The sequence below is a fragment of the Nocardioides sp. SR21 genome (assembly GCF_022761125.1).
Lineage (GTDB): Bacteria > Actinomycetota > Actinomycetes > Propionibacteriales > Nocardioidaceae > Nocardioides.
Genome location: NZ_JAKWJR010000016.1, coordinates 1 through 56,608 on the forward strand (window position 1 = coordinate 1; position 56,608 = coordinate 56,608).

The window sequence follows — 56,608 nt, forward strand, 5'->3', positions numbered from 1 at the left end:
GGAACCTCGCGCCGCTGTGTCGCCACCACCACCGGGTGAAGACCTTCACCGCCTGGACCTACCACCGCACCGGCCCCAGGGCCTTCACCTGGACCAGCCCGACCGGCTGCAGCTACCACGTACGAGCGGACCGACATATCCGCTGACCCCCACCCCGCCGACCACGGCCGGCGGGGCATTCGTCGTGTTCTTCCAACGGTGACCACAACGGTCGACCCGAGCGGACCCGCAAGCCGGCCCACCGCCGTCACCACCTTCCGGTGACCACAGACCGCGGTGACCCCGTAATCCGAAAATCAAGAAACCAGCACCACCCACGCACCCGCAGGCCGCCAAGCCTCCGCGATCTGCGCGGGCCGTCAGGCGTGAGGTCATTCCAGCGCTGCCAGGATCTGGTCACGCTCGTCGTCGGGGACCGACGAGGAGATGAAGACGACATAGCTGTGCTTGTCCTGGCGGACGCCGAGGACCTGGTCGGGGGAGTAGTCGGCGAACGTCCAGGTCGTCACGGTGGCGGGATCGTCCGGGAACACCGAGCCCTTGGCGTCGGCGCCGACGTCGTGGCACTCGGCCCGCTCGGCGGTGCCGTGCTCGGTCGCGGCTTGTTTGGTGACGCGGAACGACGTGTATACGACGTCATCGACACGGATCTGGCCCGCGCAGTCGGCAGTGCCCGACTCCTCCTGCCCGCAGCTGGTCACGGCGGTCACGGCGATGACGACGAGCAGGACGGCGAGCGCGCGCATGGCGGTCAGGCCGGAGCCCAGCACCGTCCGTAGCGCTGTCCGGCGTCCCACTGGTCGCGGGTGGGCCACTCGTAACCCCAGCGGTAGTCGAGGGCGTTGTCGGCCGCTTCGGCGCCCGCGGCCTCGCAGGGCTCCTGGCCGGCGTCGCGGACGGCGGCCTCGCCGGGGTAGTCGCGGGCGGAGAACGGGACGACGGAGATCGCGCGCCAGGCGTGGGGGCGCGAGCAGATGACGCGGCGGAAGTCGGGGCTGCCGGGCTCGGCGGTGCCGCACATCGCGTACCGCTCCAGGTCACCGATGGGCGCGGCGAGCGGCGCGAGCCGTCCGTCGGACGCGACCGCGACCACGTCGCAGCGGAACCACCGCGCGTCGGCGGCGCGCTCCTCGGGGGTGGGCGTGAACCAGATCGGCCGCAGCATCGTCAGGCGCAGGTCCTGGCCCCGGACGAAGCCGGACAGACGCTCGGGACACCGCGTCGCCGCGGCCTCCGCGGTCGGGGTGGGGACGTCGCCCACGAAGTACGTCGTCGACGTGTGCTCTGCCGAGCACCGCACCGGCTCGGCATCGCTGTGGTCAGCGAGCGCGGCGTCGTAGTCCAGGCGGTAGCAGGCGCCCTTCGCAGGAGGCGTCGGTGGAGGTACGACGACCGACGGCGTCGACGTGGGGGAGGACGCGGACGTCGGCGCGGACTCCGGCTCGCTCCCGCCGGAGCATCCGGCGAGCGCCAGGAGTGCCAGCAGGACAGCGAGGAGTCGGGTCACAGGTCCGTCTTCGCCCAGCAGACCGAGCGGCGGTTGCCCGCGTCCCACTCGGCCTCGTGGAACCACGTGTAGCCGTAGTCGTAGTCGACGGGGTAGTTCAGCCAGGCCCAGACCGACTCCGAGCAGAAGTCGCGGGTGGTGACCTCGACCAGCCGGTCGCCGGGGTACTTCTCATCCTGGTCGCCGATCGAGATCGTGGTGACCGCGCGCCACTCGTGCGCCTCGGTGCAGGGGACCTTCACCGACCCGGAGACCGTCGGCCCGTCGGCGCACACCATCCACTGGTCTCCGACGCGGCCGGTCAGCAGACCCTTCGCGGTCTGCGGGAGCTCGACGTACTCCTGGGTCTGCTCGCCGCCGCCGACGACGTCGCAGCGGTACCACCGCGCGCCGTCGTCCCACGACTTCTCGGACGGGCGGAACCACGCCCAGCTCACGATCGTGCGCATCACCAGGCTCTCGTCGGCACCGAGGAAGCTCATGAACGCCTTCGAGCAGGTCTTGTACGCCCAGGCGCCGAGGTCCGGGTCGTCGTAGTCGGTGTCGTCGAACGTCGCGGGCAGCTCGCCGATCGCGAACGTCTCGGCGGTGTGCGGCTCCGCGCAGTCGACCGCCTCGGTGTCGTCGCTCGGGTCGGCGACGTCCTCGGGCGTGAGCACCCGACAGGCTCCCAGCGTCGGCGGCTCCTCCGCCTCGCCGTCACCGGTCTTCTCACCGCATCCGACCAGCGCGAGTGCGAGCACGAGCGCGAGGACTCCCGCCTTGCGCAGCACCCTGCCTCCTCGTGCGATCCCCCAGATCCGGACCGCGCGATCGTACCTCTAGTCCGACAGCAGCGCGGCGAGCGTGCCGCCCAGGTCGTACGCCGCAGCGCGCTCCTCGGCGCCGACCTCGCCGACCACCTCCAGCACCTCGGCCGCCCGGGTCCACGGCAGCGCCCCGGCGATCGACAGCACCGAGCGGACCGCGCCCGTCGTGTCGTACCGACCGTGCACCCACAGCCCGAACGGCAGCCGGCCGCCGCCGGTGGTCGCCGACGACCCGTCCTCGGCGAGCGCTCCGCCGGCCTCCAGGAAGATCGTGTCGAAGAAGTGCTTGAGCGCGCCGCTCATGTAGCCGAAGTTGGCGGTCGTGCCGAGCAGGACGCCGTCGGCGCCGAGGACGTCCGCGGCGCCCGCTTCGAGCGCGGGCCGGACGACCACCTCGACTCCCTCGATCGCGTCGTCGTGGGCGCCGGCGACGACCGCGTCGGTCAAGGAGCGCACCGTCGCCGTGGGGGAGTGGTGGACGATCAGCAGCCGAGGCATGCGCTCAGGTTGCCACCAGCTCGTCGCGCAACGTGCCGAGGATCCGGTTCAGCAGCCGCGAGACCTGCATCTGGGTGACGCCGAGGTCCTGGCCGATCTCCTCCTGCGTGCGGTCCTCGAAGTAGCGCAGGTAGAGCACCAGCCGGTCCCGCTCCGACAGCCCGCGCACGACCGGAGCGAGCGCGACGCGGGCGTCGGCGGCCTCGCCGTCGCGGTCCTCGGAGATCAGCAGGTCCGCGACCGTCGACCCACCGACCGTCGACTGGTCGAGCGACGCGGGCTGGAAGCACCCGAAGGCCGACAGCGTCTCGCGGTACTCCTCGACCGGCACCCCGAGCGCGTCGGCGACGTCCGCGGCCGTGGGCTCGGTGCCCAGCTCGTGACCGAGCTCCTCGATCAGCTGACCGACCTGCCACTGCTGCTCCTGGATCCGCCGCGGCGGCCGCACCACCCAGCCGTGGTCGCGGAAGTAGCGCTGGAGCTCGCCACGGATGGTGGGGACCGCGTAGCTCAGCAGGTCCTTGCGCAGCGTCGGGTCGAAGCGGAGCACGGCCTTGGTGAGTCCCTCGTACGCGACCTGGTTGAGGTCGTCCTGGGCGAGGCCTCGGTTGCGGTAGCGCAGCGCGACCGCCTCGGCGACGCCGCGGTTCAGCAGCACGACCTGCTCGCGGAGGTCGGCGGCCTCCTCGGGGTCGTCGCAGTGCCACGCGGCCCGCAGCAGCCGAGCCGTGAGCTCGATGCGCTCGGACCGGGTGAGCGCTGCTTCGTCGTACGGATCCATCCCGAGATGACCTCCGTCGGGGCCCCTACCCGAGGCCGCGTCTCCCCAAACGGACACTCTCCTGCAGGAAGGAGATCGATCGGCTACGGTGGTCACATCATGATGCGCAGCCTCCTCCTTCGCTGCCGCAGCGAGGTCTGAGCCAGAGCCGGACCCCCTCGCTGCGGAGTGTGTGCGTGCGCCGGCCCTCAGGATCGATCCTCGGAGGACCCCATGACCAGCAATCCCCAGCAGTCGAGCGGCATGCCGTTCCAGCGCTACGTCCCGTTCGTCCCGATCAAGCTGGACGACCGCACCTGGCCCGACAAGACCATCGCCACGGCTCCGCGCTGGTGCGCGGTCGACCTGCGTGACGGCAACCAGGCGCTCATCGACCCGATGTCGCCGGCCCGCAAGAAGAAGATGTTCCAGCTCCTCGTCGACATGGGCTACAAGGAGATCGAGGTCGGCTTCCCGAGCGCCAGCCAGACCGACTTCGACTTCGTCCGGATGCTCATCGAGGAAGACCTCATCCCGGACGACGTCGTCATCCAGGTGCTGACCCAGGCCCGCGAGGAGCTGATCGAGCGCACCTACGAGTCGCTCCGCGGCGCCAAGCAGGCGATCGTCCACCTCTACAACTCGACCAGCACGCTGCAGCGACGCGTGGTGTTCGGGCTGGACATGGACGGCATCGAGGACATCGCGGTCCAGGGTGCGCACCTGTGCAAGAAGTTCGAGGAGCGGATCCCGGAGACGAACGTCTTCTACGAGTACTCCCCGGAGTCCTACACCGGCACCGAGCTCGAGTTCGCTGTCCGCGTCTGCAACTCCGTGCTCGAGGTGTTCCAGCCGACCGCCGACAAGCCGGTGATCATCAACCTGCCGGCGACCGTTGAGATGGCCACCCCGAACGTCTACGCCGACTCCATCGAGTGGATGAGCCGCAACCTCAACCACCGCGAGCACGTCGTCCTCTCGCTGCACCCCCACAACGACAGGGGTACGGCGGTCGCGGCCGCCGAGCTCGGCTACCTGGCCGGCGCCGACCGCATCGAGGGCTGCCTGTTCGGCAACGGCGAGCGCACCGGCAACGTCTGCCTGGTCACCCTCGGCCTGAACCTCTTCACGCAGGGCATCGACCCGGAGATCGACTTCTCCGACATCGACGAGATCCGGCGCACGGTCGAGTACTGCAACCAGCTGCCGGTCCACGAGCGCCACCCGTACGGCGGCGACCTCGTCTACACGGCGTTCTCCGGCTCCCACCAGGACGCCATCAAGAAGGGCTTCGAGGCGCTCGAGCGCGACGCGGCGGCCGCCGGCGTCCCGGTGGCGGAGCACGAGTGGGCGGTGCCGTACCTGCCGATCGACCCGCAGGACGTCGGCCGCAGCTACGAGGCGGTGATCCGCGTGAACAGCCAGTCCGGCAAGGGCGGCGTCGCCTACGTCCTCAAGGCCGAGCACAAGCTGGACCTGCCGCGGCGCGCGCAGATCGAGTTCAGCCGCGTCGTCCAGCAGCACACCGACGCCGAGGGCGGCGAGATCGTCCCGGACGCGATCTGGGCGATGTTCCGCGCCGAGTACCTCGACCGCGAGGCGCCGCTCAAGCTCAACTCCGTGCACACCTCGTCGGCGGCGGGGGAGAAGGACGCGCTCGACGTCAACGTGTACGTCGACGGCGAGATGCAGTCGCTGCACGGCGTCGGCAACGGTCCGATCGAGGCGTTCGTCAACGCGATCAACGAGCTGCCGCAGGGCTGGGACGTCCGGGTGCTCGACTACGCCGAGCACGCGCTGTCGGCCGGCGGTGACGCCGTCGCGGCGGCGTACGTCGAGTGCCTCGTCCGTGACCAGGTCTACTGGGGCGTCGGCATCGACGCGAACATCGTGACCGCCTCGCTCAAGGCAGTGATCAGCGCGGTCAACCGCGTGCCAGCGGCAACCTGACCGTGAACGTCGTGCCCTCCAGGTGGGCGGAGCGGACATCGATCCGCCCACCGTGGGCCGCGACGATCGCCGCCACGATGGACAGGCCGAGGCCGGTGCCCTGGATGGCGCGCTGCTGGGCGGTCGAGGAGCGGAAGAACCGCTGGAACAGCTCTGCCTGCTCCTCGAGCGGGATGCCGATGCCGGTGTCGCTGACCTCGAGCCACGCCTCGTTGTCGTGCGCGCTGACGCGGCACTCGACGCGACCGCCGTCCTCGGTGAACTTGATGGCGTTGCCGACCAGGTTCACCAGCACCCGCTCGAGCTGGCCGCGGTCGCCGAGGACCAGGACCGGCTCGGGGCTGCCGACGTAGCTGACCTCGAGGTCACGGTTGCGCTGCAGCGGGCGGACCGCGTCCTCGGTCGATCCGAGGATCTCGGACAGGTCGATGGCGCCGCGCTCGAAGCGCAGCGCACCGGAGTCGAGGCCGCTGAGGGTCAGCAGGTCGTCGCACAGCGCGATCAGGCGCTGGCCGTTGCGCTGGATGCTCTCCAGCAGCGGCATCTGCTCGGGGGACGGTACGACGACGTCGCCGTCCTCGAGGATCTCGGTGTACCCGACGATGCTGGTGACCGGGGTGCGCAGCTCGTGGCTCACGGTGGAGACGAAGTCGTTCTTCGCCTCGTCGAGGCGGCGCATCCGCTCGACGGCGAGCCGCTCCTTCTCGAGCGCGGACACCAGCATCTCCTGGCTCGCGCGTGCCTCGGTCACGTCGCGGCCGACACAGAAGTAGCCGACCCGCGCGGCGAACGCGTCCGCCGCGACGCTAAGTGTCATCGACACCGTGTGATGGCGGCCGTCCGCGCCGATCCAGGTCCAGTCGCGGGCGTTGCTCTCGCCGCCGGTCTCGAGCCCGGCGACCAGCTTCTCGAACTGCTCGGCGCGGGTGGCGCCCGGGCAGCGCTCCGTCACCTGGGCCGGGTCGAGCAGGTCGAGGAACGGCGTACCGATCTGGTCCTGCTGGTCGAGCCCGAGCAGGTTCGCCGCACCCGTGTTGAAGATCGTGATCGAGCCGTGCGGGTCGATGCCGATCATCGCGGTGCTGGCCGCGGCCTCGAGCATGTGCCGGTTCAGCCCGGCCGCGGTCCGCTCGGCGGTGAGATCGGTGCCGGTGAGGACGACGTGGGTCGGCCGGTCGTTCTCGTCGCGCACGTAGCTGGTGTTCCAGAGGACGCGGTAGCGCACGCCGGCCTTGGTCACGACGTCGGACTCACGACCGACCTGGGCGAAGGGGCCGGCCGGCAGACCGGCGGGGTAGCCGCTGGCGCCGGGCGGCGCGAACGGCAGGTCCCACACCTCGACGCCGACCAGCTCGGACTCGTCGAAGCCGGTGAGCGCGGTCGTGGCGCCGTTGACCCGGATGACCTCGCCGTACAGGTCGGTCACCATCACCAGCGCGGCGACGGTGTCGAGCGTGGCGCTGGTGAGCTTCTCGGCGGCCTCGACCTGGCGGCGCGCCTCGTACTCCGAGCTGGTGTCCTGCAGCTGCGCCGAGAACGTCGGCTCGGGCTCGGCGGTCAGCATCGAGACGGCGAGGTTCACCCGGGCGCCCCGCTTGTTCTGCAGCCCGCACTGGGACTTCCAGCCGTCCAGCCGGCCCTCGATGAGCCGCGACTGGATGAGGTCGAGCGGCTCGCGGGCGTCGACGTACTCGCCCAGCCCGCGACCGACGGGGGAGCCGGTGCCGCCGAGCAGCCCGGCCGCCGCGTCGTTGAGGTCGACGATCTCGAAGGCGGCGTCCTCGCCGCGGCGCAGCAGCAGCATGCCGACCAGCGACTCGGTGAAGTTGCGGCGGAACAGCAGCTCGCTGCGACCGAGCTGGTCGAGGGTGCGGTAGCGCTGGGCGACCACGATCGCCAGGGGGAGCGTGAGCAGGGCAGCGGAGAACACGTAGGCGTGCACGATGTTCGCGCTCGACACGACCCCGAGCCGGCCTCGGGCGTAGTCGGCTCCGAACGGTCCGTAGCCGTGGGCGCTCAGGTACGTCACGGCCAGGGCGAACCCGGTGAGCTCCCAGCTCACCGTGCGGAGGTCGAAGCGCAGCGCCGCCCAGACCAGGACCGGCATGGGGGCGAAGCTGAGCGAGAGGTTCTGCTCCGGGGCGAACACCACGATCGTCACGACGATGAGCGCCAGCACCTGGACCGGGATCTCCCAGCTGCGCACCGACGTCCGTCGCTTCGAGGCCATCGGCGTCATCGCCATCGGGACGATCGCCACGATCGCGGTCAGGTGCGAGGAGAAGAACGTGCGCCAGGTCTGCTCCCAGGCTCCGGTCGTGAGCACGAGGACGCCGACCCCGGCGATCGTCGCTGCGGCGCCGGCGCCGAGGGCGGCGGCGCCGACCAGCCGGCCGAACTCGCGCAGCGAGTCGAGCCGCGGCATCCGGCCGGTGCGCCGCACGAGGATCGAGCCGGCGATCAACGCCTCGGCGGCGTTCGCGACGCCGAACCACAGCGACAGGTCGATGTCCTGGCCGGCGGTCATGTTCGCGGCCGCGGTCACGATGAGCACCGCGACCCCGAGCAGCCAGTGCAGCCGGCGCGGCGCCAGCGCGACCAGGGCGACGGCGATGCCGGCCGCGGGCCACCAGGTGGCGATCTGCGACGCCTCCGGGCGGAAGAGGACGGCCCCGACACCGGCGGCGTAGGCCGCAGCGATCAGGACGACGGCCAGCGGCCAGCCCTGGAGGCCGCGGCCCGAGTACGACATGCGGGCCAGTGTGGGCCAGTTCACCCCCGGAGGGCGAGCCACCACGCCAGACGTCCGGGCCGCCGTAGGGTGGTCGGCATGCTGGTGTCGGAGCGGATCGGACAGTTCTTCTTCGAGACCGACACGGGCCGCGACCGGCTCGAGTTCACCGAGTACGGCGCTGGTGACGCGTGGGTCGTGCTGGTCCCCGGCGAGCTGATGCCCCGCCGCGTGCAGCAACCGCTGGCGCGCGCGTTGGCCGGCGCCGGCCTGCACGTGCTCAGCCTCGATCTCCTGGGTCACGGACGTTCTGATCGGCCAGAAGACCCTCAGGCTTACTCAGTCACGGCATTTGCCGAGCAGGTGGTCGCGCTGCTCGACCACGTCGGGGCCGCCCAGGCGGTCGTCGGCGGCACCTCGCTGGGCGCCAACGTGGCGCTCGAGACGGCCGCGATCGCGCCCGAGCGGGTCCGCGGGCTGATCCTCGAGGCGCCGATCCTCGACAACGGCGTGGAGGCCGGCGTGGTGGCCTTCGGGCCGCTGCTGCTCGCCGCCCGCTTCCTCCCGCTGACCGTCACGGCGGTACGCCGCCTGACCAGACCGGTCCCGCGCGGCATCGTGCCGTTCTGGGCCGGGGTCGGCCTCGACGCCCTCGACCAGCGGCCGGCGTCGGTCGCGGCGCTGCTGCACGGGCTGTTCTTCGGCCGGGCCGCGCCGTCGGCGCGCGAGCGCCGTCGGATCACGGTCCCGGCGCTGGTGGTCGGGCACCCGTTCGACCCCCTGCACTCGATGGCCGACGCCGTGATGGTGGCCGACGAGCTGCCGAAGGCGACGCTGGTGCGAGCCCGGTCGGTGCTCGAGTGGCGGTTCTCCCCGGACCGGCTGGACCGGGCGGCGGTCGACCTCGCGACGCGCTGCTGGAAGACGCCCCGGCGCGGGCGCCGCACCGGCGCCTGACCCCGAGGCACAATTGGCCAGTGCTCTACCGTGACGAGGCGATCGTGCTGCGCACCCACAAGCTGGGTGAGGCCGACCGCATCATCACGCTGCTGACCCGCAACCACGGCAGGGTCCGCGCGGTCGCGAAGGGCGTCCGCCGGACGACCTCGCGGTTCGGCTCGCGGCTCGAGCCGTTCACCCACGTCGACCTCCAGCTCGCCGAGGGCCGCAACCTCGACACGGTGACGCAGGCGGAGACGCTCACGCCGTACTCCAAGGGCCTCGGCCTCGACTACGACCGCTACACCGCCGGCACGGTGATGCTCGAGACCGCCGACCGGCTGGTCGCGGAGGAGCGGCAGCCGTCGGTGCAGCAGTTCCTGCTGCTGGTCGGAGGGCTGCGGGCGATGGTGGCGGGGGAGCACGGGTCCGGCCAGGTGCTCGACTCGTACCTGCTGCGCTCGCTGTCGGTCGCCGGCTACGCGCCGTCCTTCGACGGCTGCTCGCGCTGCGGCACGGTCGGGCCGCACCGGTGGTTCAACCCGTCGATGGGTGGCGTGCTGTGCGCGACCTGCCGGGTGCCCGGGTCCGCGAGCCCGGCGGCGGAGACCCTCACCCTGCTCGGCGCCCTGCTCGCGGGTGACTGGGCGGTCGTCGACGCCGCGGAGCCGCGGCACCTGCGCGAGGCGAGCACGCTCGTGGCGGCGTACCTCGCCTGGCACCTCGAGCGCGGCCTCAAGTCGCTGGAGTACGTCGAGCGCTGATTGCGAGCCCGGCCTCAGGTCACCCCTTCGGGTGCCGATCCTGTCCTCGACAGGAGATGTAGGAGGACCGGTGTCCGACTGGACTCGACGCAGCAGGTGGCTGGTGACCCAGCTCGTCTGGAACCGTGGCGAGCCCGATCCACGCGTCCTCCAGTCGACGTTCACGCTGCTCCTCGTCGCCGGCCTCGTGGTCCGCTGGATCGGTGAGGGCCCGGTCGGCCTGGTCTCCTGGCCGGTCGCCGGCGTCCTGATCTCGCTCGTCGGCGGGATCGCCGTCCTGTGGGTGCCCGCGCGGCACCTGCCGCTGATGTCGCGGTCGCTGGCGGTGATCCACATCGCCGGGGTCGGAATGCTGGTCGAGGGCTCCGCGCTCGGCATCGCCGCGCCCCTGGTGATGCTGCCGTCGATCTGGCTCGGTCTCGACCTCGGGATGCGTGGCGCCGCGATCGCCGTCGGTGCGGTCACGGCGTTCGTCGCGGTCCCGACCCTGATCACCGTGGGGACCGACCTGCTGACGGTGGAGCGGCTGCTGCTCCTCGTGGGCCTGGCGGGCTTCGGCGCGTTCTCCACGAGCGCCGCCCTGACCAAGGCCCAGACCGCGCAGGCGCAGGCCGAGGCGCGCGAGGAGGAGCTGGCGCAGGCGGTCCAGGTGATCGAGCGCAACCGGCGCTCGGCGCACGCGATCTTCGAGACGGTCGACATCGGCCTCGCGCTGCTCGACACCGACGGGGAGCCGCGCCTGATCAACCAGCCGCTGCTGGACTTCTCCGCGATCGCCTACCCCGACGGGGACCTCGAGCGTGCCTGGATCTTCGACGAGTCCGGCCGCAACCGGCTGTCGATCGAGGACGTCCCGACCTCGCGCGCCCGGCGCGGTGAGCAGTTCGACGACGCCCGCGTGTGGATCGGCGAGGACGAGCGTACCCGGCGCGCGATGTCGGTCTCCTCGCGGCGGGTGGAGGACTCCGACGGGAACTGGCTCGGCGCCGCCGTCTCCTACACCGACGTCACCGACTTCATGAACGCCCTGCAGGTCAAGGACGACTTCGTCGCGCTGGTCTCGCACGAGCTGCGCACCCCGCTCACCTCGATCATCGGCTACGTGTCGATGGACCTCGAGATGGACGAGCTCCCCCCGATGCTGCGCAAGCACCTCGAGATCGTGTTCCGCAACGCCCAGCGCCTCGAGCGGCTGGTCGAGGGCCTCCTCGAGGAGGTCGAGTACTCGGGGCGCCCGATGCCGCTGCAGAAGCAGGGCACCGACCTCGCGGCGATCGTCCGCGACTGCGTCGACGCCGCGCGCACCCACGCCCAGGATGCGGGGGTGACCCTCGATGCCGACGTGCCGGACACCCTCGCCTTCACCGGCGACCCCCAGCGGCTCGCCCAGCTCGTCGACAACCTGGTGTCCAATGCGCTCAAGTACAACGAGCCCGGCGGCACCGCCCGCGTGGTCGCGGGGGTCGAGGCGGGCTCCGTCGTGATCCGGGTCAGTGACACCGGGATCGGGATCGCGGCCGAGGACCATCCACACCTGTTCACGCGGTTCTTCCGCACCTACGAGGCGAACCGGCGCGCGATCCAGGGTGCCGGGCTGGGCCTGTCGGTGAGCAAGTCGATCGTCGACGGGCACGAGGGCCGCATCGAGGTCGAGAGCGCGCCCGGTTGCGGCAGTGAGTTCCGTGTCGTGTTCCCCCTGCACGTCGCCAGCCTCGCCTCCTGAAGCGGTCGTAGGCTCCTGCCCGTGAAGCGCAGCGTCCGCCAGCCGACCCCGCACCCGTCCGGCGCCCGCCCGCCGGCGATCCCGAAGGAGCTGGTTCCCCGGCACGTCGCGATCGTCATGGACGGCAACGGGCGCTGGGCCAAGGAGCGCGGGCTGCCCCGCACCAAGGGCCACGAGCAGGGCGAGCACTCGCTGTTCGACGTCGTCGAGGGCGCCATCGAGATCGGCGTGAAGGCGGTGTCGGCGTACGCCTTCTCGACCGAGAACTGGTCGCGCTCCCCGGACGAGGTGAAGTTCCTGATGGGCTTCAACCGCGACGTGATCCGGCGCCGTCGCGACGAGATGCACGAGCTCGGCGTCCGCGTGCGGTGGGCGGGCCGGGCGCCGCGGCTGTGGAAGTCGGTGATCAGGGAGCTGCAGGTCGCCGAGGAGCTCACCCGCAAGAACGACGTGCTCACGCTGACGATGTGCGTGAACTACGGTGGCCGCGCCGAGCTCGCCGACACTGCGCGCAGCATCGCGCGCGAGGTCGCCGCCGGGCGGCTCGACCCGGAGAAGATCGACGAGAAGACGTTCGCCAAGCACCTCTACGTCCCCGAGCAGTCGAACGCCGACCTCGTGTGGCGTACGTCGGGGGAGCAGCGGCTCTCGAACTTCATGCTGTGGCAAGCCGCGTACTCCGAGCTCGTCTTTACCGACATACTGTGGCCGGATGTCGACCGGCGACACCTGTGGCGGGCGATCGAGATCTTCGCCAGCCGCGACCGGCGCTACGGCGGAGCCTGAGAGGAGAGCACCCATGGGCCACCTCGGGCGACGGGTGCAGGTCCTGCGGGAGCGGCTGCTGTTCACCGACGAGCCGGACACCGGGATCCTGCAGGGGATCTTCGCGCTGCTGTTCATGCTGGACCTGACGCTGCGCACCGTGGGCGGCTCGCCCGTCGACGCGGGCTCGTGGCCGGCGGCGGGCCTGGGGCTGGTGCTGCTCACGTGCGTCGCGGCCGTGGCCGTGCCCTGGCACCGGCTGCCGTCCTGGGCGGTCGGGATCCTGCCCGTGCTCGACCTCGCCGCGCTCGGCTTCTCGCGGATGTCGCACGACGGTGGCGGTGCCGGCATCCTCGCGGTCGTGCCCGCGCTGTGGCTGGGCCGGCAGTTCGGGCTCCGTGGCGCGGGCGTCGCCGTCCTCGGCACGGCCGCGCTGATCGCCGTACCCAACATCGCCTACCAGGGCCTCACCGGCGTGGGCGCCTCGCGCGCGCTGCTCATCGCGGTCGTCGCCGGCTGGTCGGCGCTGGTGATCGCGTACGCCCTGGACCGGCTCCGCGCCAGCCGCGACGCCGCGGAGGCCGCGCTCGCGACCCTGGAGGCGGAGCGGCGCTTCTCCGACGCGATCCTGGACACCGCCGACGTCGGCCTGGTCCTGCTCGCCGCCGACGGCACCTATCGCGGCGTCAACCGCCGGCACGAGGGCTTCATGCGGCTCGCGTTCCCCGACGGCCACCTCGGCCGCGCGGGCCAGACCGGCGAGGTGTACGACGCCAACGGCACCGCGCTGCTCGGTCGCGAGCAGATGCCGACGTACCGCGCCAGCCAGGGCGAGGAGTACGACGACGTGCGGATGTGGGTCGGCGGCGACCCGCTGACCCGGCGCGCGCTGTCGGTCTCGGCCCGCCGCGTGGCGTCGCCCGACGGGGAGTTCGCGGGGGCGGCGCTGGCGTACACCGACGTCACCGACTTCATGCGGCTCCTGCGGGTCAAGGACGAGTTCGTCGCCTCGGTGTCACACGAGCTGCGCACCCCGCTGACGTCGATCGTCGGGTACGTGAACATCCTGCTCGAGCGTGACGACCTGCCACCGGACGTCGTGTCCCAGCTCGAGGTCGTCGCGCGTAACACCGACCGGCTCAACCGGCTGGTGGCCGACCTGCTGCACACCGCGCGGGCGGCTGCCGGGCCGATGCACGTGGTGCGGACGCCCACCGACCTGGCCACCGTGGTGCGCGACTCGGTCGAGGCGGCGGGACCGGCCGCGGCCCGCGCCGGCGTCGCCGTCCAGGTCGCGGTGCCCAAGACGATGACGGTGATGGTCGACCAGCAGCGGATGGCCCAGGTCGTCGACAACCTGGTGTCGAACGCCGTGAAGTACTCGCTCCCGGGCGGGCTGGTGCAGGTCTCGCTCGGCCTCGACGCCGACCGCGTCGAGCTGTGCGTGATCGACAGCGGCATCGGGATCTCGTCGGCCGACCGGGACCGGCTCTTCAACCGGTTCTTCCGCTCCCGCCAGGCCGAGGAGCGCTCGATCCAGGGCGTGGGTCTCGGCCTCAGCATCACCAAGTCGATCGTCGAGAGCCACGGCGGCCGGATCGAGGTCGAGAGCGAGCTCGGCCAGGGCAGCGTGTTCCGGGTGCGGCTGCCTGCGGGGACCTAGAAGTCTCAGGCATCGCGCTCGCCGGCCGAAGAGTGTGAGGTGGGACCGGCGAGCATGGACACGCTCAGCAGCGCCAGGGAGCGCTGGCTGTCGACGTCGATGACCGATGCCCGGATCTTCCAGCTCGGCTTCACCGCGCTCTACCTCCTCGACCTCGGCCTGCGGTTCGCCTTCGGCGCGCGGTGGCCGTGGCTCTCCTGGCCGATGGCCTCCCTGCTGCTCATCGCGGTCCTCGCGGCCGTCACGCCGTTCCTACGCCCCGACCGCTCGGTCCACGCGCCGGTCGGCCTGGCCGTGCTCGACCTGGCGGCGGTCGGCATGGCGCGGCTCGACCCGGACCCCAGCAGCGGGCTGCTCATCGTCATGCCGGCGCTGTGGCTGGGCCGCGTCGCGGGCCGGCGGGGAGTGCTGATCAGCGTCGGCGCGGTCGTGCTGCTCGTGTCGATCCCGTCGATGCTCTACTCCGGGCTCGAGCCGGTCGAGACGGCCCGGGCGGTCCTCTACCCGGTCGTCGCGGGGGCCGCGGCCCTGGTGATGGCGGAGAGCATGGAGTGGATCGCCCACCAGCGCCGCGTGTCCGAAGCCATCTTCGACACCGTCGACGTCGGCCTGCTGCTCCTCGACGCCCGGGGCGGGTACGCCGGGATGAACCGCCGGCACCAGGAGCTCATGGAGGTCGGCTTCCCCGACGGGCACGCCGGGCGCGCCGGCCAGGTCGGTGAGGCGTACGACGCCGACGGCCGGACCCGGCTCGCGCCCGAGCAGTCGCCGAGCCACCGTGCCTCGCAGGGGGAGGAGTTCGACGACCTGCGGATCTGGATCGGCCGTGACGCGGAGGCGCGTCGGGCCCTGTCCGTCTCCGCCCGGGCGGTCCGCACCGAGAGCGGTGCGTGCGCGGGAGCGGCCCTCAGCTACACCGACATCACCGACCTGATGCGGGCGCTGCAGGTGAAGAACGAGTTCATTGCCCTGGTCTCCCACGAGCTGCGGACCCCGCTCACCTCGATCGTCGGCTACGCCCAGCTGCTCGAGGACGACCCCGGGCTGTCGGGCACCGCCCGGAAGCAGCTCGCGGCGATCGAGCGCAACGCCGAGCGCCTGCGCCGGCTCGTGGGTGACCTCCTCGACGTCGCCCAGCACGATGCGGGAGCGGTCGGGTTCGACCGGGACCGGATCGACCTGGTCGAGATCGTCCGCGACGCCGTCGACGCCAGGACCAGCGTGGCCGAGGGATCGGGCGTGGTGATCAGCCTGGCCGTCGCGGAGCGGGTGGTGATCGTCGGGGACGGCCAGCGGATCGCGCAGGTCGTCGACAACCTGGTGTCGAACGCCGTGAAGTACACCCTGTCCGGCGGCGCGGTCCAGGTGCGGCTGGCGGCTGAGGGCGGCCACGCGGTGCTCGAGGTCTCCGACACCGGCCTGGGGATCGACCCGGGCGACGTCGAGCACCTCTTCGACCGGTTCTTCCGGAGCCGGGAGGCCGAGAGCCGGGCGATCGCCGGTGCCGGGCTGGGCCTGTCCATCGCCAAGGACATCGTGGAGGGCCACGGCGGCCGGATCGAGGTCGAGAGCGAGCCCGGCCGGGGCAGCGTGTTCCGGGTGCGGCTGCCGGTGGGGACCTAGGAGCAGCCGCGGCAGGTGCCGAAGATCTCCAGGGTGTGGCTGACGTCGTCGTACCCGTGCTCGGCGGCGATCGCCCGCGTCCACCGCTCGACCGCCGGCCCCTCCACCTCCACGGTCGCGCCACAGCTGCGGCAGACCAGGTGGTGGTGGTGGGAGTCCGAGCAGCGGCGGTAGATCGCCTCGCCGTCCTCGGTCCGCAGCAGGTCGACCTCGCCGGCGTCCGCCAGCCGCTGCAGCGTCCGGTAGACCGTGGCCAGGCCGACGGTCTCGCCGCGCTGCCCGAGCAGGTCGTGGATCTCCTGTGCCGAGCGGAAGTCCGCGAACGACTCGAGCGCCTCGGCCACGGCCCTGCGCTGGCGCGTCGGGCGCATGCCCTGGGGATCAGTGCTCGTCATAGTGCTTCCCGTGTGGCGCGTGCCGGTGTCCGTCGTGCACGTAGTCGACATGGTCGCCGTGCGGCACCGCCACGTGGCCGCAGTCCTCCCCGTGCTGGTGCGGGTGCGGGTCGGTCTCCTGGTGCGCCACGGCAGGTACGACGGGGAACGGCTGCCGCAGGCGCTGCCGGCGCCGTGCCCAGATGCCGGCCGGCCAGGCCAGCACGAAGCCCGCGAGCGCGAGCAGCACGATCGTCGGTCCCGGGGACACCCGGGTATCGGGAGGGAAGGACGCCGCCAGCAGCAGGCCGCCGACGGAGGCGGCGGTGCCGAGGACCATCGCTGCCACGAGCGTGGTGCGGAACGACCGGCTCAGCTGCTGCGAGGTCGCGACCGGGACCACCATGAGCGCCGAGACCAGCAGCAGCCCGACCGTGCGCATCGCGACGGTGACGGTGACGGCCGCGAGCACCGCGACGAGGAGGTTGTAGGCGCGGATGTTGAGGCCGGCGACCCGGGCGAACTCCTGGTCCTGGGCGACCGCGAACAGCTGTGGCGCGAGCCCGACGCAGACCAGGATCACCACGGCCGCCAAGGCCATCGTGACGATCAGGTCGGTCCTCGAGATCGTGGTGATCGCGCCGAAGAGGAACTGGTTGAGTCGGGAGCCGCTCTCGTTGTCGAGACCGGTGATCAGCACGCCGCCCGCGAGACCGCCGTAGAAGAGCAGGGCGAGCGCGACGTCGCCGTTCGCGTGGCCGCGCTCGCGGATCACCTCGATCGCGATCGCCCCGGCGATCGCCACGATCACCGCGGTCCAGGTGGGGGAGGTGCCGGTGAGCAGCCCGATCGCGACACCGGTCACCGCGACGTGCCCGATGCCGTCGCCCATCAGCGCCATCCGGCGCTGCACGAGGTACGTCCCGATCGCCGGTGCGGCCAGGCCCGTGAAGACGGCAGCCAGCAGCGCGCGCTGCATGAACTGCATGTTGACGAGCTCCCAGTAGCTCATCTGTCCGTCCCCTCGATCAGGGAGGACACGTGCGGGGCGTGGTCGTGGTGGCCCGGCTCGTGGTGGTGATGGTGGTGGTGGCCGTCGAGGTGGGCGGTCGCGACCTGCTCACTCGCGAGCGGGGAGCCGTCGTACGCGATCCGGCCGTCGCGCATCACCACGGCGCGGTCGATCAGCGGGGCCATCGGGCCGAGCTCGTGGGCGACCAGGACGATCGTGGCGCCGCGCTCGGACATCGTGCGCAGGGTGTCGGCGAGCACCTGCTGGTTCGGCAGGTCGACCCCGGCCGTCGGCTCGTCGAGGAAGAACAGGTCCGGCTCACCGGCCAGCGCACGGGCGATCAGCACGCGCTGCTGCTGGCCGCCGGACAGCGACGACACGCTCTCCCGGGACCGGTGGGAGAGCCCGACCACGTCGAGCGCGTCCGCGATCGCGGCGCGGTCGGCGCGCCCGAGCGGTCGGAGCAGCTTGCGCCGGGTCAGCCGACCGGACGCCACGATCTCCCACACCGAGGCGGGTACGCCCGAGGTCGCACCGCCGCGCTGCGGCACGAACCCCACCCGCTGCCAGTCGTGGAACGACCCGAACGGCGTGCCGAACAGGCTCAGCGACCCGGTCGCCAGCGGCCAGAGCCCGGTCAGCGCCCGCACGAGCGTCGACTTGCCGGAGCCGTTCGCGCCCATCAACGCGACGAACTCACCGGAGTGGACGGTCAGGTCGATGTGCCGCAGGATCGGGCGGCCGGCGATCGCGACAGCGCCGTTGCTCAGCTCGACCACGGGGGGCTCGATGGCCGGACTGCTCAACAGCCGTTCGCCTCCTCGAGGGCGGACAGGTTCTTCTCCATCAGGGAAAGGTAGTCCTCGTCGGCCGTCTGGTCGGTGAGGCCCTCGACCGGGTCGAGCACGTCGACCTCCGCGCCGGTGTCGTCCGCGAGCTGCTCGGCGATCGCGGGGCTGACCAGCGACTCGTAGAACACGGTCGTCACGCCCTCATCCTCGATGACCTCATGGAGGTGCGCCAGGCCGGCCGGGGTCGGCTCGGCGTCGGGGGAGAGGCCCGCGATCGGCTCGAACTCGAGGCCGTAGCGGCCGAGGTAGCCGAACGCGTCGTGCGCCACGACGACCGTGTGCCGCTCGCAGTCGGCCAGGCCGTCGGCGTACGCCGCGTCGAGCGTCTCGAGGTCGCTGCGCAGGTCGGCGGCGTTCGCCTCGAAGTCGTCGGCGTGGTCGGGGTCGATCTCGGCGAGCCGCTCGGCGAGCTCGTCGCCGAGGTCGGCCATCAGCAGCGGGTCCTGCCAGAAGTGCGGGTCGGTGTCGCCGTGGTCGTGCTCCTCCTCGGCCTCCTCCTCGGCGTGCTCGTCGTCCCCGTGCGCGTGGTCGTGGTCGCCCTCGCTGGCCGGGCGCAGCTCGACCGCCTCGGACACGTCGAACGCCTCGCCGGTGGCCACGGTGTCGACGGCGTCGTCGACCGACGGCTGGAAGCCGTGGAGGTAGACCACCAGGTCGGCCTCGGCGACCGCGGCGGTCTCCTGCACGGTGAGCTCGAGGTCGTGCGGCTCGCCACCGGGGGCGGTGAGGTTCTCGACCTCCGCGTGGTCCCCAGCGACCCGCTCGGCGACGTACTGCAAGGGGTAGAACGCCGTCGCGACCTCGACCCCGTCGGCGGAGGAGGCGGAGTCGCCGAACGCCGAGCAACCGCTCAGCGTCGCGCTCAGGGAGAAGGCGACCCCGAGGGCCGCGACAGCGTAGATCTTCATGAGAACGATTCTCAGGTCAGTTGAGAACGATTGTCAATTCGGTTGGCGTCGAGACGAGCGCCGCGACGAGCCTCGAAGCCACCACCTACGCTGGGCGGCGTGCTGGTGGTGAACAGGTTCCGCGTGCCGGTGCCGGATGGCGAGGCGTTCCGGGGCGACCTGACGACCGCGCGCGACGCGCTGGCGGCGTGCCGGGGGTACCTCGGCGGGGAGATCGGGCGCAACGTCGACGACCCCGAGCTGTGGGTGCTCAGCACCAGGTGGGAGAACGTCGGGAGCTACCGGCGGGCGCTGTCGTCGTACGACGTGAAGCTGCACGCGGTGGCGACGCTGAGCCGGGCGATCGAGGAGCCGTCGGCGTACGAGTCCGCCGAGCCCGGGGCCGACCTCAACATCGCCGACGTCCGGTCGTTAGGCTGAGACCTTCGTCCACCGACCGGCAGCCAGCCGGCCGAGAACAAGGAGCTCACCCGTGGCCAAGCCGCCGCCGTCCACCGTCGACCAGGTCGTCTCCCTCGCCAAGCGCCGGGGCTTCGTGTACCCGTGTGGGGAGATCTACGGGGGCACCCGCTCCGCCTGGGACTACGGCCCGCTGGGCGTCGAGCTCAAGGAGAACATCAAGCGCCAGTGGTGGAAGTCCATGGTCACCATGCGCGACGACATGGTGGGTCTGGACTCGAGCATCATCCTGCCCCGCAAGGTGTGGGAGGCCAGCGGCCACGTCGACACGTTCACCGACCCGCTGACCGAGTGCCAGTCGTGCCACAAGCGCTACCGCGCCGACCACCTCCAGGAGGAGGTCGCGGAGAAGAAGGGCATCGAGAACCCCGACGACGTCGACCTGTCGACGGTCGCCTGCGCGAACTGCGGCACCCGCGGAGCGTGGACCGAGCCCCGGATGTTCTCCGGCCTGCTGAAGACCTACCTCGGCGTGATCGAGAACGAGGAGGGCCTGCACTACCTGCGGCCCGAGACCGCGCAGGGCATCTTCATCAACTTCGCGAACGTCGTGACCTCGAGCCGGCAGAAGCCGCCGTTCGGCATCGCCCAGATCGGCAAGAGCTTCCGCAACGAGATCACGCCGGGCAACTTCATCTTCCGCACCCGTGAGTTCGAGCAGATGGAGATGGAGTTCTTCGTCAAGCCGGGTGAGGACGAGGAGTGGCACCAGTACTGGATCGACGAGCGCACCAAGTGGTACGTCGACCTGGGCATCGACCCGGACAACCTGCGTCACTACGAGCACGCGCAGGAGAAGCTCAGCCACTACTCCAAGCGCACCGTGGACATCGAGTACCGCTTCCGCTTCGCCGGCTCCGAGTGGGGTGAGCTCGAGGGCATCGCGAACCGCACCGACTTCGACCTCTCGACGCACTCGAAGCACTCCGGCCAGGACCTGTCGTACTTCGACCAGGCCAACAACGAGCGCTACACGCCGTACGTCATCGAGCCGGCCGCCGGCCTCTCGCGCAGCCTGATGACGTTCCTCGTCGACGCCTACACCGAGGACGAGGCGCCCAACACCAAGGGCGGCGTCGACAAGCGCACGGTCCTCCGCCTCGACCCGCGCCTGGCGCCGGTCAAGGTGGCCGTGCTGCCGCTGAGCCGCAACGCCGACCTGTCGCCCAAGGCCAAGGACCTGTCGATGGCGCTGCGCAGCGCGGGCTGGAACGTCGACTTCGACGACTCCGGCGCGATCGGTCGCCGCTACAGGCGCCAGGACGAGATCGGTACGCCGTACTGCGTGACCGTCGACTTCGAGACCCTCGAGGACAACGCGGTCACGATCCGCGAGCGCGACACCATGGCGCAGGAGCGGATCTCGCTCGACGGCGTCACGACGTACTTCGCCGAGCGCCTCCTCGGCTGCTGATGAAGGCCCCGGCACTCGCTCTCGCGGTCAGTGCGGTCCTCGCGCTGGCCGGGTGCTCCACCGGCGGCGGGTCGGACTCCGCAGGCCCGTCCGCGTCCGCCACGGCGACGCCCAGCGCCACGCCGTACCTGCCGGTCCCGGCGGGAGTCACCCTGACCCCGCCGGGCAGCCAGCTGTCGGTGGGTGACGCGGCGTCGGTCGCCTACGAGCCGCGCCAGGACCAGGTCGGCGCGCTCGACATCACGGTGACCGCGCTCGAGACCACCAAGATCGAGGCGTTCTCGGCCTGGCAGCTGAGCGACGCTCAGAAGGCGTCCACGCCGTACTACGTGCGCGCGACCATCGAGAACGTGGGCGAGACCGACCTCGGTGGACGCCCGGTGCCGCTGTACGTCGTGAACGAGAACGACGTGCTTCTCGAGGCGACGCCGTTCGCGAGCTCGTTCAAGCCCTGCCCGAGCACGCCGTTCCCGGAGAAGTTCGGCCCGGGCGACTCCGCGGACGTCTGCCTGGTCTACCTCGCGCCCGACCGCGGCGAGCTGGAGGCGGTGAGCTTCCGGCCCGAGGAGACGTTCAACCCGATCACCTGGACGGGCGAGGTCGTGAAGTACCAGCCGCCGAAGCCCGAGAAGAAGCCCAAGGATTCGAAGAAGTCGAAGAACGGCTAGACAATAGGGACCATGCTCACGCTGGGGTCCCTGTCGGTCGACGTGCCCGTGGTGCTGGCCCCGATGGCCGGCATCACCAACGCGGCGTACCGCCGACTCTGCGCGGAGCAGGGCGCCGGCCTCTACGTCTGCGAGATGATCACCAGCCGCGGGCTGGTCGAGGGCGACCAGCACACCAAGGACATGCTGGTGTTCGACGAGCTGGAGACCGTGCGCTCGGTCCAGCTGTACGGCACCGATCCCGTGTACGTCGGCAAGGCGGCCGAGATCCTCTGCGCGGAGTACGGCGTGGCGCACATCGACCTGAACTTCGGCTGCCCGGTCCCCAAGGTGACCCGCAAGGGCGGCGGCGGCGCCCTCCCGTGGAAGCGCGGGCTGCTCGGCGAGATCCTCGAGCACGCGGTCGCCGCGGCCACGCCGTACGACGTGCCCGTGACGATGAAGACGCGCAAGGGCATCGACGACGACCACCTGACCTACCTCGACGCCGGCCGGATCGCCCAGGAGTCGGGCTGCGCGGCGATCGCGCTGCACGGGCGGACCGTCGCGCAGGCGTACTCCGGCGAGGCCGACTGGGACGCGATCGCGGCCCTGGTCGCGCACGTCGACATCCCCGTGCTCGGGAACGGCGACATCTGGGAGGCCGCGGACGCGATCCGGATGGTCGAGCAGACCGGTGCCGCGGGCGTCGTGGTCGGGCGCGGCTGCCTGGGCCGGCCGTGGATCTTCCGCGACCTGGCCGCGGCGTTCTCCGGCGAGGAGGTCGCGACGCTGCCGACGCTCGGCGAGGTGGCCGCGATGATGCGCCGACACGCCGAGCTGCTGTGCCAGAACATGGGGGAGGAGCGGGGCTGCAAGGAGTTCCGCAAGCACGTCTCGTGGTACCTCAAGGGCTTCGCCGCGGGCGGCGAGATGCGCCGCTCGCTGGGGCTCGTCGACAGCCTCGCGGCCCTCGACGCACTGCTCGCCGGCCTGGACCCGGCCGAGCCGTTCCCCGTCGCCGAGCTGGGCACTCCGCGGGGCCGCCAGGGCTCGCCGCGCGAGCGCGTCGTGCTCCCGGAGGGGTGGCTCGAGGACGCCGACGGCAGCGGCTACCACCTGCAGGAGGACGCGAACGAGACCACCGGCGGGTGACCCCTCGGTGAGCAGACCCACACGGTTTTAACCATTGTCGATTCTCCCAGTTGACTTTGGGTGTGGTTGACTCGGCCGGGTCGTTGCCATTTCGTGACCTTTCGGGAGGTCACTCCGGCGGCGGCGCACCCCCGTAAGCAACAGCAAAGGATCAGCGCTGTGGCAGAACATCGCCACAAGCGGGAAACCACTGCCCGCCGAAAGCCGCGCGCCGCACTCGTCGCCGGACCGCTCGCCGTGATGGCGACCGTCTCAGTCGTGACCCTCGGCGTGTTCGCCGCGGACCCCGACGCCCGTGACCTGGTCGCCCAGGACACCTCGGCGGACCTGTCCGCCGGGCTGCTGGCCCGCGACACCGTCTCCCGGGCCGACTCCCGCGTGGAGGCGAAGGAGCTCCAGAAGGCCTTCGACAAGAACGCCGAGCTCGCCGCCACCGTGCTGGCCGTGAAGCGCGCCGACACCAAGCTCTGGACGACCGCGCCGCTCAACCTCTGGACCGCGTCCGGCAAGGACGCCGAGCAGCGCGGTGAGATCGCCGCCGGCAAGTCGGTGCTCATCACCGGTCGCAAGGCCGACGGCCGGGTCGAGATCGTCGTCGACGGCGAGGCCCGCTGGGTCACCGAGGGCTACCTCTCGGAGGACAAGCCGCTCGCCGCGGCCGCCGGCCTGTCGATGGAGCCCTGCCCCGACCCGGGCGTCGAGAGCGGGCTGACCGACGACGCCGTCTACCTCTACCGCTCCGTGTGCAACGCGTTCCCGCAGATCACGTCGTACGGCGGCTGGGACGGCCACGGCGAGCACTCCTCGGGTCGCGCGATCGACATCATGACCAGCGACGAGGCGCTCGGCGACGCGATCGCGGCGTTCCTGCTCGAGCACGCGGGCGAGCTGAACCTCTACGACATCATCTGGCGCGGCGAGATCTGGACCTCCGTGCGGTCGTCCGAGGGCTGGCGGGCGTACGGCGACCACGGGTCGGTCACCGCCAACCACTACGACCACGTGCACGTGGCCACGAACGGCTGACGCTCAGCGGACCTCAGTGGTCGCGCAGGAGTGACCCGGCCCCGCTGACCTGGTCGGCGATGCCGTGCTCGCGCAGCGCGTGCCACAGCGTGGCGGCGTTGATCGCGACGACGGGCTTGCCCAGCGCGGCCTCGAGCCGGTCGGCCTGGGCGACGAACGACAGGTTCGTGCCGACCTGCACGACCGCCTCCACGTCGGGGCCGTCGAGCTCGGCGACCATCGCGTCCAGCCGCGTCTCGTCGACGCGGGCGATGTCCATCGCGCTGGGGCAGCGCAGGCCGGTGATCGCGGCGACGTCGAAGCCGGCCTCGGTGAAGAACCGCCCGACCTCGACGTCGGCGATCGGCTGGTACGGCGAGAACACCGCGATCCGGCGTACGCCGAGGGTCTGCAGCGCGGCGCGGCAGGCGCTGGCGCCGGTGGTGACGGGCAGCCCGGTGCGCTCCTGGAGACGCCGCTCGAAGGCCGCGTTGCCCTCGACGCCGCCCCAGAACGTCTCCGCCGACATGCCCATGACCATCCGCTCCGGCTCCGCAGTCAGCACGTCGCGCACCGCGACGTCGATCGAGGCGCGGATCTGGCCGAGCAGGGCCTGGAAGTCCTCGTCGTCGTTCATGACCGGGTTCTCGATGTACATCGAGCCGGCGCGGAACGCGACGCCCTCGATGCCGGCTCGCCAGTAGTCGTGCTCGACAACGGTGTTGGTGCTGGGCACGACGACGCCGAACACGGCGCGGGGTCCGACGACGTTCGTCATCGCGTGGCCTCCATCAGGTGCAGGTCGACCGCGCGGTGCGCGCGGGCGCGGGCGGTCGGGCGGTCGAGGAGCAGGGCGTCGACGAGCAGGGGCGAGACGATCGCCGCGACCGCGTCGTCGGCGGCGGTTCGGGGTACGCCGGCGTCGCGGAGCACGGCCTGGACGGGGGCCAGGAGGTACTCGACGTAGCGGTGCCGGAGGTCGGCGTCGGCGCCGACCAGCGCCTGGAGGAACGCCGCGACCGGCTTGTCGCGCAGCCGGTTGCAGAGGGCGTCGACCTCGGTGTGCAGGTCCTGGGCCAGGTCCCCGGACGGCTCGTGCCGTGGGCTGGGTGCGACATCGATGAGCGCGGCGAGCACCGCGGTCGGGGTCGGCCAGTGCCGGTAGATCGTCGAGCGGGACACGCCCGTGACCTGGTGGAGACGCTGCGCGGTGAGCGCGCCGACGCCTTCGGTGAGCAGCAGGTCGAGCGCGGCGGTGAGCACCGTCGCGGTGGTGTCGCTCGCCGGGCCCGCGGGCCGTCCAGTCTTCGTCACAGTGAAAACGATACAAGATGTACCGGCAATGTGATACCAATACATCTTGTATCGGTAAGTCATCTACCCGAGGAGCCTCATGCGCCCCCATGTCGAGACCGTCGACGAGCGTGACCTGATCTGGCACATCGCCGAGTTCGAGCACGCCACCGGCACCGCCAAGCAGCGCAACCTCTGCTACGACGAGGAGGACGGGTCGGCCTCGCTCAAGGTGCACTTCACCAGCGACTGGAGCCGCCCCGCGGGCGTCCACGACGCCGAGACCGAGTGGTACGTGCTCGAGGGTGAGGTGCGCATCGGCGACACCGTGCTCGGCCCGGAGGGCTACTGGCACGCCGCCGCGGGCGTGTGGACGCCGGAGCTCGAGGTCGCCGACGGCACCGTCGTGCTGCTCTTCCGCGAGTTCGGCGACTGGAGCTTCACGCCGTGCGACGAGAGCCTGCCGTCGGTCCGCGAGGACCAGAAGCTGATCGTGCTGCAGGTCCGCGACATGCCGTGGATCGACGTCGTCGACGGCAGCCCGATGCGCTTCGACCTCGGCGGCACCCCGGTGCCCGGCCTGTACATCAAGCTGCTCCACCGCGACGAGAAGACCGGCTTCTACACGCGCCTGATCAAGGCGAAGCCGGGCTGGGTGGAGCACCCGCTCGCGCACCACCCCTGCAGCGAGGAGGCCTACTGCCTCGAGGGCGGCTTCGACTACAGCTTCGGCAAGATGTGGCCGGGCACGTACTTCTGGCGCCCGCCGCTCGTGCGTCACGGCGACTTCACCGCCGACGCCGAGCTCGGCTGCACGTGGATCCTGCGCTCGGACAGCGACCTCGTGGACTGGTACACCGACGACGCGCGCATCGAGATGCACGGCACGCCCACCAACTGGGGCGAGGGCTACCCGCACAGCGCGGCGCCGCGACCGGTCCAGCCGGTGCGTTCGCGGAGCCTCGGTCCCTGGGCGGACCCGACCTACCAGTGAGGTCGTAGCTCACCACTAGGGTGGCGCCGATGGACGATCTGTACGACGGCGCCGCCCGGGAGCGGCTCGTCCCCGAGCCGCCGAAGCGGGTCGACGCGCCGGTGCGCACGCCGTTCGAGCGGGACCGCGCCCGGCTGGTCCACGCGGCGTCGTCGCGCAGGCTCGCTGCCAAGACCCAGGTGGTCGGGCCGCAGAGCGACGACTTCGTGCGCAACCGGCTCACCCACAGCCTGGAGGTCGCCCAGGTCGCGCGGGACCTCTCCCGCGCGCTGGGCAGCCAGCCCGACATCGCCGAGACCGCCGCGCTCGCCCACGACCTCGGCCACCCGCCGTTCGGCCACAACGGCGAGCGGGTGCTGGCCGAGCTGGGCGAGGCGTGCGGCGGCTTCGAGGGCAACGCGCAGACGCTGCGCATCCTGACCCGGCTCGAGGCGAAGACCGACGGCGCCGGGCTGAACCTCACCCGCGCCACGCTCGACGCCTGCACGAAGTACCCCTGGCCGCGGCCCGGCCCCGGGCTGGTGAAGTTCGGCGTCTACGACGACGACCGCCCGGTGTTCGACTGGATGCGGCAGGGCGCGCCGGGGGAGCGGCAGTGCCTCGAGGCGCAGGTCATGGACCTCGCCGACGACGTCGCGTACTCCGTCCACGACGTCGAGGACGGAGTGGTGGCCGGCCGCGTCGACCTGACGTCGTTCGACCCGACGGCGGTGTGGCAGGCGGTCCGCGAGTGGTACCTCCCGGACGCCGACGACGCGACCCTCGACGAGACGCTCGCCGGCCTCCGGGGCGTGGGCAGCTGGCCGACCGCGCCGTACGACGGCAGCCGGCGCTCGCTGGCCGCGCTGAAGAACCTCACCAGCGACCTGATCGGTCGCTTCTGCGGAGCGGCCCAGCGCGCGACGTTCGACGCCAGCGCCGGGCCCTTCGTGCGGTACGCCGCCGACCTCGTCGTACCCGAGCAGGCCCGGCTCGAGATGGCGGTGCTCAAGGGCATCGCCGCGCACTACGTGATGCGCGCCGACGACCGGGTCGCGCTGATGGAGCGCCAGCGCGAGCTGCTCGCCGAGCTCGTCGAGCTGCTCGTGGACCGCGGACCGGACGCGCTCGACCGTCCGTTCGCCGACGACTGGCATGCTGCCGCCGACGACGCCGCCCGGCTGCGGGTCGTGCTCGACCAGGTCGCCTCGCTGACCGACCAGAGCGCGGTCGTCCGGCACACCACGCTGAAGGAGCACCCGTGACCGACCGCCTCGTCTGGCTGCCGTTCGAGCCCGCCCTGCTCGGCGACCCGCCGGAGGGGCTGCGCTACGAGGTCGTCGACCCGACCGAGCACGTGCCCGACAGCGTGACCGACGTCCGTTTCTACGTGCCGCCGTACCAGGTCGGCCCGCGGGTGGCCGAGGTGCTGCCGCGGATGGCGAGCCTGGAGGTCGTGCAGACGCTGACCGCCGGCGTCGACAACGTCCGAGCGCAGATCCCCGACGGCGTGCTGCTGTGCAACGGCCGCGGCATCCACGACACCTCGACCGCCGAGCTCGCGGTGACGCTGACGCTGGCGAGCCTGCGGGGCGTGCCCGGCTTCGTGCGCGACCAGGATCGCCACGCCTGGAACACCGGCTGGCACCCGGCGCTCGCCGACAAGCGTGTGCTCCTCGTCGGGTACGGCGCGGTCGGCGAGGCGATCGAGCGCCGGCTGCTGCCGTTCGAGGTCGAGGTGGTCAAGGTCGCGCGCAGCGCCCGCGACGGGGTGCACGCGATCAGCGAGCTGCCCGGGCTGCTGCCGCAGGCGGACGTCGTGATCCTCGTCGTCCCCCTCACCGACGAGACCCGCGGCCTGGTCGACGCCGGGTTCCTGGGCGCGATGAAGCAGGGCGCGCTGCTGGTCAACGTCGCCCGCGGCGCGGTCGTCGACACCGACGCGCTGGTCGCGGCGCTGCACGCCGGCCGGATCTCCGCCGCGACCGACGTCGCCGACGTCGAGCCGCTCCCGGAGGACCACCCGCTGTGGGACGCGCCCAACCTCCTGGTCTCCCCGCACGTCGGCGGCGCGAGCAGCGCGATGTGGCCGCGCGCCCACCGGCTGGTCCGCGACCAGCTGCACCGCTACGCCGCCGGCGAGGAACTTGTGAACGTCATGTCCGGCGCCTACTAGCCCCGACATAGACTCCGCGACGTGGCAGGCCGGATCCGCGAGGAGGACATCGCCGAGGTGCGCGAGAAGACGCGCATCGACGACGTCGTCTCGCAGTACGTCACGCTCCGCAACGCCGGCGGCGGCTCCCAGAAGGGGCTTTGCCCGTTCCACGACGAGAAGTCGCCGTCGTTCCACGTCACCCCGGCCCGCGGCTTCTTCCACTGCTTCGGCTGCAACGAGAGCGGCGACGTCATCAGCTTCCTGATGAAGATCGACGGGCTCACGTTCACCGAGACCGTCGAGCGGCTCGCCGAGAAGGCCGGCGTGATGCTGCGCCGCGAGGAGGGCGGGCTGGACGGGGGCCGTGACGACCGCCCCAAGGGCCCGCCGCGCCAGCGCCTGATCGAGGCCAACCGGGTCGCCCAGGAGTACTACGCCGAGCAGCTCGCGACCCCGGACGCCCTGGCCGCCCGGCAGTTCCTGTCCGAGCGCGGCTTCGACCAGACCGCGGCGGCGACGTTCGGCATCGGCTTCGCGCCCCGCGACGGCGAGGCGCTGTTCAAGCACCTCAAGGGCCGCGGCTTCAGCCAGGAGGAGACCGTCGAGGCGGGCCTGGTCGCGATCGGCCGCTCGGCGTACGACCGGTTCCGCGGCCGGCTGCTCTGGCCGATCCGCGACGCTCCCGGCGACACCATCGGCTTCGGCGCGCGCCGCATCTTCGAGGACGACCGCATCGAGGCGAAGTACCTCAACACCCCCGAGACCAAGATCTACAAGAAGAGCCAGGTGCTCTACGGCATCGACCTGGCCCGTCGCGAGATCGCGAAGTCGTCGCAGGCGGTGATCGTCGAGGGCTACACCGACGTGATGGCCTGCCACCTCGCTGGCGTGGGCACGGCGGTGGCGACCTGCGGCACCGCCTTCGGCGACGACCACTCGCGGGTGCTGCGCCGCTTCCTGCACGACCACGAGGAGTTCCGCGGCGAGGTGATCTTCACCTTCGACGGCGACGCGGCCGGCCAGAAGGCGGCGATCCGCGCGTTCGGCGGCGACCAGAACTTCGTGTCCCAGACGTACGTCGCGGTCGAGCCGGACGGCCTCGACCCGTGCGACCTGCGGATCAAGAAGGGCGACGCCGCGGTGCGCGAGCTGGTCGCCCGGCGGGTTCCGCTGTACCGCTTCGTGCTCGCCAACATCGTCAGCAAGTACGACCTCGACCGTGCCGACGGCCGCGTCGACGCGCTGCGCGAGAGCGCGCGGCTGGTGTCGAGCATCCGCGACAGGTCCAAGGTCGACGCCTTCTCGCGCGAGATCGCCGGGATGATCGGGGTCGACGTCGACGAGGCGCGCGCCGAGGTCCGCCGGGCCGCCAACCGCAAGCCGAGCCAGGACCCGCGGGCGGCGGCCGCCCCGGAGCAGCCCGCGCCGCCGCGCTCCGCCGTACCGAACCTGCGCGACCCGCGGTTCTCGCTCGAGCGCGAGACCCTGAAGCTCGTCGTCCAGCACCCGATGACCATCGGTCGCGCCACCTCGGAGATCGGGCCGAACGACTTCACGCACCCGACCTACCGGGCGGTCTGGGAGCTGGTCGCCGCCGCAGGTGGCCCCGGCGCCGGCGCCAACGACCCGGGCTGGGTGACCCGGCTGCGCGACGCCGCGGGGGAGCCCGCGGTCGGCTCGGCGGTCAGCGAGCTCGCGGTCGAGCCGCTGAAGAAGGAGCCCGACGCGGCGTACGTCGCCCAGCACGTCTTCGCGCTGATGGAGCTGACCACCGCCCGGCGGATCAACGCGATCAAGTCCAAGCTCCAGCGCACCAACCCCGTCGAGCAGGCCGACGAGTTCAACAAGATGTTCGGCGAGCTCGCCGCTCTCGAGGCGCACCGCCGGATGCTCCGCGACCGTCTCGGCGGGTCGGCCCAGTGAGCCTCTTCCGGCGTGAGCGGCCACCGATCCGCGTCGAGCGCGGGGAGCGGCTGCTGGCGTACTCCGAGGCCGCCGAGGCGACGGTCGGAGGCACCCGCGACGCGCTGTACGTCGTCCGCGGGCTCGGCACCCGGTCGCTCGGCCTCGAGGAGACCGACCGGATCCCGTGGGAGGACGTCCAGGCGGCCGACTGGGACGTCGACGAGGGCGTCCTGCGGGTCAGCGAGGTCGGCTCGTGGGGCGAGGTCCGGCCCGTCCACACGTTCACGCTCACCGAGCCCGGCCCGCTGCTGCAGCTGGTGCGCGAGCGGGTCACCGCGAGCATCGTGCTGCAGCGCCACGTCCCGATCACCGGACGCCGCGGCGTGCGCGTGATCGCCCGCCGGGCGCCCCACGGGCGCGACCCGGTGCGCTGGATCTACGAGTACGACGAGGGCGTCGACCCCGACGACCCCGCCGTACGAACCGCCGCCGCCGAGGCGCTGGCAGCCGCGCAGCTCGAGGTCGGGACCGTCTAGGACGGAAACCGGGACCTCAATTTTCCCTCTGCGATGCCGATTGCTAATCTGTGCGGGCTGCACCGATCCCCTGTAGCTCAGTTGGCAGAGCGCTTGACTGTTAATCAGGATGTCGTTGGTTCGAGTCCAACCGGGGGAGCAGAGAAAGAGGGCCTGGCCTGCGGAGACGCACGCCGGGCCCTCTCGTCATTTCCAGGCGTCGTCCAGGGCCTCCCGGGGAGGGCGACCGTACTTCCGGCCGTAGTAGGCGGCGAAGCGAGCCGTGTTGGCGAAACCCCAGCGCCCGGCGATGGACGGGACGCTCGCGACCGCCGGGTCGGCGTCCCGGAGGTCGTCGTGGGCGCGGTCGAGCCGGACCCGGCGCAGGTAGGCCGTCGGGGTGGTGCCGAGGTGCCGGCGGAAGGCGAGCCGGACGGCGCGGGGAGTGACGTGGACGGCGCGAGCGATGTCGACGATGCTGATCGGCTGGTCGGGGTTGGCCTCGATGAAGGCGGCCGCGCGCCTGACGGTCGCCGGATGAGCGTCGTGCCGGTCCTCGGTCGTGGGGTCGAGGACCGCCGTGTTGGGGAACACGGCCAGCGCCGATGCTGCGAGCAGGCGGGCCGCGGAGTCGGTCACCAACGGGGAGGACCACGCCTCGGACCGATCGTCGACGTGGGAGCCGAGAGCGTCCGACAGGCGCCACAGCAGCGCTGCCATCTCGGCGGAGTGAGGGCGGCTCGACAGCAGCTGCACGGGCGGGCCCGCGTCGGGGCTGACGCCGGCGACCTCGTCGAGCAGGTCCGGTTCCAGCACGATGACGTCGAAGTCGGTGTGCTCCAGCCGGACGGCCCACGTCCGTCCGACAGGGATCGGGTGGAACATCTCCCCGGGGTGGTAGCGGACGGTGTCGTGCCCGCAGGTGTAGTCGACGGTTCCGCTCCGGACCCGGACGAGGACGACGCTCGTCAGCGGATCGGCGCTGCCCGAGAGCCCCATGTTGAACGTCGCGCGGTCGAGGCGGGCGCGACCCACCGGGGTCACGGCGAATCGCAGCATCGTCCCGCCGCCGTCGATGCGCATCCGCATCGCGGTGTACTGGTCGCGGTACATCTGGCTGGCCACGTCGGGCTCCGTGGTCTCGAAGATCTCGGGCATGGCCGTTCCCTCCTCACGTCCGGGCGCCCGAGATGGACTGCTACTCGCCCCAGCCCGTGGGGAACACCTCGAACGGTGCGGCGAACGCGACACCGAGCCGCTGCCCGGTCTGCCGACCGAAGCCCTCGAGGAGCTCCCGCGGACTCCCAGTGTCTCACTCCAGGCCGTCGATGGAAGCCCTGTGTGACTCCCGGGACTCGACGCAACCAGTTCGTGCCGACCTGGCTGGGTCGAGGGCCCTTCGAGTCGACCGGTGACGCTCGCGCGCTAGTCGCCCCAGCCCATCGGGAACACCTCGAACGGCGCGGCGAAGGCAACGCCGAGCCGCTGCCCGGCCTGCCGGGCGAAGCCCTCGAGGAACTCGCGCGGGTCCCAGTTCTCCCAGCCCAACCCCTCGATGTAGGCACGGTGTGCCTCCAGGGACTCGACGCCGGCGTCGAAGGTGTCGGTGGTGTCGACCGCGTGCCCGGACAACGGCGATCCGGCCGCCCAGACCGCGCGCACCCCGCCCCAGGGCTCGAGCCCGTCGGTGAGCTGCTCGGGGAACACCCAGCGGTTGCCGGCGTCGCGCACCGCGTCGACCACCGCGCGGCCGGTCGCGATGTGGTCGGCCTGGTTGAGGTTCACCCCGCCCCAGGTGTCCCGGAAGTTGCCGGTGATCACGATGTCGGGGCGGTGCCGGCGTACGACGTGGGCGATCTCGCGGCGCAGCGGGACGCCGTACTCGAGGATCCCGTCGGGCTGGCGCAGGAAGTCGACCTCGGAGACGCCCACGATCCGTGCGGACTCCACCTGCTCGGCCTCGCGCACGGTCCGGCACGCGTCGGGGGCCATGCCGTCGATGCCGGCCTCCCCGCTGGTCACCATGCAGTACGTGACGGTCTTGCCCTGGCCGGTCCAGCGCGCGATCGCGGCCGCGGCGCCGAACTCCAGGTCGTCGGGGTGCGCGACCACGCACAGCGCGCGGTCCCAGTCCTCGGGCAGCGGCTCGAGCTTCTCGATCTCCATGCCACGAGCATGACACCCGACGTGACAGGCTGGCGCGCCTGACGCGGTACGCCGACCTCGCACTCCGGCCGCCGTCCGCCAGCAACCGCTGGAGCACGCTGGAGCCGGTGAAGACCCGCGCCTACCGCCGGTGGCGGACGCCGCGTTCGAGGTCTGGACCGACTACGCCCCGCTGGCCGAGGACCCGCCGGTCCGGTAGGAACACCGTGGCCCACGGATGGGTACCGCCCCCGCATGGGCGAGATCCGAGTCGGCATCTCCGGATGGACCTACCCCGGCTGGCGCGGCGACTTCTACCCGAAGGGCCTGCCGCAGCGGCGCGAGCTCGGCTACGCCGCCGAGCGGCTCGACACCGTGGAGATCAACGGGTCGTTCTACTCGCTGCAGCGGCCGACGTCGTACCGCGACTGGCGCGAGCAGGTGCCCGGCAGCTTCCGCTTCGCGGTGAAGGGCGGCCGCTACGTCACCCACCTCAAGCGGCTGCGCGACGTCGAGGCGCCGCTCGCGAACTTCTTCGCCTCGGGCGTGCTCGAGCTCGGCCCGACGCTCGGGCCGTTCCTGTGGCAGCTCCCCGAGCGGCTGGAGTACGACGCGCGCCTGCTCGCGGACTTCTTCGACCTGCTGCCGCGGACCGTCGGCGAGATCGCCGCGCTCGCCCGACGCCACGACGCGAAGCTGCCCGAGGACCGCGCGATCACGCGGGCGCCGCGTGGGCTGGCGGGGGAGCGGGTGCGGCACGCGCTGGAGTTCCGCAGCGCGACGTACTGCACCGACCAGGCGTTCGCGCTGCTGCGCGAGCACGACGTCGCGTGCGTGATCGCCGACAGCGCCGGGCGCTGGCCGATGGCGGAGGCAGTCACCAGCGACCTGGTCTACGTGCGCCTGCACGGTGACACCGAGCTCTACACGAGCGGCTACTCCGACGCAGCGCTCGAGCGCTGGGCCGAGCGGTGCCAGGGCTGGGCGGAGCAGGCCGACGTGGTCGTGTACTTCGACAACGACGCGAAGGGTTTCGCGCCGCACGACGCGGTGAAGCTACGCGCGGTCCTGGAGCAGCGCGGCCTTCTGCTCCCGGGTCCGCTGCAGGTCGAGCATGGCGGCCGCCGCTGACGCGACTGCCTCGGCCTCGCGCGCCTTCGCCTCGGCCTCGGCGACGGGGTCGGAGTCGGTGACCTCCTCCCGCGCCTGGGCCGCCTCCTCGCGCACCCGCCGGTCGTCCTTCACGGCCTTCTTCACCTGGCGGTCGGTCTCCTTCAGCGAGGCCCGCAGCGCCTTGGTGCTCATCGTGGCGGCCAGCTTGCGCCGCTGGACCTCCGGGTCCCACCGGACCGACGGCCACTCGGGATCCATGTCGATCAGCGTCTGGGTCAGGATCTCGGTGATCGCCAGCCGGGCGTACCACTTGTGGTCCGCCGGTACGACGAACCACGGCGCCGCCTCGGTCGACGTGCGCCGGAAGACGTCGGCAAAGGCCTCTTGGTACTCGTCCCACTTGCAGCGGGTGGGTACGTCGTTCTTGCTGTACTTCCAGTGCTTGTCGGGCCGGTCGAGGCGCTTCATCAGCCGCAGGCCCTGCTCGTCGTGGCTGACCACGAGTCCGAGCTTGACGACGGTCGTCCCGGACGCGACCAGGTCCGCCTCGAAGTCGTTGATCTCGTCGTACCGCTTCTCCCAGGTCTTCTGGGGGACCAGCCCGTCGACGCGGGTGACGAGCACGTCCTCGTAGTGGGAGCGGTCGAACACGCCGATGAACCCCGGCTCGGGCAGCTCCTTCTTGATCCGCCAGAGGAAGTGGTGCTCCCTCTCCTCGTCGGTGGGTGCGCCGAACGAGCGCAGCGCCACGCCCTGCGGGTCGACCTTGCTCATCACGTGCCGGGCGACGCCGCCCTTGCCTGCGGTGTCGAGACCCTGGACGACCACGAGCAGCGAGCGCCTGCCGCCCGCGCGGCCCTCGGCGAAGAGCCGCTCCTGGAGCTCGCTGAGCAGGTCGCCGCGCTCGTCGCAGAACCGGGCGGCTGCCTTCTTCCCGGCCTTCCAGCCAGGCTTGGCGGCCCGGTCCATGCCCGCGAGGTCGAAGTCCTCGTCCGCGCGCAGCAGGTCGCGCGGGTCGTCGCTCCACTGGGTCATCTCAACTCCCTCCGCCGGGGCGCGGGCGCCCGTCCGGGTCGAAGAGCAGCTCGTACAGCCGCGGCGCCCACACCAGCTGGGCCGCGGTGAGCTCGGGCGTGGAGAGCCGGCGCAACCGGCCGGGCGGTCGCTGGTGGTCGTGGTACCCGGCTGCGTACGCCGCTGCCCGCTCCTGCACTCGCCGCCGGCGCAACGCGTGACCCGGGATCCTCCCGCTCAGCGACTGCGGCACCGGCACCGGCCGCCGCGGCAGCCGGCGGCCGCGCCCGGCGGCGGCGTACCACTCGTCGAGGGCGTCGGCGCTCGCCACCATCGCGTCGAACAGCTCGTGCGGGTCCTCCGGCACGTCGTCGGGATGGCAGTCGAGGTGCTCGGCGGCCAGCGTGCGCAGCAGCACCCGGGGGAACGAGTCGACCGGTGCAGGCGCGCCCGCCTCGCCGCGGTCGTCCACGACCGTGCAGGCGATCTCGCTGTCGCTCGTCCAGGAGCGGCGGTTGAGGTTGTCGGAGCCGACGCTGGCCCAGCGGTGGTCGATGATGCACGTCTTCGAGTGCACGTAGACCGGAAGGCCGCTGTCGTTGGTCAGCCCGAACACGGCCACCCGGTCGCCGCCGGCCTCGATGATCTTCCTCATCGCCAGCGAGCGTCCGTAGAGCTGCGGGATCTCGGCGGCCGCACCCTCGCGGTCCGGCACGATCGGCAGGACCACGACCAGCCGGAGGTCGGGGTTGGCGCGGAGAGCGTCGGCGAAGTGGTCGCCGACCTCCTCCGACCAGAGGTACTGGTCCTCGACGTACACGAGGCGCTCCGCGTGGGCGATCGCCTTCGTGTTCCCGAGCATGACCGAGCGCTCGCCGTCCGGCGCGAAGTCGAACGACTTCGGGTAGATCACCGGGAACGTCCGCAGGATCTGCACGATCTCGTGCCCACCTGGGCGCGGTGGCGGGGGAGGAGCCTGCTCGCCGAGCGGCTCGGGCGACAGGTCCTCGCGGTGGAACAGGCTGGACGCGATCCGGCCCGGGTTGAGGGTCAGCGGGGTGCTGTCCTCCCAGCGCTCGCGGAACGTCGTCTCGACGTCGTGGACCGCCGGCCCCTGGATCGCGACCTGGACGTCGTGCCAGGCGGGCGTGGGGCCGTAGGCCCGTGCCAGGTCGACGGTCTGCCGGTCGCCCTGGTGCTTCGCGTCGTCGCGCCGGCCGTTGCAGAGGTCGATGCCGCCGACGTACGCCACGTCGCGCGTGGGGTCGTCGGCGTGCCGGATCACCACGAACTTCTGGTGGTGCGCGCCGCGGGTGCGGACCCGCATGTCACGCAGGCACTGGCCGCCGGCCTCGCCGATCTCCTCGCCCAGCTGGCGGTGCCGGTGCGCGCTGAACCCGAGCCGGTGCCAGTGCGAGCGCCACAGCAGACCGCGTACCTCGACCCCGCGGCGTACGGCGTCCACGAGCGTGCTGTTCAGCGTCGCGCGCGGGTCGTCGGTCAGCTGCTGGTCCGGGTCGCCCTGCCAGTCGGCGAAGTAGAACCGGTCGCCGGGCCCGAGCTCGCAGATCCGCTCGTACAGCTCGGCGAAGTAGTCGCGCCCGTGCACGAGGGCCCGGACCGTGTTGCCGGTGCTCCATGCCGTTCCGTCACCGCGCACCGCATCGATGGCGGTGTGCGGGTTCTCCCTCTCCTCGCTCACGAGGAGCCACTCCCTCACATCCACGTCGCTCATCCTGCTCCGCCAGAGATGGTGCAAACATCAACGTTTGCGCGGGTCCTTCGTTGTGCAGGATGCGAGGCATGGGAGGCATGGAGGGGCACCCGACGCGACTGCGACGCCTGACGCGCGCCGTCGTGTACGCCGTGGTGGTGGCCGTCCCGATCGCCCTGCTGGCGCTCCTGATCCGGACGAAGTTCGGCCCGTTGGCCGACCTCGACCAGGCCGTGAGCGAGCGCGCCACGGACTTCACCCGTGAGCACGACGGGTTCCACACCGCCGCGCACACGTGGGAGATGATCAGCCAGCCCTGGGTGATGTACGCCGTGCTCGGGGTGCCGCTCTGCCTGCTGGCGTGGTTCCACTGGCGGCTGCGCACCCGGGCGTGGTGGGCGCTGGCCACCATGGCCACGGGCTGGATCCTCGCGGCCGCGCTCAAGATGCTCGTGCAGCGGGCCCGGCCGGCGATCGACGACCCGTTCGCCGTGCACCACGGCTACTCGTTCCCCTCGGGGCACGCCACGAACAACGCGATCGTGGTGACCGTCCTCCTCCTGCTGCTGCGCCCGGTCCTGGGCGTGACCATGCGGCGCCTGCTGCTCGCGCTCGGCGCGGCCTGGGTGCTGATCACCTGCGCGGACCGGCTGTTCATGGGCGCGCACTTCCTCTCCGACGTGACTGCGGGCGTGCTGCTCGGGGTCGGCCTCTGCATCGCGTCGTACGCCGGCTACGTGGGCTGGAGCCCGCCGGACCCGACCGACACGACCTCGAAGGAGTCAGCCGATGACGATGCTCACCAGGTGGCATGACGACCAGTCGCGCCCCGAGCTGAAGGAGGCGGGCCGCGACCTGGCGGTCCGGGTGGCGCTCCCGCTCGTCGGGTGGTGGCTGATCGTCGTCGCGATCGGCTGGACGCTGGCCGACGGCCCGCTCAAGGAGTACGGGATCCGCGAGGAGAGGCTGAACCGCTGGCTGGAGTCGTCGCGGACCTCGCTCTTCGACAACATCACGCTGGTCTTCTCCTGGGCAGGCGCCACGGTCAGCATCATCGGCCTCTGCCTCGTGGTGGTGGCCGTCGTCTGGTGGCGCACGAAGCAGTGGTGGTACGCCGTCGTACCGCTGATCGCGATCTCGGCGCAGGCGTTGGTCTTCTTCTTCACCACGCTGCTCATCGACCGCGAGCGGCCGGACGTCGAGAAGCTCGACGACTCGCCGCCGACGTCCAGCTTCCCGAGCGGGCACACCGGCGCCGCGACTGGGCTCTACTTCACGCTCGGCCTGATGGCGCTGCGGATCCAGCACCGGGGTCTGCGGGCCGTCGTGGTCACCGTGTGCATCCTGATGCCCTTCGCCGTGGCCTCGGCCCGGCTCTACCGCGGCATGCATCACCTCAGCGACGTGATCGTCGCGATCGTCAACGGCCTGGTCGCCTGCCTGCTCGCCTGGAACTGGTTGCGCCGCGATCCCGCGGCCGACGGCCGCCGGGAGGACGAGCACGCAGGTATGGCAACGCGGCACTGAGGGTAAGTGGCTTCTAGGGACGGGAAACTGAGGGAGACCATGACGCACCAGGACATGTCGGCCCATGCGGGCCGAGCGACCACCGCTGCCAAGGGGGCAGCCGGCAAGGCCGGCGGCCACCCGGTCGTGGAGTGGGGTGCGCGACTGGGCTACGCCGCCAGCGGCGTGCTGCACCTCGTGCTCGCCTGGCTGATCGTGCAGATCGCGATCGGCGCGGGTGCCAACGCCAGCCAGTCGGGTGCCGTCGGCACCCTGGCCCGACAGCCGTTCGGGCAGGTCCTGCTGTGGGTGCTCGTCGTCGGCTTCGCGCTGCTCGCGCTGTGGCAGGTGAGCGAGCTCTTCACCGCTCGTGAGGCCTTCGACAAGGCCAAGGCGGGTGGCAAGGCGGTGTTGTACGCCGCGCTCGCCTGGACCGCCGGGATCTTCGCGGTCGGTGGGCACACCTCCAGCAACAAGCAGACCAAGGACTTCACCCGGACGCTCATGGACGCGCCTGCGGGCCGGTTCCTCGTCGGCCTGGTCGGGGTCGCGATCATCGGGATCGCGCTCTACCACGTCTACAAGGGCTGGAAGAAGAAGTTCCTCGAGGACCTCCAGGAGCACCCGGGCCACTGGGCCGAGGTCGCCGGCCGGATTGGCTACATCGGCAAGGGCGTCGCGCTGGTCGCGGTTGGCTTCCTCTTCATCGCCGCTGCCGTGCAGCAGCAGGCCGGCGAGGTCACCGGCCTCGACGGCGCCCTGAAGTCGCTGCGCGACCTGCCCGCGGGCTCGGTCCTGCTGATCGGCATCGCACTCGGCTTCGCGGCGTACGGCTTCTACTCCTTCGCACGGGCCCGGTATGCCAAGGTCTGACGTGGTCGTCGTCGTCAACCCGACGAAGGTCGACATCGACGACGTCCGCGAGACCCTGAACGAGGTCGCGAGGTCCGCGGGCCTCCCGGAGCCGACGTTCGTGGAGACCACCGAGGACGACCCGGGCTTCGGCCAGACCCGCGACGCCGTCGCGAACGGCGCCACGCTGGTCTGTGCACTCGGGGGAGACGGCACGGTCCGGGCGGTGGCCCAGGAGCTGGTCGGCACCGGCGTCCCCATCGGGCTGCTGCCCGGCGGCACCGGCAACCTGCTCGCCCGCAACATCGGCGGTCACGTCGACCCGATGGAGGACGCTGCGCGGGTGGCCTTCACCGGCAGCGACCGCACCATCGACGTCGGCTGGCTGGTCCTCGACCCGACGCCCGAGCAGAGGGAGGGTCTGCCCGCGCCCGCCGAGAACGTCCACTGCTTCACGGTCATGGCGGGCGTCGGCTTCGACGCCCAGATGATGGCCGACGCCCCGGAGGGCGTGAAGGGCAAGGTCGGGTGGGCGGCGTACGTCGCCAGTGGGGGCAGGCACCTCACCGATCCGCCGTTCTCCCTCGACCTCGCCGTCGACGGCGAGCCCACCGCGACCAAGAAGGCGCGCACGGTCGTCGTGGGCAACTGCGGCGAGCTCACGGGCGGGATGGTGCTGCTGCCGGACGCGCTGCTCGACGACGGCGTCCTGGACGTCGCCACGGTCAGCCCGGAGAGCCTGACCCAGTGGGTCGGCGTCGCGGCGCGGGTCCTCTCCAACCGCGACGACGGGCCGGCGCTCGAGCGCACCGCCGGGTGCGACGTGTCGCTGAGCGTCGATCCGCCTCAGCTGTGCGAGGTGGACGGCGACGTGCTCACCGAGGCGTCGTCACTGCGCTTCGTCCTGCAGCCGAACGCGCTGGTGGTCCGGGTCAACGCCGACGGAGAAACTGCTTGAGGCCGTACAGGTCGTCGGTGTTGAGGTAGTCAACGCCGGTCTCCACCAGCTCGGTCCACACCGCCCGCCGGCCCGGCGACTGGATGTCGGGCGTGTCCCAGAACCGCACCCGGTACCCACCCGCGTGCGCGCGCTCGACGATGTCGAGCAGCTCGGCGCGCTCGTCCTCGGGCATCGGACCGACGCCTCGCCAGGCGAACCGCGGCCACCAGCTCTCGCTGACCAGGGGCATCAGCGTCGCGGGCGTGCCGGCGTCGATCTCGTCGATGCCGCCGTCGTACCCGGCATAGCGGACGCGCTGCGACGCCATCAGGTCGCGGTCCCGGCCTCCGCTGATCACCGCCCGCACCGCCCGGCGGCGCACGTCGTCGCCCACGAACGCCGTGATGATCCGGCGGTGGGCGCGCAGCTCCGCGTGGATGGCGCGGTACGTCGCCGTCGCCTCGCTCTTCACGTCGATCAGCAGCTGGAACCGGCCGCGCCAGTGCGGGTAGACCGAGCCCTTGTTCGCCCGCACCCGCTTGGTGAGCGGGTCGAGGTAGAGCGAGGACAGCGTGCGCTTCGGGTCCACGTCGGCGAGGTCGTGGGCGACCAGCAGCTTGCCGTCCACCAGCCAGACGTCGGCCTCCACGCTCGTGAACCCGTTCGCCAGGGCGTCCAGGAGCGGTCGCGCGTGCTCGTAGTCGTTGTGGGCGTGCGCCTGCGCGAGCGGCGCGACCGCGGGCGCGGGCGCGAGGGCGGTCGCCGGGGCGATGCCGGGGCCGAGGGGGACGCCGAGAAGAACGCCGAGAAGAGCGGAGGTCGTGAGGGCCGCGAGGCGGAGAGGGAGGCGCACGCGCGGAGCATAGGCGTCAGGCGCAGTCCGTTACCCCGTCGTGATCTCGGACTGTCCGTCCGAACGGACGGAGCGGGTCCGTGTTGTTCCGGACGACGAACTGCGTCGAGGCCGCCGTTCCTACCGTGTGGGCATGAGCACACTGCGCGCGGTCGAGGCCTGGATCAACGAGCAGCTGCCCGCCCTGGTCGAGAAGTACCAGGTGCCGGGCGTGGCGTGGGCCGTCCTCGCCGACGGTGAGGTCGTCGACGGGGCGGCGGGCGTGCTCCACCGGGGCACCGGCGTGGAGGCCACGGCCGACTCGCTGTTCCAGATCGGCTCGATCACCAAGCTCTGGACCGCGACGCTGGTCATGCAGCTGGTCGACGAGGGCAAGCTCGACCTCGACGCCACCGTGCAGACCTACCTGCCCGAGTTCGAGATCGGCGACAAGGACGCGGCGGCCCGCATCACGGCGCGCCACCTGCTCACCCACACCTCCGGCTTCGAGGGCGACATCTTCACCGACACCGGCGTCGGCGACGACTGCGTGGAGAAGTACCTCGGCGTCCTCCACGACGTCCCGCAGCTGTTCCCGGTGGGGGAGCAGTTCTCGTACAACAACGCCGGCTTCTGCGTGCTCGGCCGCCTCGTCGAGGTGCTGCGCGGGAAGACGTACGACGCCTGCCTGCGTGAGCACCTGTTCACCCCGCTCGGGCTGACCCACGCGGCGACCAACCCGTACGAGGCGATCATGTTCCGCGCCGCGATGGGCCACGTCGAGCTCGAGCCGGGCACCGGCTACCAGCCCGCCCCGATCTGGGCGTTCGCCCGGTCCAACGCGCCGGCAGGCTCGATGCTCGCGATGCGCCCGCGCGACCTGATCGCCTTCGCCCAGATGCACATGCACGACGGGAAGGCCGCCGACGGCACCCAGGTGCTGGCCCCCGGCACCCCGGCCCGGATGCACGCCAAGGCCGTCGAGCTGCCCGACCTCGGCCTGATGGGCACGTCCTGGGGCCTCGGCTTCGAGCGCTTCGACACCGCCGACGGCGAGATCATCGGCCACGACGGCAGCACGATCGGCCAGAACGCGTTCCTGCGCATCGTCCCCGAGGCCGGTGTGGCGGTCGCGCTGCTCACCAACGGCGGCGACGTCCTCTCGCTCTACCAGGACCTCTACGACCACGTGTTCAGCGCGCTCACCGAGACCAGCCTGCCGGCCCTGCCGCAGCCGCCGGCCGACCCGCAGAAGATCGACGCGAGCCGGTACGTCGGCACCTACTCGGCCGAGGTCTTCGATCTCAACGTCAGCCAGGACGACGACGGCCGGATCTGGATCGAGACCGTGCCGAAGGGCCTCTTCGAGGAGCTCGGCGAGCAGCCCGAGCGCAAGGAGCTCGTCTTCTACCAGGACGACAGCCTGATCCCGGCCGAGGCCGAGCGAGGCATGCACATGCCGCACGCGTTCCTCGGCGACGACGGCGAGGGCCGTGCGCTCTACCTCCACATCGGCCGCGCGATCCGTCGCGCCGGCGCCTGAGCTTCCCCCGAGAGACAAACCCTGCAGCACCGCTCCACCCACCGCCACAGCACAACGCGACGAGACAGGAACCGCCATGAAGTTGACCGTCCTCGGTCGATCCGCAGCAGTCCTCTGCGTGACCGCCGCCTTCCTCGCCGCCTGCGGCGGCGGGGACAGCGACTCCGATTCGAACACCGACAAGAGCGACCCGAGCAAGTACGTCGACGGTGGGACGTTCACGATGTCGCTGCCCGGCGACCCGGGCAAGCTCGACCCGCAGTCCTCGGCCAGCACCCAGCTGTTCGCCGTCAACCAGCTCGCCTACGACACCCTGTTCTCGGTCGACGGCGAGACCGGTGAGGTCCAGCCGCAGCTCGCCAAGGAGTGGGCCGTCGACGGCACCACGGTGACGGTGACCCTGAACGACGGCGTCACCTGCTCCGACGACAGCGCCCTCACGGCGACGACCGTCGCGGACAACCTCGCCTACGTGGGCGACCCCAAGAACAAGAGCCCGTACCTCGGCACGTTCGTCCCGGCCGGGGCGACCGCCAAGGCCGACGACGCCGCCGGCACGGTGACCATCACGCTGGCCGCGCCTGCGCCGTTCGTGCTGAACGGCCTCGCCAGCCTGCCGATCGTCTGCGATGCCGGCATGAAGGACCGCGCGGCGCTGGCCGACTCCACCGTCGGCAGCGGCCCGTACGAGCTCACCGAGGCCGCGCCGGGCGACCACTACACGTACCAGATCCGCGACGGCTACACCTGGGGTCCGGCGGGTGCCACCACGGCGGAGGAGGGCATGCCCGACACCATCGTGATGAAGATCGTCGAGAACGAGGGCACCGCCGCGAACCTGCTGCTCTCGGGCGACGTCAACGCCGTCACGGTCCAGGGCCCGGACGCCAAGCGTCTCGACGCCCAGGGCCTGTTCCACACGGAGACCGAGGCGATGGTCGGGGAGCAGTGGTACAACCACAACGAGGGCCACGAGACCGCCGACGCCGAGGTGCGGATGGCGCTGACCCAGGCGATCGACTGGAACGAGCTCGCCTCGGTGGCGACCGCCGGCGAGGGTCACCTGGCCACGTCCTTCGCGTCGCTGGAGCCGGCCGCGTGCCCTGGTGACTCGATCTCCGGCTCGCTCCCGGCGCAGGACGTCGACGCGGCCAAGGCCGTGCTGGACGGCAAGGAGCTCACGTTCCTGTACTCGAGCGCCGCTGGCGCGGCCGTGTCCGCGGCCGCCGAGCTCGCCGTCCAGGAGTGGGAGGCCGCGGGTGCGACCGTGACCGCCAAGGGCGTCGACGAGACCGCGCTGCAGGGCGCGATCTTCGGCACCGGTGACTGGGACATCGCGTGGGTCCCGCTCAACGTCAACAGCCCCGACCAGCTGGTCCCGTTCCTGTCCGGTCCCGGCATGGCCGACGGCGGCACGAACTTCTCGGGCATCGACAACGCCGACTACGCCTCGGGTGTCGAGGCCGCGAGCGCCATGAACGGCACCGAGGGCTGCGACACCTGGCTCGACGCGGAGTCGGAGCTGGTTGCGGCCGCCGACATCGTGCCCTTCGCCAACAACGTCGTGAAGACGTTCGGCAACGGCGCGGAGTTCGACTACCCCGGAACGTTCATGCCCACCAGCATCCGCATGCTGGCTGAGTGAAGACCCTGAACTGAGCTGGGAGTAACGCATGTCCTTGGCGAGCTCGGTCGCCCCGGCCCCGCGGGTGAGAGTGACCTCCCACCCGTGGGTCCGGTTCGGGGTACGACGCCTCGGCCGCCTGCTGGTGTCCCTGTGGGTGCTGATCACGGCGTCGTTCCTCATGATCCACCTGATCCCGGGTGACCCGGTGCGGGCGGCCCTCGGGCCGACCGCGCCGGCCACCCTGGTCGCGGCGAAGCGCGAGGAGATGGGTCTCGACGACCCGATCCTGGTGCAGTACTGGCACTACCTGCAGAACCTCTTCACCGGTGACCTCGGCACCTCGATGATCTCCCAGCTGCCCGTGTCGGACATCGTCGCGCAGCGGCTGCCGGCGACGCTCTCGCTCGCGCTGCTCGCCTTCATCTGCGCGGTCGTGGTCGCGGTCCCGCTGGGCGTCACCATGGGCGTGCTCACCCGGCGCGGCCACGGCCGGCGCACCGAGCTCGGGTTCACGACGACGAGCGTGATCATCGGGATCATCCCCGACTTCCTCATCGCGGTCGGCCTGGTCTACGTCTTCGGGGTCAGCCTCGGTTGGCTCCCGGTCGCGGGCAACGACACCCCGTCGTCGTACATCCTGCCCGTGTTCGCGCTGATGATCGGCCCCGCCGCGATCCTGTCCCGGATCATCCGGGTCGAGATGGTCGCGGTGCTGGAGGCCGACTTCATCCGCACCGCCCGCGCCAAGCGGATCCCGGCGCGCTCCCTCTACCTCGGACACGCCCTGCCGAACGCGCTCACCGCGTCGCTCACGCTGGGTGGCCTGATCCTCGGCTCGATGGTCGCGGCCACGGTGCTCGTCGAGAACGTCTTCGCCTGGCCCGGCCTGGGCAGCACGATCGTCTCGTCGATCCTCAACAAGGACTACCAGGTCGTGCAGGCCATCGTGATCGTGTACGGCGCCACCGTGCTGATCGTGAACACCCTCGTCGACGTGGCGCTCGCGCTGCTCGACCCCCGCTCGATGATCCGGGAGGACTGAGCCTTGCGTCAGTTGAAGAGCGTGCTGCGCACGCCGCTCGGGCTCACCGCGACCCTGCTCACGATCGGCGTCCTGGTCCTGGCCGTGATCGCGCCGATCCTGTGGACCGACGATGCCGACGCCATCGACACCAGCAACATCCTGGCGCCGCCGTCCGCCGAGCACTGGGCGGGCACCGACAACCTCGGCCGCGACATCTTCTACCGGACCCTGGTCGCCACCAGGCTCTCCGTCGAGCTGGCGCTGGCCGCGACCGCGATCGCGGTCGTCGTCGGGCTGCTCCTCGGGACCGCGGCGTTCCTGCTCGGCCGGCGCGGTGGTCGGCTGGTGAACGCCGGCATCAACATCGCAGTCGCTTTCCCGGGCATCCTGCTCGCACTCTTCTTCGCGGTGATCTTCGGCGTGGGGGCGACGGGCGCGGTGCTGGCGATCGGCATGGCGGGGGCGCCGGCGTTCGGCCGCCTCACCCAGACGCTGGTCGCCGGCATCGCCGCTCGTGACTTCGTGGCCGCCGCCCAGGTGGCCGGCGTCGGCCGGCTCCGCATCCTGCTGCGACACGTGCTCCCGAACATCGGGGAGCCGCTCGCCGTCAATGCCACCATCAGCGCCGGCGGTGCCCTGCTGGCGTTCGCCGGCCTGTCGTTCCTCGGCCTCGGCGTCCAGCAGCCCACGTACGACTGGGGCCGGCTGCTCTTCGACGGCATCTCGTCGATCTACGTGAACCCCTGGGCCGCGCTCGTGCCGGGCTTCGCGGTGATCATCGCCGGGCTCGCGTTCAACCTGTTCGGTGAGTCCGTCGCCAAGGCTCTCGGCGTCGGCGTGGTCGGCGGCATCCCCAAGCTGCCCTCGGTCGCCGCGCACCTCGACGACGTCGAGCCGGTCGAGGACACCCGCCACTCCACGGACGACGTGGTCCTCGACGTGCGCAACCTGCGCGTCACGTTCCCCGGCGTCCGCGGCCCGATCCGGCCGGTGCGCGGCATCTCCTTCGCCGTACGCCGGGGTGAGGCGATCGGCGTCGTGGGGGAGTCGGGGTCCGGCAAGTCCCTGACCGCGCTGGCGATCTCGCGGCTGGTCGACGACTCGGGCCGCGTCGAGGCGGACCGGCTCGAGCTGCTCGGCGACGACCTGCGCGCCGCGGACTCCAAGGCGCAGCGGCAGATGCTCGGCACCTCGTTGGCGATGGTGTTCCAGGATCCGATGACGTCGTTCAACCCGACCCAGCGGATGGGCCGCCAGCTGGCCGAGTCCTCCCGGCACCACCAGGGCCTGAGCAAGAAGGACGCACTCGAGCGCGCTGTCGACCGGCTGCGCTCGGTGCGGATCACCGAGCCGGAGAAGCGCGCGCACCAGTACCCGCACGAGTTCTCGGGTGGCATGCGCCAGCGCGCGATGATCGGCATGGGCCTGATGGGCACCCCGGCGCTGATCGTCGCCGACGAGCCGACCACCGCACTCGACGTCACCGTGCAGCAGCAGGTGCTCGACCTGCTCGCGTCGATCCGCGAGGCCGATGACGTCGCGCTGATCCTGATCAGCCACGACGTCACCGTCGTCGGCGAGGTCTGCGACCGCGTGCTGGTGATGTACGCCGGCCGCATCGTCGAGGACCTGCGGGCCGCGGACCTCGCCGCCGCGCAGCACCCCTACACCCGCGCGCTGATGGCCGCCGTACCGGACATGCACACCGACCTGGACCAGCCGCTCGCGGTGATCCCGGGCCGGCCGGTCGACCCGTCCGACGTGCCCGAGGGCTGCGCGTACGCCGCCCGTTGCCCGCTGGCCTCGGCGCGCTGCCGCACCGAGGACCCGGCGCTGGTCGCCGACGCCGCCGGCCACCGGGTCGCCTGCTGGCACGCGGGGGAGCCGCTCCCGCTGGAGATCGAGGATCGCGAGCTCGAGGAGGCCGAGGCGTCATGAGCGAGCTCCGCTTCGACAACGTCACCGTCCGCTACGGCAGCACCACCGCCGTGGACGACGTCAGCCTGACCGTCCCGTCCGGCCAGGTGCTGGGCCTGGTGGGGGAGTCCGGCTCCGGCAAGTCCACGCTGGCGCGCGCTGCGGTCGGGCTCGCCCCGGTCGACTCCGGCACGATCCTGCTCGACGGGAAGCCGGTCCCGACCCGCGGCCGGCGCCGTCCGCTCCAGATGGTGTTCCAGGACCCGTACTCCTCGCTCGACCCGCGGATGAGCATCGGCGAGAGCGTCGCGGAGGCGATCCCGCCGGGCCTGTCCCGCGCCGAGCGGCGCACCGAGGTCGAGCGGCTGCTCGAGCTCGTGCACCTCGACCCCGACCGGCTCGCGATGCGGCCGGCCGCCCTGTCCGGCGGCCAGCGCCAGCGCGTCGCGCTCGCCCGAGCCCTCGCCGGCAAGCCGGAGGTGATCGTCGCCGACGAGATCACCTCGGCCCTCGACGTCTCCATCCAGGGAGCCGTCCTCAACCTGGTGCGCGAGCTCCAGCGCGAGCTCGGCCTCACGATCCTCTTCATCTCGCACAACCTCGCCGTCGTCCGCTACGTGGCATCCCACGTCGCGGTCATGCACCACGGCCGGATCGTCGAGCAGGGCCCCACCGGGCACGTGCTCTCCGATCCCGACCACGACTACACCCGCACACTGCTCGCCGCCGTACCCGGGCAGAGCCAATCCAAGGGGAGCCTCTGATGACCACGTCCAACCTCGACCTCGCCCACTGGCAGGAGCGCCTCGACGAGCTCGCCGAGAAGCACAAGGTGCCCGGCGCGCAGCTCGGCATCCTCGCCGGCGACGAGATCGTCGAGGTCGCGACCGGCACGCTGAACAAGCGGACCGGCCAGCCGGCCACGAAGGACTCGGTCTTCCAGATCGGCTCGATCAGCAAGGTCTGGACGGCGACCGTCGTCATGCAGCTCGTCGACCAGGGCAAGGTCGCGCTCGACACCCCGGTCGTCGAGGTGATCCCCGAGCTCCAGCTCTCCGAACCCGACGTGACGAAGCAGCTGACGATCTGGCACCTGCTGACGCACACCAGCGGCATCGACGGCGACGTGTTCACCGACACCGGCCGCGGCGACGACAACCTCGAGAAGTACGCCGCGCTGCTCGCCGATGTCGCCCAGAACCACCCGCTGGGCGCCACCTGGTCCTACTGCAACTCCGGCTGGTCGCTGCTCGGCCGCGTGATCGAGAAGCTCACCGACAAGACGTGGGACCAGGCGATGAAGGACATGCTCTTCACGCCACTCGGACTGGACAGCACCTGCACGCTCGCCGAGGAGGCGATCCTGTTCGGCGCCGCGGTCGGCCACGTCGAGGCGAACGGCGAGCAGGTGCCCACGCCCGTCTGGGACCTGCCGCGCTCGACCGGCCCCGCCGGTCTGATCAAGTCGACGACCCGCGACGTGCTCGGCTTCGCGAAGCTGCACCTGGACGGCGGCCTCGCGCCCGACGGCATCCGGGTGCTGTCGGCGGAGTCCGTCGACGCGATGGCGCAGCACCACGCGGACCTGCCCGACAAGTACATCCTCGGCGACTCCTGGGGCCTCGGCTGGATCCGCTTCGGCTGGAACGGGTCGCGGCTGATCGGCCACGACGGCAACACCCTCGGTCAGGCCGGCTTCCTGCGGATCCTCCCGGAGACTGCCGACAACGGGGCAGTCGCAGTGGCGCTGCTCTGCAACGGCGGCAACACCCGCGACCTCTACCAGGACCTCTACCGCGAGATCTTCTGGGACGTCGCCGGCGTCGAGATGTCGCAGCCGTTCGCCCCGCCGGCCGAGCCGGTCGAGGTCGACGTCGCGCCGTACGTCGGCACCTACGCCCGCTCGTCGGTGCGCATGGAGGTCTTCGTGGGCGACGACGGCCCGACCCTGCGGACCACGGTCCTCGGCCCCCTCGCCGAGATGGTCCCGGACCCGGTCGACGAGTACCCGCTCGTCCCGGTCGGCCCCGCGCTGTTCGCGGTGAAGCCGCCGGAGGCGGAGACCTGGGCGCCGGTCACGTTCTACGAGCTGCCGACCGGCGAGCGCTACGTCCACTTCGGCGTGCGCGCCACCCCGCGGGTGGACTGATGGACCTGTCCCTGCTGCTCGCCGACCTGCGCGAGCTGGTCGAGTGCGAGTCGCCCTCGGCCGACCACGAGGCGGTGGCTCGCTCCGCCGAGGTGGTCGCGCGGGTCGGGAGCGCCCGCCTCGGCGTCGAGCCGGAGCGGATCGTCCTCGACGGCGTCACGCACCTGCTGTGGCGGCTGGGGGACGGGCCTGCCCGCGTCCTGGTGCTCGGCCACCACGACACGGTCTGGCCGATGGGCTCGCTGGCGACGCACCCGTTCTCGGTCGAGGACGGCGTGCTGCGCGGCCCCGGCTGCTTCGACATGAAGGCCGGCCTGGTGATGGCGTTCCACGCGGTCGCCTCGCTCGACGACACCGACGGCGTCACGATCCTGGTGACCGGCGACGAGGAGCTCGGCTCGCCGACCTCGCGTGCGCTGATCGAGGACGAGGCCCGCGGTCTCGACGCCGCGCTGGTGCTCGAGGCGTCCGCTGACGGAGGCCTGCTCAAGACCGAGCGCAAGGGTGTCTCCCTGTACGACGTGCGGTTGGTGGGCCGCGCCGCGCACGCCGGGCTGGAGCCCGAGCGCGGGGTCAACGCGACCGTCGAGCTCGCGCACCAGGTGCTGGACGTCGCGGCGCTGGGCCGCCACGACCTCGGCACCACCGTGACGCCGACCGCGTCCGGCACCGGGACCACCACCAACACCGTGCCCGCGAGCGGCTCGTTCGCGGTCGACGTGCGCGTGCGCACCATCGCCGAGCAGGAGCGCGTGGACGCCGCGATGCAGTCGCTGCGCCCGGCGCTCCCCGGTGCGGAGATCGAGATCCACGGCGGCCCGAACCGGCCGCCGCTCGAGGCCGCGGCCTCGGCCGCGCTGTACGAGCGCATCGGCCGGCTCGCCGTACGTCTCGGCCAGCCGGTGCCCGGCTCCGCGGCCGTCGGTGGCGCGTCGGACGGCAACTTCACCGCCGGCGTCGGCACGCCCACGCTGGACGGCCTCGGCGCGGTTGGCGGCGGCGCGCACGCGGCCACCGAACACGTGCTGGTCGAGGAGCTCCCGGGCCGCACCCTGCTGCTCGCGGCCCTCGTCGCGGACCTGCTCGCCGACCAGTCCTCGGCGACGAACGTGCCTCAACCGACTGGTGCGCAGCGACCATGACGCGCCAGGAGAACCGCACCAGCATGGGTGTCGTGAGCAACCTGACCACCCCCCGCGTCGAGGGCGACCTCGACCGCGCCGTCCAGGCCGCCGACGCCGCCGCGCTCGCGGCCGGGGTGTCGGTGCGCGAGGTCACCGACCTCGCCGAGCTGAACGCCGTCGTCCAGCTGTACGCGACCATCTGGGGCCGCGGCGGCAACCCGCCGGTGAGCATCGAGCTGCTGCGCGCGTTCACCAAGGCCGGCAACTACGTCGGTGGTGCGTACGACGAGGACGGCACCCTGGTCGGTGCGTGCGTCGGCTTCTTCCACGCCCCGTCGGAGGACGCGCTGCACAGCCACATCGCGGGCGTCTCGTCGCGGGGGATGGGCCGGCACGTGGGCTTCGCGCTCAAGCTGCACCAGCGCGCGTGGGCGCTGCTGCGCGGCGTCTCCGAGATCGCCTGGACGTTCGACCCGCTGGTCAGCCGCAACGCCTACTTCAACGTGGTCAAGCTCGGCGCCCGACCGGTGGAGTACCTGCCGAACTTCTACGGCCCGATGCTCGACACCATCAACGGCCAGGACGACTCCGACCGGCTGCTGATCAAGTGGCGGCTGCTCGACCCCGCGGTCGTCGTCGCCTGCGACGGCGGCAGCACCCCGTCGCACGTCGCCGACGAGCTCGCCGCCGGCGGCGCCGTCGCGCTCGGCGTCTCGGCCGACGGCCGGCCGGCCCCCGGGCGGCTCGACGCCGCCACCTCGCTCGTCGCCGTGCCGCCGGACATCGCGGCGCTGCGCCTCTCCGACCCCGCGCTCGCCCAGCAGTGGCGGGTCGCCGTACGCGACGTCCTCACCGAGCTGGTCGCCGACGGCGCCCGGATCAGCGGGTTCGACCGCGACGGTTGGTACGTCGTCCGCCGGACCCCTGTGAGTGGAGTGCCTTCATGAAGTTGACCGGAGTCGAGCTCCGTCGCGTCTCGATGCCGCTGGTGTCGCCGTTCCGGACGTCGTTCGGGACCCAGACCGCCCGCGAGCTGATGCTGCTGCGGATCGTCACCGACGAGGCCGAGGGCTGGGGCGAGTGCGTCGCGATGGCCGACCCGCTCTACTCGTCCGAGTACAACGACGCCGCCGCCGACGTGCTGCGCCGCTTCTTCGTGCCGGCGCTCGCCGCCGCGGGCCCGCTCGACGCGCACCGGGTCGCGCAGGTGCTGCACCCGTTCAAGGGCCACCGGATGGCCAAGTCCGCGCTGGAGATGGGCGTCCTCGACGCCGAGCTGCGCACCCAGGGTCGTTCGTTCGCGCGCGAGCTCGGCGCCGTCCACGAGCGGGTGCCGTGCGGTGTGTCGGTCGGCATCATGGACAGCATCCCGGCGCTGCTCGACGCGGTCGGCGGCTACCTCGACGAGGGCTACGTCCGGATCAAGCTCAAGATCGAGCCCGGCTGGGACGTCGAGCCGGTCCGCGCGGTCCGGGAGGCGTACGGCGACGACGTGCTGCTCCAGGTCGACGCGAACACGGCGTACACGCTCGCCGACGCGCGCCACCTCGCGAAGCTGGACCCGTTCGACCTGCTGCTGATCGAGCAGCCGCTCGAGGAGGAGGACGTGCTCGGCCACGCCGACCTCGCGAAGCTGATCAGGACCCCGGTGTGCCTCGACGAGTCGATCGTCTCGGCCCAGGCCGCGGCGGCCGCGATCCGGCTCGGTGCGACGTCGATCGTGAACATCAAGCCGGGCCGTGTCGGCGGCTACCTCGAGGCCCGCAAGATCCACGACGTGTGCGTCGCGAACGGCGTCCCGGTCTGGTGCGGCGGCATGCTCGAGACCGGCCTCGGCCGGGCCGCGAACGTCGCGCTGGCGGCGCTGCCGGGCTTCACGCTGCCGGGCGACACCTCCGGCTCGGGGCGGTACTACGCGGCCGACATCACCGAGCCGTTCGTCCTCGCCGACGGTCACCTGGAGGTGCCGACCGGCCCCGGCCTCGGTGTGTCCGTGGTGCAGGACCGGCTCGACGAGGTGACCACCTCGGCCGAGTGGCTGCCGCTGTCGTAAGAGACGAACGCGGCGCCTGATCTGGTGGTCGCCGACGAAGTAGGCTGGCACGGTCCCGCCTACCGTCGGAGTGTGCTGACCGCCATGACCCAGGCCCCGAACTCGCGGCCGCGCGCCAGTCTCGGCCGGGTCCTCGACGACCTCGGGGCCACCCTGCTCGACCTGGTGCACGGCGATCCGGAGCGCGCGGAGGACATCGGCGGCGTGGTCATCCACGACCCGGTCGACGCCCCGGTGCTGCCACGCGACGCGTTGGTCCTCGGTGTCGGCGTCGACGAGCCCGAGCGGGTCGTCGAGCTGCTCGTCGAGCTCGGCCAGCAGGACGCCGCCGGTCTGGTGCTGCGCGCTCCGGTCCAGCTGACGCCCGAGGTCCGCTCGGCCGCCGACCACGCCGGCGTGGCGCTGCTCGGCCTCAGCCGCGGCGCGCCCTGGGCGCACCTGGCCGCGATGCTGCGCTCCCTGCTCGCCGAGGGCGACGTCGGCGTCGCCGAGCCCGAGTCGCTGGGCGGGCTCCCGTCCGGTGACCTGTTCGCTGTCGCCAACGCGATCGCCTCCCTGCTGGACGCGCCGATCACCATCGAGGACCGCAGCTCGCGCGTCCTCGCCTTCTCCGGCCGCCAGGACGAGGCCGACCCGTCCCGCGTCGAGACCATCCTGGGCCGCCAGGTGCCCGAGCGGTACTCCCGGATCCTCAACGAGCGTGGGGTGTTCCGCGACCTGCACCGCACCGACCGCCCCATCTTCATCGAGCCGGCAGGCGAGGGGACCGACGCCTTCTCGATGCCGCGCGTGGCCGTCGCGGTGCGCGCCGGCGACGAGGTGCTCGGCTCGATCTGGGCCGCGGTCCCCGGCCCGCTCAGCGAGGAGCGCACCGAGGCGCTCTGCGACGCGGCCAAGCTGGTCGCGCTGCACCTGCTCCGCGTGCGCGCCGGCGCCGACGTACAACGCCGGCTGCGCGCCGACCTGCTGAGCTCCGCGCTCGAGGGTGGCGCCGGCGGACGCGAGGCGCTGGAGCGGCTCGGTCTCGCCGGCCAGCCGCTGCTGGTCCTCGGCGTCGCGGTCTCCGAAGCCGACGACGAGGGCGGCGACGGCGCCGCTTCCGAGCACGAGCGGCAGCGGTTGAGCGACGCGTTCGCCATGCACCTCAGCGCGGTCCACCCGCGCTCCGCGGCCGCCTTGGTCGGTGGCGTCACCTACGGCCTGGTGCCGGTCGCCGGCCCCGCCGAGGACGGCGAGGAGCGCGCGGTCCGGATCGCCCACGACTTCCTCGACCGGGTGGGGGACCGGCACCGGCCGGTGCTCGGCATCGGCCCGGTCGCCCACGACCTCGCCGGGCTCGCGTTCTCCCGGGCCAGCACCGACCGCGCGCTGCGGGTGCTCCGCGGGAGCCGCGGCGAGCGTCGGGTCGCGCGCCTCTCCGACATCCAGGTCGAGGCGCTGATGCTCGAGCTGCGCGACATGGTCGCCGCCCGCGGCGACAAGCCGACCGGCTCGCTGGCGAAGCTGATGGAGTACGACCGCCAGCACAACAGCTTCCTCGTGCAGACGCTGCAGGCGTGGCTGGACGCGTTCGGCGACGTGATCGCGGCGTCCGAGGCGCTCTACGTGCACCCCAACACGTTCCGCTACCGGCTGCGCCGGGTCGCGGAGGTAGGCGAGATCAACCTCGGCGACCCCGAGGCGCGCTTCGTCGCGATGCTGCAGCTGCGGGTGTTGACGCCACCCGCACCGTGATCAGCAGGTCGCGTCGTACGAGCTCTTCTTGAGCGGCGCGCCCTTGGTGATCTGCTTGCCGCGGTCCAGCGACCAGCCGCGCTCCCAGTCGGAGAGGAGCTGGGTGTGGTTCATCTCCTCGTCCCCGTCGCCGACCAGGCTGAGGCGCAGCGTCATCGGGACCTTCGGGATGGCGGCCCGCACGCGGAGGGCGCCCACGACCTTGCCGTCGACGAACCACGTGATGTGCCGCTTGCCGAGCTCGAGCGCCAGCGCCGCGGACCGGGTGCCGATGTCGATCGGGCGGGTGGCCGTCCACTGGAGGCCCTGAGGCGTGCGGACGCCGATGTCGAGCGTCTTGCCGCCGGCGTCGACGTCGGCGACGGTGATGTTGCGGGTCCCGCAGCGGTAGTCGCTCGCCTTCTCCGGAACGAGCTCGAGCACGGCGTGGTAGTCGCCGGCGCCGGCCTCGAAGCGCTTGATGCGGAACGCCGTCTCCCAGCGGCCGTACGTCGCCGGGTTCTCGCGCAGCGTCGCTCGCGTGGTGCCGAAGTCACCGGCGCCCTTGAAGTTGCGGCCGCTGTCGATCGCGAGCTGCCCGTTGAGCTTGGACACCCGGCCCGCTCCGTCGGAGTAGTCGAGCCACCAGCCGTTGCGGTCGGTGCCGCGCGCGGGCTTGCTGGTCAGCGACTCGCCGTACGTCCAGGCGAAGTCCCACAGCGAGACGCCCCACTTGTTGATCTTCGCGGCGGTCTGGCCACCACGCGTGGTCGGCGCCTCGCCGTCGCGGTCGACGGGGCGCGAGGGCGCCGAGTCCGGCGTGAGCCGGCCGCGGTTGGGGTTGAGCGGGTCGACGACGCGGACGGTGAAGGGGAACGACGGGTACCAGCCGACCTTGTCGCCGGTCAGGTTCCAGTCCTCCTGGCGGACCCGGTAGGTGACGTAGCCGGGGTCGGCGACGGTCGGCAGGAACGCGCCGTTGCCCAGCAGGCCGGTCACCGAGGTGGCGACGGTCTGCCAGCTGTTGTCGTCGAGGCGCCGCTGCAGGGTGAGCACGCGGCCCGGGAGCGGCGGCGGCGGCAGGTCGGGGCGGCCGACGAGCGTCGGCGTGGTGTCGACGAGGATCGAGAACGGCACGCCCATCAGGACCTCGTTCGGGTCCAGGCCGGGCAGCTTCGGCGTCGACAGCGTGAGGTCCTGCGACTTCGCGTCGAACGTCCAGTCGGACGTCGAGGCGCCCTTGGCGGCCACCCGCATCGTGATGTCGAACATCGACGGGGCCGGGTAGGTGAACTTGAAGGAGCCGTCCGGCTTCGTCTTGGCCTTGAAGCCCTCGACGACACCCCAGGTGTCACCGATGCGGCCCATGTGCTGCTCGAGGTGGATCGTGCGAACGCCGCTCACGCCGAGGTCGCCCTCGAAGGTGAGCTGCTGGCCCGCGATGAACAGCGAGCCGGGGGTCACCAGCAGCGACCCGATCCCGCGCTCGGCCGGGCGGTCATCCGCCGCGGCGGCGCCGCCGGGAGCCGTCGTCGCCAGCATCGTGGCGACCAGCGTCGCGCACACCGTCATCCCGAGCGCCAGGCGCGCCCGTGTCCCTCGAGTCCCCACCCGTCGGACGGTAGGCGTGGGGGAAGCGGGTCGTCTCGAGAACGGCAGCAGAGGGCTCATCACCCTCTGCATCGGCCGCCGAGGTCTAGACCTGAGTCCCTTCAGTAGGCTCAGCCGCGCACGAGGGGCGGTAGCTCAGTCGGTCAGAGCAGAGGACTCATAATCCTTGGGTCGTGGGTTCGAGCCCCACCCGCCCCACACCACTACTCCGAGGGCTGCGGCACGTTCACCTCGCAGTCGACCTTCGGGTTCGCGCCCAGGTAGTTGAGCGGGCCGGCGAGGATCGTCAGCACGGTGTCACCGGCGGTCTTGCAGTTCACGTCCCGGTCGTCGCCGAAGTAGCCGCGCTGCAGGGCAGCCGCGGCACCGATCACGAGCCAGGCGATGACGATGATCGCGAGGATGCTCTTCATAGGGGTCCTTTACCCCGCACCCTCGCCGGAGGAACCTCAGGCCTGGGAACCCGAGGAGTACGTCTCCTGGTACGCGCGCAGCGACTCGCGACCGAGCTCCAGCTCGGCCTCGAGCTGGGCCAGCAGCTCGGCCGTGCCGTCGGTCGTGCCGGTGTCGGCGATCAGCTCGATCTCCTGGGCGGTCCGCCCGGCACCCTGGACGCCGAGGTTGAGCGCTCCGCCGGCGAGCTTGTGGACGACCTGCTTGAGCGTCTCGGCGTCCCCGGCGTCGGCCGCGGCGCGGATCGACTCGAGCGTCCCCGGGGTGTTGGCGAGGAAGTTGCCGATCGCCCGGTCCAGGTACGTGGTGTTGCCCGGGTCGAGGTCGCGCAGCTCGTCGAGCCGCTCCAGCGCCAGCCGGGCCAGTCGCTCGTCGCCGCTGTTGGGGGTGTCCACAGTCATCACGCTACGGGTTCCTTCGGTGGTTTCGTCGCCGATCCAGTGCGAGACCATCGCGGCCAGCGCACTGGGGTTGACCGGTTTGGTCAGGAAGTCGTCCATGCCCGCTGCCAGGCAGCGGTCCCGCTCTCCTTCGACGGCAGCCGCGGTCATCGCGATCACCGGGAGTCGTTCGCCTCCGCACTCGCGCGCCCGGATCGCCCGGGTGGTGGCGTACCCGTCCAGCCGCGGCATCTGCACGTCCATCAGCACGACGTCGAAGGTCTCGGTCTCGAGGAGCACGAGCGCGTCCTCGCCGTCGTCGGCGGTGGTCGCGTCGTACCCGAGCGCCTCGAGGAGCCCGACCGCGACCAGCTGGTTGACCGGGTTGTCCTCGACCACCAGCACCCGGCCGGCCGCAGCGGTCTCGGCCGCCGCCGGCTGCTCGGCCGCCCGCGGCTCGACACCGGCGACGTGACGCAGCAGCACGCTGCGCAGGT

Annotated in this window: 51 protein-coding genes, 2 tRNA genes and 1 pseudogene (1 of these 54 cut by a window edge); 34 read left to right on the forward strand and 20 right to left on the reverse strand. The window is 71.8% G+C overall.

The features are described from left to right. Positions 1-371: 371 nt before the first annotated feature. Genes MJ604_RS22555 through MJ604_RS22575 form a run of 5 tightly spaced genes read right to left on the reverse strand, consistent with a single transcriptional unit; the run spans position 372 to position 3,595 of the window. Entirely contained in the window at positions 372-746 is a 375-nt protein-coding gene (locus tag MJ604_RS22555) for a DUF6281 family protein (protein ID WP_243060971.1), read from the reverse strand. A gap of 5 nt (positions 747-751) precedes the next feature. Further along, positions 752-1,507, reverse strand: a complete 756-nt coding sequence (locus MJ604_RS24370) for a septum formation family protein (RefSeq protein WP_243060972.1) — start codon at positions 1,505-1,507, stop codon at positions 752-754. After that, positions 1,504-2,280: a septum formation family protein gene (locus MJ604_RS22565; protein WP_243060973.1), complete on the reverse strand. Its 777-nt coding sequence runs from the start codon at positions 2,278-2,280 to the stop codon at positions 1,504-1,506. The genes MJ604_RS24370 and MJ604_RS22565 overlap by 4 nt, the downstream gene beginning before the upstream one ends. A 48-nt stretch (positions 2,281-2,328) precedes the next feature. Then, complete coding sequence (locus tag MJ604_RS22570) at positions 2,329-2,814, reverse strand: flavodoxin family protein (protein ID WP_243060974.1); 486 nt, start codon at positions 2,812-2,814, stop codon at positions 2,329-2,331. Between the two features lie 4 nt (positions 2,815-2,818). Beyond that, entirely contained in the window at positions 2,819-3,595 is a 777-nt protein-coding gene (locus MJ604_RS22575) for a sigma-70 family RNA polymerase sigma factor (RefSeq protein WP_243060975.1), read from the reverse strand. A 213-nt stretch (positions 3,596-3,808) separates the two neighbouring features. Between MJ604_RS22575 and leuA the strand changes: the two genes are divergently transcribed. After that, positions 3,809-5,524 (forward strand): 2-isopropylmalate synthase, encoded by a 1,716-nt coding sequence (gene leuA, locus MJ604_RS22580; protein WP_243060976.1) that lies wholly within the window; start codon positions 3,809-3,811, stop codon positions 5,522-5,524. On the opposite strand, the gene MJ604_RS22585 is transcribed toward leuA, so the two are convergent. Continuing rightward, a complete protein-coding gene (locus tag MJ604_RS22585) occupies positions 5,499-8,276 on the reverse strand; it encodes an ATP-binding protein (RefSeq protein WP_243060977.1) in 2,778 nt (925 codons plus the stop codon). The genes leuA and MJ604_RS22585 overlap by 26 nt on opposite strands. Before the next feature lie 78 nt (positions 8,277-8,354). Here MJ604_RS22585 and MJ604_RS22590 point away from each other — a divergent pair, with 78 nt between their 5' ends. The 6 genes from MJ604_RS22590 (at position 8,355) to MJ604_RS22615 (ending at position 15,732) form a co-directional block, all read left to right on the forward strand. Beyond that, positions 8,355-9,212, forward strand: coding sequence for an alpha/beta fold hydrolase (locus tag MJ604_RS22590; RefSeq protein WP_243060978.1), 858 nt, complete (start codon positions 8,355-8,357; stop codon positions 9,210-9,212). A 20-nt stretch (positions 9,213-9,232) separates the two neighbouring features. Beyond that, positions 9,233-9,958: a DNA repair protein RecO gene (gene recO / locus MJ604_RS22595; protein ID WP_243060979.1), complete on the forward strand. Its 726-nt coding sequence runs from the start codon at positions 9,233-9,235 to the stop codon at positions 9,956-9,958. 70 nt (positions 9,959-10,028) lie between these two features. Next, on the forward strand, positions 10,029-11,681 hold the full coding sequence (locus MJ604_RS24375) for a cell wall metabolism sensor histidine kinase WalK (protein WP_243060980.1): 1,653 nt from the start codon (positions 10,029-10,031) through the stop codon (positions 11,679-11,681). Positions 11,682-11,702: 21 nt separating this feature from the next. Further along, positions 11,703-12,467, forward strand: a complete 765-nt coding sequence (locus MJ604_RS22605; RefSeq protein WP_243060981.1) for an isoprenyl transferase — start codon at positions 11,703-11,705, stop codon at positions 12,465-12,467. A gap of 13 nt (positions 12,468-12,480) precedes the next feature. Next, entirely contained in the window at positions 12,481-14,109 is a 1,629-nt protein-coding gene (locus MJ604_RS22610) for a cell wall metabolism sensor histidine kinase WalK (protein ID WP_243060982.1), read from the forward strand. 54 nt (positions 14,110-14,163) lie between these two features. Further along, positions 14,164-15,732 (forward strand): cell wall metabolism sensor histidine kinase WalK, encoded by a 1,569-nt coding sequence (locus MJ604_RS22615; protein ID WP_243060983.1) that lies wholly within the window; start codon positions 14,164-14,166, stop codon positions 15,730-15,732. On the opposite strand, the gene MJ604_RS22620 is transcribed toward MJ604_RS22615, so the two are convergent. The 4 genes from MJ604_RS22620 to MJ604_RS22635 are packed head-to-tail and all read right to left on the reverse strand — an operon-like array spanning position 15,729 to position 18,877. Then, positions 15,729-16,127, reverse strand: a complete 399-nt coding sequence (locus MJ604_RS22620) for a Fur family transcriptional regulator (RefSeq protein ID WP_243060984.1) — start codon at positions 16,125-16,127, stop codon at positions 15,729-15,731. The genes MJ604_RS22615 and MJ604_RS22620 overlap by 4 nt on opposite strands. Next, positions 16,114-17,118 (reverse strand): metal ABC transporter permease, encoded by a 1,005-nt coding sequence (locus MJ604_RS22625; protein WP_243060985.1) that lies wholly within the window; start codon positions 17,116-17,118, stop codon positions 16,114-16,116. The genes MJ604_RS22620 and MJ604_RS22625 overlap by 14 nt, the downstream gene beginning before the upstream one ends. Continuing rightward, positions 17,115-17,924 (reverse strand): metal ABC transporter ATP-binding protein, encoded by an 810-nt coding sequence (locus tag MJ604_RS22630; RefSeq protein ID WP_243060986.1) that lies wholly within the window; start codon positions 17,922-17,924, stop codon positions 17,115-17,117. The genes MJ604_RS22625 and MJ604_RS22630 overlap by 4 nt, the downstream gene beginning before the upstream one ends. Next, entirely contained in the window at positions 17,921-18,877 is a 957-nt protein-coding gene (locus MJ604_RS22635; RefSeq protein ID WP_243060987.1) for a metal ABC transporter substrate-binding protein, read from the reverse strand. Before MJ604_RS22635 ends, MJ604_RS22630 begins: the two co-directional genes overlap by 4 nt. Positions 18,878-18,976: 99 nt before the next feature. On the opposite strand from MJ604_RS22635, the gene MJ604_RS22640 reads away from it, so the two are divergent. The 5 genes from MJ604_RS22640 to MJ604_RS22660 all read left to right on the forward strand — a co-directional run bounded on the left by MJ604_RS22640 (position 18,977) and on the right by MJ604_RS22660 (position 23,578). Next, the gene (locus MJ604_RS22640; protein WP_243060988.1) at positions 18,977-19,297 is read left to right on the forward strand and encodes an antibiotic biosynthesis monooxygenase family protein; all 321 of its coding nucleotides are present in this window, start codon (positions 18,977-18,979) and stop codon (positions 19,295-19,297) included. Positions 19,298-19,349: 52 nt separating this feature from the next. Continuing rightward, a complete protein-coding gene (locus MJ604_RS22645) occupies positions 19,350-20,750 on the forward strand; it encodes a glycine--tRNA ligase (RefSeq protein WP_243060989.1) in 1,401 nt (466 codons plus the stop codon). After that, entirely contained in the window at positions 20,750-21,418 is a 669-nt protein-coding gene (locus MJ604_RS22650; protein WP_243060990.1) for a hypothetical protein, read from the forward strand. The genes MJ604_RS22645 and MJ604_RS22650 overlap by 1 nt, the downstream gene beginning before the upstream one ends. 12 nt (positions 21,419-21,430) lie before the next feature. Further along, entirely contained in the window at positions 21,431-22,552 is a 1,122-nt protein-coding gene (gene dusB, locus MJ604_RS22655) for a tRNA dihydrouridine synthase DusB (protein ID WP_243060991.1), read from the forward strand. Positions 22,553-22,810: 258 nt separating this feature from the next. After that, entirely contained in the window at positions 22,811-23,578 is a 768-nt protein-coding gene (locus MJ604_RS22660; RefSeq protein WP_243060992.1) for a mucin-2 protein, read from the forward strand. A 13-nt stretch (positions 23,579-23,591) separates the two neighbouring features. Here the strand turns inward: MJ604_RS22660 and MJ604_RS22665 are convergent, their stop codons facing one another. Beyond that, positions 23,592-24,335: a hypothetical protein gene (locus MJ604_RS22665; RefSeq protein ID WP_243060993.1), complete on the reverse strand. Its 744-nt coding sequence runs from the start codon at positions 24,333-24,335 to the stop codon at positions 23,592-23,594. Next, complete coding sequence (locus MJ604_RS22670; RefSeq protein WP_243060994.1) at positions 24,332-24,871, reverse strand: TetR family transcriptional regulator; 540 nt, start codon at positions 24,869-24,871, stop codon at positions 24,332-24,334. The genes MJ604_RS22665 and MJ604_RS22670 overlap by 4 nt, the downstream gene beginning before the upstream one ends. Positions 24,872-24,950: 79 nt before the next feature. On the opposite strand from MJ604_RS22670, the gene MJ604_RS22675 reads away from it, so the two are divergent. The 6 genes from MJ604_RS22675 (at position 24,951) to MJ604_RS22700 (ending at position 30,561) form a co-directional block, all read left to right on the forward strand. Next, positions 24,951-25,844: a DUF4437 domain-containing protein gene (locus MJ604_RS22675; protein ID WP_243060995.1), complete on the forward strand. Its 894-nt coding sequence runs from the start codon at positions 24,951-24,953 to the stop codon at positions 25,842-25,844. A gap of 29 nt (positions 25,845-25,873) precedes the next feature. Next, the gene (locus tag MJ604_RS22680; protein WP_243060996.1) at positions 25,874-27,088 is read left to right on the forward strand and encodes a deoxyguanosinetriphosphate triphosphohydrolase; all 1,215 of its coding nucleotides are present in this window, start codon (positions 25,874-25,876) and stop codon (positions 27,086-27,088) included. Beyond that, entirely contained in the window at positions 27,085-27,999 is a 915-nt protein-coding gene (locus MJ604_RS22685) for a 2-hydroxyacid dehydrogenase (protein ID WP_243060997.1), read from the forward strand. The genes MJ604_RS22680 and MJ604_RS22685 overlap by 4 nt, the downstream gene beginning before the upstream one ends. Before the next feature lie 21 nt (positions 28,000-28,020). Next, positions 28,021-29,904, forward strand: a complete 1,884-nt coding sequence (gene dnaG / locus MJ604_RS22690) for a DNA primase (RefSeq protein WP_243060998.1) — start codon at positions 28,021-28,023, stop codon at positions 29,902-29,904. After that, on the forward strand, positions 29,901-30,422 hold the full coding sequence (locus tag MJ604_RS22695) for a hypothetical protein (protein ID WP_243060999.1): 522 nt from the start codon (positions 29,901-29,903) through the stop codon (positions 30,420-30,422). The genes dnaG and MJ604_RS22695 overlap by 4 nt, the downstream gene beginning before the upstream one ends. A 66-nt stretch (positions 30,423-30,488) precedes the next feature. Next, a tRNA-Asn gene (locus MJ604_RS22700) sits at positions 30,489-30,561 on the forward strand. A gap of 47 nt (positions 30,562-30,608) precedes the next feature. On the opposite strand, the gene MJ604_RS22705 is transcribed toward MJ604_RS22700, so the two are convergent. Next, positions 30,609-31,559: an AraC family transcriptional regulator gene (locus tag MJ604_RS22705; RefSeq protein WP_243061000.1), complete on the reverse strand. Its 951-nt coding sequence runs from the start codon at positions 31,557-31,559 to the stop codon at positions 30,609-30,611. 267 nt (positions 31,560-31,826) lie between these two features. Next, positions 31,827-32,567, reverse strand: coding sequence for a PIG-L deacetylase family protein (locus MJ604_RS22710; protein WP_243061001.1), 741 nt, complete (start codon positions 32,565-32,567; stop codon positions 31,827-31,829). Positions 32,568-32,801: 234 nt separating this feature from the next. On the opposite strand from MJ604_RS22710, the gene MJ604_RS22715 reads away from it, so the two are divergent. Continuing rightward, the gene (locus MJ604_RS22715) at positions 32,802-33,677 is read left to right on the forward strand and encodes a DUF72 domain-containing protein (protein ID WP_243061002.1); all 876 of its coding nucleotides are present in this window, start codon (positions 32,802-32,804) and stop codon (positions 33,675-33,677) included. 183 nt (positions 33,678-33,860) lie between these two features. On the opposite strand, the pseudogene MJ604_RS22720 reads toward MJ604_RS22715, so the two are convergent. Further along, positions 33,861-34,694 (reverse strand): annotated as a pseudogene (locus tag MJ604_RS22720) (PPK2 family polyphosphate kinase); the annotation flags it as partial. Between the two features lies 1 nt (position 34,695). After that, positions 34,696-36,399, reverse strand: a complete 1,704-nt coding sequence (locus MJ604_RS22725; protein ID WP_243061004.1) for a phospholipase D-like domain-containing protein — start codon at positions 36,397-36,399, stop codon at positions 34,696-34,698. A 77-nt stretch (positions 36,400-36,476) separates the two neighbouring features. Here MJ604_RS22725 and MJ604_RS22730 point away from each other — a divergent pair, with 77 nt between their 5' ends. From MJ604_RS22730 to MJ604_RS22745, 4 genes are read left to right on the forward strand one after another with little or no spacing between them, the layout of a single operon-like run. Further along, positions 36,477-37,202 carry a phosphatase PAP2 family protein gene (locus tag MJ604_RS22730; RefSeq protein WP_243061005.1) on the forward strand — a complete coding sequence of 242 codons (726 nt, stop codon included), beginning with the start codon at positions 36,477-36,479 and terminating at the stop codon, positions 37,200-37,202. Further along, complete coding sequence (locus MJ604_RS22735; RefSeq protein ID WP_243061006.1) at positions 37,177-37,914, forward strand: phosphatase PAP2 family protein; 738 nt, start codon at positions 37,177-37,179, stop codon at positions 37,912-37,914. The genes MJ604_RS22730 and MJ604_RS22735 overlap by 26 nt, the downstream gene beginning before the upstream one ends. 39 nt (positions 37,915-37,953) lie before the next feature. After that, positions 37,954-38,766 carry a DUF1206 domain-containing protein gene (locus tag MJ604_RS22740; RefSeq protein ID WP_243061007.1) on the forward strand — a complete coding sequence of 271 codons (813 nt, stop codon included), beginning with the start codon at positions 37,954-37,956 and terminating at the stop codon, positions 38,764-38,766. After that, positions 38,753-39,703 carry a diacylglycerol kinase family protein gene (locus MJ604_RS22745; protein ID WP_243061008.1) on the forward strand — a complete coding sequence of 317 codons (951 nt, stop codon included), beginning with the start codon at positions 38,753-38,755 and terminating at the stop codon, positions 39,701-39,703. The genes MJ604_RS22740 and MJ604_RS22745 overlap by 14 nt, the downstream gene beginning before the upstream one ends. On the opposite strand, the gene MJ604_RS24380 is transcribed toward MJ604_RS22745, so the two are convergent. Continuing rightward, the gene (locus MJ604_RS24380; RefSeq protein ID WP_243061009.1) at positions 39,678-40,538 is read right to left on the reverse strand and encodes a phosphatidylinositol-specific phospholipase C/glycerophosphodiester phosphodiesterase family protein; all 861 of its coding nucleotides are present in this window, start codon (positions 40,536-40,538) and stop codon (positions 39,678-39,680) included. The two genes, MJ604_RS22745 and MJ604_RS24380, sit on opposite strands and share 26 nt — an antisense overlap. A 133-nt stretch (positions 40,539-40,671) precedes the next feature. On the opposite strand from MJ604_RS24380, the gene MJ604_RS22755 reads away from it, so the two are divergent. The 10 genes from MJ604_RS22755 (at position 40,672) to MJ604_RS22800 (ending at position 53,688) form a co-directional block, all read left to right on the forward strand. Next, a complete protein-coding gene (locus MJ604_RS22755) occupies positions 40,672-42,060 on the forward strand; it encodes a serine hydrolase (protein ID WP_243061010.1) in 1,389 nt (462 codons plus the stop codon). A 76-nt stretch (positions 42,061-42,136) separates the two neighbouring features. After that, complete coding sequence (locus MJ604_RS22760) at positions 42,137-43,705, forward strand: ABC transporter substrate-binding protein (protein WP_243061011.1); 1,569 nt, start codon at positions 42,137-42,139, stop codon at positions 43,703-43,705. A gap of 28 nt (positions 43,706-43,733) precedes the next feature. Then, entirely contained in the window at positions 43,734-44,729 is a 996-nt protein-coding gene (locus MJ604_RS22765; protein ID WP_243061012.1) for an ABC transporter permease, read from the forward strand. Between the two features lie 3 nt (positions 44,730-44,732). Then, positions 44,733-46,649, forward strand: a complete 1,917-nt coding sequence (locus MJ604_RS22770) for a dipeptide/oligopeptide/nickel ABC transporter permease/ATP-binding protein (RefSeq protein WP_243061013.1) — start codon at positions 44,733-44,735, stop codon at positions 46,647-46,649. Next, complete coding sequence (locus MJ604_RS22775) at positions 46,646-47,392, forward strand: ABC transporter ATP-binding protein (protein WP_243061014.1); 747 nt, start codon at positions 46,646-46,648, stop codon at positions 47,390-47,392. Before MJ604_RS22770 ends, MJ604_RS22775 begins: the two co-directional genes overlap by 4 nt. Then, positions 47,392-48,777, forward strand: a complete 1,386-nt coding sequence (locus MJ604_RS22780) for a serine hydrolase (protein ID WP_243061015.1) — start codon at positions 47,392-47,394, stop codon at positions 48,775-48,777. The genes MJ604_RS22775 and MJ604_RS22780 overlap by 1 nt, the downstream gene beginning before the upstream one ends. Next, the gene (locus tag MJ604_RS22785; RefSeq protein ID WP_243061016.1) at positions 48,777-49,919 is read left to right on the forward strand and encodes a M20/M25/M40 family metallo-hydrolase; all 1,143 of its coding nucleotides are present in this window, start codon (positions 48,777-48,779) and stop codon (positions 49,917-49,919) included. Before MJ604_RS22780 ends, MJ604_RS22785 begins: the two co-directional genes overlap by 1 nt. Positions 49,920-49,942: 23 nt before the next feature. Beyond that, positions 49,943-50,848 (forward strand): GNAT family N-acetyltransferase, encoded by a 906-nt coding sequence (locus MJ604_RS22790; RefSeq protein ID WP_374458369.1) that lies wholly within the window; start codon positions 49,943-49,945, stop codon positions 50,846-50,848. After that, complete coding sequence (menC, locus tag MJ604_RS22795; protein ID WP_243061018.1) at positions 50,845-51,954, forward strand: o-succinylbenzoate synthase; 1,110 nt, start codon at positions 50,845-50,847, stop codon at positions 51,952-51,954. The genes MJ604_RS22790 and menC overlap by 4 nt, the downstream gene beginning before the upstream one ends. Before the next feature lie 72 nt (positions 51,955-52,026). Continuing rightward, on the forward strand, positions 52,027-53,688 hold the full coding sequence (locus MJ604_RS22800) for a CdaR family transcriptional regulator (protein WP_243061019.1): 1,662 nt from the start codon (positions 52,027-52,029) through the stop codon (positions 53,686-53,688). Here the strand turns inward: MJ604_RS22800 and MJ604_RS22805 are convergent, their stop codons facing one another. Then, complete coding sequence (locus MJ604_RS22805) at positions 53,689-55,278, reverse strand: hypothetical protein (protein ID WP_243061020.1); 1,590 nt, start codon at positions 55,276-55,278, stop codon at positions 53,689-53,691. Positions 55,279-55,402: 124 nt separating this feature from the next. On the opposite strand from MJ604_RS22805, the gene MJ604_RS22810 reads away from it, so the two are divergent. Next, positions 55,403-55,476 (forward strand) — tRNA-Ile (locus tag MJ604_RS22810). Positions 55,477-55,481: 5 nt separating this feature from the next. On the opposite strand, the gene MJ604_RS22815 is transcribed toward MJ604_RS22810, so the two are convergent. Both MJ604_RS22815 and MJ604_RS22820 read right to left on the reverse strand, forming a co-directional pair. After that, the gene (locus tag MJ604_RS22815; RefSeq protein WP_243061021.1) at positions 55,482-55,691 is read right to left on the reverse strand and encodes a hypothetical protein; all 210 of its coding nucleotides are present in this window, start codon (positions 55,689-55,691) and stop codon (positions 55,482-55,484) included. Positions 55,692-55,727: 36 nt separating this feature from the next. Next, a protein-coding gene (locus MJ604_RS22820) for a response regulator (RefSeq protein ID WP_243061022.1) crosses the window boundary here: on the reverse strand, positions 55,728-56,608 show its end. 2,338 nt of this gene lie beyond the right edge of the window; the window shows 881 of its 3,219 coding nt (coding positions 2,339-3,219); the start codon falls outside the window, past its right edge; its stop codon occupies positions 55,728-55,730.

Excerpts from the sequence above, each read along its gene's own strand:
- MJ604_RS22555 (WP_243060971.1), bottom strand. The coding sequence starts at position 746 with ATGCGCGCGCTCGCCGTCCTGCTCGTCGTCATCGCCGTGACCGCCGTG.
- MJ604_RS22570 (WP_243060974.1), bottom strand. The coding sequence starts at position 2,814 with ATGCCTCGGCTGCTGATCGTCCACCACTCCCCCACGGCGACGGTGCGC.
- MJ604_RS22575 (WP_243060975.1), bottom strand. The coding sequence starts at position 3,595 with ATGGATCCGTACGACGAAGCAGCGCTCACCCGGTCCGAGCGCATCGAG.
- leuA (WP_243060976.1), top strand. The coding sequence starts at position 3,809 with ATGACCAGCAATCCCCAGCAGTCGAGCGGCATGCCGTTCCAGCGCTAC.
- MJ604_RS22585 (WP_243060977.1), bottom strand. The coding sequence starts at position 8,276 with ATGTCGTACTCGGGCCGCGGCCTCCAGGGCTGGCCGCTGGCCGTCGTC.
- MJ604_RS22590 (WP_243060978.1), top strand. The coding sequence starts at position 8,355 with ATGCTGGTGTCGGAGCGGATCGGACAGTTCTTCTTCGAGACCGACACG.
- MJ604_RS22610 (WP_243060982.1), top strand. The coding sequence starts at position 12,481 with ATGGGCCACCTCGGGCGACGGGTGCAGGTCCTGCGGGAGCGGCTGCTG.
- MJ604_RS22615 (WP_243060983.1), top strand. The coding sequence starts at position 14,164 with ATGGACACGCTCAGCAGCGCCAGGGAGCGCTGGCTGTCGACGTCGATG.
- MJ604_RS22620 (WP_243060984.1), bottom strand. The coding sequence starts at position 16,127 with ATGACGAGCACTGATCCCCAGGGCATGCGCCCGACGCGCCAGCGCAGG.
- MJ604_RS22625 (WP_243060985.1), bottom strand. The coding sequence starts at position 17,118 with ATGAGCTACTGGGAGCTCGTCAACATGCAGTTCATGCAGCGCGCGCTG.
- MJ604_RS22635 (WP_243060987.1), bottom strand. The coding sequence starts at position 18,877 with ATGAAGATCTACGCTGTCGCGGCCCTCGGGGTCGCCTTCTCCCTGAGC.
- MJ604_RS22650 (WP_243060990.1), top strand. The coding sequence starts at position 20,750 with ATGAAGGCCCCGGCACTCGCTCTCGCGGTCAGTGCGGTCCTCGCGCTG.
- dusB (WP_243060991.1), top strand. The coding sequence starts at position 21,431 with ATGCTCACGCTGGGGTCCCTGTCGGTCGACGTGCCCGTGGTGCTGGCC.
- MJ604_RS22665 (WP_243060993.1), bottom strand. The coding sequence starts at position 24,335 with ATGACGAACGTCGTCGGACCCCGCGCCGTGTTCGGCGTCGTCGTGCCC.
- MJ604_RS22675 (WP_243060995.1), top strand. The coding sequence starts at position 24,951 with ATGCGCCCCCATGTCGAGACCGTCGACGAGCGTGACCTGATCTGGCAC.
- MJ604_RS22680 (WP_243060996.1), top strand. The coding sequence starts at position 25,874 with ATGGACGATCTGTACGACGGCGCCGCCCGGGAGCGGCTCGTCCCCGAG.
- MJ604_RS22705 (WP_243061000.1), bottom strand. The coding sequence starts at position 31,559 with ATGCCCGAGATCTTCGAGACCACGGAGCCCGACGTGGCCAGCCAGATG.
- MJ604_RS22710 (WP_243061001.1), bottom strand. The coding sequence starts at position 32,567 with ATGGAGATCGAGAAGCTCGAGCCGCTGCCCGAGGACTGGGACCGCGCG.
- MJ604_RS22715 (WP_243061002.1), top strand. The coding sequence starts at position 32,802 with ATGGGCGAGATCCGAGTCGGCATCTCCGGATGGACCTACCCCGGCTGG.
- MJ604_RS22730 (WP_243061005.1), top strand. The coding sequence starts at position 36,477 with ATGGGAGGCATGGAGGGGCACCCGACGCGACTGCGACGCCTGACGCGC.
- MJ604_RS22735 (WP_243061006.1), top strand. The coding sequence starts at position 37,177 with ATGACGATGCTCACCAGGTGGCATGACGACCAGTCGCGCCCCGAGCTG.
- MJ604_RS22740 (WP_243061007.1), top strand. The coding sequence starts at position 37,954 with ATGACGCACCAGGACATGTCGGCCCATGCGGGCCGAGCGACCACCGCT.
- MJ604_RS22745 (WP_243061008.1), top strand. The coding sequence starts at position 38,753 with ATGCCAAGGTCTGACGTGGTCGTCGTCGTCAACCCGACGAAGGTCGAC.
- MJ604_RS22755 (WP_243061010.1), top strand. The coding sequence starts at position 40,672 with ATGAGCACACTGCGCGCGGTCGAGGCCTGGATCAACGAGCAGCTGCCC.
- MJ604_RS22760 (WP_243061011.1), top strand. The coding sequence starts at position 42,137 with ATGAAGTTGACCGTCCTCGGTCGATCCGCAGCAGTCCTCTGCGTGACC.
- MJ604_RS22765 (WP_243061012.1), top strand. The coding sequence starts at position 43,734 with ATGTCCTTGGCGAGCTCGGTCGCCCCGGCCCCGCGGGTGAGAGTGACC.
- MJ604_RS22775 (WP_243061014.1), top strand. The coding sequence starts at position 46,646 with ATGAGCGAGCTCCGCTTCGACAACGTCACCGTCCGCTACGGCAGCACC.
- MJ604_RS22780 (WP_243061015.1), top strand. The coding sequence starts at position 47,392 with ATGACCACGTCCAACCTCGACCTCGCCCACTGGCAGGAGCGCCTCGAC.
- MJ604_RS22785 (WP_243061016.1), top strand. The coding sequence starts at position 48,777 with ATGGACCTGTCCCTGCTGCTCGCCGACCTGCGCGAGCTGGTCGAGTGC.
- MJ604_RS22790 (WP_374458369.1), top strand. The coding sequence starts at position 49,943 with ATGGGTGTCGTGAGCAACCTGACCACCCCCCGCGTCGAGGGCGACCTC.
- menC (WP_243061018.1), top strand. The coding sequence starts at position 50,845 with ATGAAGTTGACCGGAGTCGAGCTCCGTCGCGTCTCGATGCCGCTGGTG.
- MJ604_RS22815 (WP_243061021.1), bottom strand. The coding sequence starts at position 55,691 with ATGAAGAGCATCCTCGCGATCATCGTCATCGCCTGGCTCGTGATCGGT.